The organism is Marinomonas rhizomae (assembly GCF_003315485.1).
In the GTDB taxonomy this organism is placed as follows: Bacteria; Pseudomonadota; Gammaproteobacteria; order Pseudomonadales; family Marinomonadaceae; genus Marinomonas; species Marinomonas rhizomae.
Genome location: NZ_QNSE01000018.1, coordinates 9388 through 65355 on the forward strand (window position 1 = coordinate 9388; position 55968 = coordinate 65355).

The following is a 55968-nucleotide window of genomic DNA, read 5'->3' on the forward strand; positions in this document are numbered from 1 at the left end:
GCCGTGTCGTCATTTTCGATGGTACCGGTGCTCTCTACGCCGCCCACACTCAAGGTGAACGTTTCATCGCTTTCAAGAACCGTATCTTCGGCGCCCGCTACCGTCACGGTGAAGCCCGCAACGCCCGCTGGTACGCTGATCTGGCCTGTCGCCGCATCGTAAGTGACACCATTGCTGAACGTCACATTGCCGTAGTCACTGCTATCGGTCGTGCCGTCCGTCAAGCTGAACGCGAACGTTTGTGCCGTATCCGCTGTATTGCTTAGCGTGACGTCGAACGCAAGGTCGTCGCCTTCCGCTTCGCTCACATCTTGGCTCACGCCAGAGATCGTCGGTGCCGTGTCGTCATTTTCGATGGTACCGGTGCTCTCTACGCCGCCCACACTCAAGGTGAACGTTTCATCGCTTTCAAGAACCGTATCTTCGGCGCCCGCTACCGTCACGGTGAAGCCCGCAACGCCCGCTGGTACGCTGATCTGGCCTGTCGCCGCATCGTAAGTGACACCATTGCTGAACGTCACATTGCCGTAGTCACTGCTATCGGTCGTGCCGTCCGTCAAGCTGAACGCGAACGTTTGTGCCGTATCCGCTGTATTGCTTAGCGTGACGTCGAACGCAAGGTCGTCGCCTTCCGCTTCGCTCACATCTTGGCTCACGCCAGAGATCGTCGGTGCCGTGTCGTTGTCTATAACAACCATTGTTTCAGTATCGTTAGCGGTAACGCCAGAAATACCAGTAACACTTAGGCTAAAGTTTTCAATGCCTTCGTAAACAGAATCGTCGATGGTAGATACATTTAATGTAATATCAGTAACACCAGCCGGAATGGTAAGAGTGCCATCATTATTAAAATTCAATACGACGGTATTTCCAGCGTCGGTGTAGCTTGCGCTTAAGCTTCCAATATCATCAATATTGGCTGTTCCATAACTTAGAGTTAAGCCTACAGTCACATCTATAGGCGACTCTTGATTTAAAGATAGAGTGAAAACCGAATCACTACCTTCGAATGTGAAACCGTTATCTGTAAGTGTAGCAATAACTTCACTATCACTTTCATAAGACTCGACACTCTGAGCAGTCCCTTCTTGTCCAATATTATTTGTAACAACAACACTCGCATCGATTTCCTTATTAGCGTCAGCGTCTAAATCAGAACCAGCTATGCTCGCTGACCAAACACCATTAGAGCCAAAAACAGCTGTATAAGACACATTATTAACAACTAGTGTCACCTCGCCGCTTTCAAAGTCATCTCCCGTCACTTTGCCTGTAATTGTTACCGTACCAGCCGCTTCAACAGCGCTTATAACACCATCGTTTGTTACTTGATCTATATCTAGGTTAATAAGTAGCGCAGATTGATCAACCGAATGTGTAGACGTTCCAGTTGAAGTAACTGTATTACCCGCGTCATCAGAAGACGTCACAACAACATCAAACGAGGTGTCCGCTGCAAGGTCAGAACCCGCGACATCTACAGACCATTCGCCGTTTTCACCCACTTCTGTTGTGTAAGTCGTACCGTTAACCACCAAGGTCACGGTATCGTCTTCTGCGATATCGCCACCTGTCGCCGCACCGGACACCGCAACTGTGCCTGCCGCTTCCGTCGCGTTGATCACGTCATCAGACGTAATTGCATCCACTACCACAGCACCTTCAGCAGCAGTCGTATCCAAAGTAACGACAATAGGATCAGAGGTCGAAGTATTGCCCGCAGCATCAGTAACTTTAATAGATAGGCTATTTTCACCTTCTGTTAAATCACCCACATCAGCAGTAAAAGTATTCAAACCGTCAATCGTTGTAGTACTGCCTATTAGCTCACCAGCATTATAGATTTCAACTAAAACCACATCACTATCAATGTTGTCTAAAGTGAAAGTCGCACTTGTATCATTCGTTAATAGGTCAGAAGAGGAAGAACCGGTATCGCTACTTGCCGATAGATTGATCGTTGGTTGAGAAACACTAATGTCGGATGTGGTCGTATCAGAAGAAGAACTTCTTGTTGTGTTTTGAGATGTGACCACTTCGCTGTCTTGGCTATCATCTTCATTCGTGTCATAACCAAAGCCTGGCAGAGCAGATGTATAATCAGTGTCACTGCCACCACCAATTACACCTTCGCTACCAACACGATCAATAGACACACCGTTATAAACAACGCTATCGCTAGCCTCACCCGCTGCCGGTGCTTCTTGTATTAAGGTAGGGTCATCACCCGCTAAGATGGCGTCTTGTAGCGCATCGACATCTGTGGAAGAGTCTGCAACAAGGTCTTCAGCGTCACCTGTGTTGTAGATTTCATCCGTCATTTCGACAATCGCATCTCCACCAATCACAACTTCGGTACCATCAACAAAAGCAATGGTAACGCTTGCATTGCTTCCAGTAGTGACGATTTCACCAAAGAAAATTGGGTCGCCAATTTTTACCACTCGCTCTTGCCCATCAATAGACTGAACAGTAACAGTACCGTTTATTTTAGAAACAAAACCAATGGCATTACCCAAGGTTGCAAAAGGTGTTTGATTATCGCTCATGGTGAATCTCCTGGACTCTAGATAAGGCGTAATAAATTTAGAATTACTACCAAGATAGAAGAATAAAAGCCAAGTATCTATTGTACCTTGGTACAATCGTGCCATTTATTTGCACTTTTCTCCTGCAGATAACAAAGGTAGCGGTCTTAGCGCAGCTGGTGATTGCTATAAATGCATCTAATCTTTATAATTTGCGAACTTTCGGACACAAACCTTAACTTCATAGGCTATATCAATCCGAGATCTATTTCTGAGTCTGTTCTTGATTCAACTAATGAGCCCTTATGGCGATGTCATACATTTGCCATAACATGGCGCAATAATCCCAAGCTTATTTTGATAGCAAACGACTGCTTATTTTTTAAACCCCAGAAGGTAATAAATGATCGATTCGATAAAACGAGACTGGTTCTCGAATATTAAAGGCGACTCTCTCGCCGGCACAGTGGTTGCACTTGCTTTGATTCCTGAAGCCATTGCATTTTCCATCATCGCAGGCGTTGACCCTAAAGTGGGCTTATATGCCTCTTTCTGTATCGCCGTTGTCATTTCATTTGTCGGCGGTCGCCCTGGGATGATCTCTGCTGCCACAGGCGCTATGGCGTTATTAATGGTGACCTTGGTAAAAGAACATGGTTTGGAATACTTACTTGCCGCAACTTTGCTTACCGGTGTTTTCCAAATCATTGCGGGGTATTTAAAGCTCGGGGCACTAATGCGATTTGTCTCGAGGTCTGTTGTAACAGGCTTTGTAAATGCCTTAGCCATTTTGATTTTCATGGCACAACTCCCCGAATTAACCAATGTCACTTGGCATGTCTACGCAATGACAGCCGCTGGTTTGGGCATTATTTATCTATTTCCATTGCTTCCTATCATAGGTAAAGCTCTACCCTCCCCACTAATATGCATCGTCGCATTGACGGCCTTTGCAATGATGTACGGTTTAGACATTCGTACCGTTGGCGATATGGGCGAGTTACCTGATACATTGCCCATTTTCTTATGGCCAGACGTTCCATTAAACTTGGAAACCCTGTTTATTATTTTGCCCTATTCACTTGGCCTTGCTGTAGTTGGTTTATTAGAATCCATGATGACAGCAACTATAGTTGACGAGTTCACCGATACAAGCAGCGATAAAAACCGCGAATGTAAAGGACAGGGTGTTGCCAACATCGCTTCTGGTCTATTGGGCGGCATGGCAGGTTGCGCCATGATTGGGCAATCCGTTATCAACGTAAAATCCGGTGGTCGTGGCCGACTTTCTACTTTTATCGCAGGTTTCTTACTGTTAATCATGGTGGTTTTTTTAGACGACCTAATTAGTCAAATTCCAATGGCGGCTTTGGTTGCGGTTATGATCATGGTATCGATTGGTACTTTCTCTTGGGAATCAATCATAAACCTGAAAAAACACCCGCTATCAACTAATATTGTTATGTTGGCGACGGTTTCTATTGTGGTTGCCACACACAACTTAGCAATCGGTGTTTTTGTCGGTGTACTGCTGGCCTCTTTGTTCTTTGCCAATAAGATCGGTCGCTTTATGGTTGTGAAAGCCGAGCAAGAACAACAAACAAGCCATCGTACTTATAAAGTCATCGGACAAGTATTTTTTGCGTCCTCAGATCAATTTAATGCATCTTTTGATTTTAAAGAAGCGGTTGAAAAAGTTACGATTGATTTAACCGATGCTCATTTTTGGGACATTACAGCAGTATCTGCTTTGGATAAGGTTGTTATTAAGTTTCGTCGTGAAGGTGCGGAAGTTGAGCTGGTAGGAATGAATGAAGCTAGTGCAACTGTTGTCGATAAGTTTGGGGTTCACAATAACCCTGAAGAAGTTGAAAAAGTAATGGGTGGGCATTAAGCGCACCTTTTTATAATAACAGAGATCTTTGTCATGCCGTTACAAGCCAAGGCAAGAAAAAATAGGCAAAAAAAAGCACATTTAACGAGTTATAAATGAGCATTTTCCAGTCTATTCTTAACAAAGTGTTGGCAAATAATCGTCGTACAAGGATCTTAACAAGGAGTGCAACATGACTAATATAATCGCTTGTATTGATGGGTCTTCTCTATCTGAGTGTGTCACCACAGCGTCCGTGTGGGCAGCCAAGCAAATGGGTTCGCCATTAACTTTAATGCACTCCTTAGAAAAAGAAACCGTGAGAACCGACGAAGATCTTTCTGGATCAATCGGTTTAGGCAGCCGAGAGCACTTACTAGAAGAGCTCATCGCCCTGGATGCGAAACGCGCAAAACTAGCCTTAGAACATAGCAAACTTGTACTCGAAAACGCCAAAGAATTTGCCCATAGTGCGGGCGCCAAGCAAATAGAGTTATTACAGCGTCATGGTGATCTGGTAGAGAGCCTCCTCGACCTTGAGGAAGAAACCCGCCTTATCGTTGTAGGTCGTTGTGGCACTGATCACACACAAAGTGCGCACACTATTGGCTCTCATATTGAGCGTGTTGCCCGTGCCTTACATCGCCCAATCTTAATCAGTGTTGGACAATTTAAAGCGCCAACCAACTTTATGATTGCTTACGATGGTAGAGAAGCCGCCGATAATGCCATCGCTCGAATTGCGCAGAGCCCTTTATTGCTTGGTCTGCCTTGCCATCTTGTGATGGCAGGAGACGCCACGCCAGAGCGCAAAGCAAAATTAGAAGAAGCTCATCGCATCTTAGAAGAGGAAGGCTTTGACGTCACAGCATCCATAATACCAGGTAAGATTTACCCTGTACTAACTCAATACCGTGAAGAAAATCAAATCGAGCTTATGACCATGGGCGCCTATGCTCATTCTAAAGTAAGGCAATTCTTCGTTGGCAGCAATACCAGTAAGATGATTATTGAAAGCGACATTCCACTTCTAATTTTACGCTAAAAAAAACTATGACTGTCAAGGGCGATTTCTGCGGAACTCGCCCTTTTTTTGCTGCAACCACTAAACTTGCTTTTTATTTTAAAGTGCTGGATGAATTTTTTGTTAAAAACAAAATAAAAATATATTCGATTTTGCATATATGTGTTTTTTCATATACTATTTCCATCAACATTAACTGAGTGTGCACTTTACAATGAAACTAGATCATTTTTATAAAGCGCTCGCCGATGACACTCGCTTGCGAAGTTTGTTACTAATTACCCAATACCAAGAACTATGTGTTTGTGAACTCACAGAAGCACTGGACGAAACTCAATCTAAAATATCTCGCCATCTTGCCCAATTACGTAAGAATGGCGTCCTGATTGATAGAAAGCAAGGGCAATGGGTGTTTTACCAATTGCACCCAGAACTACCTAATTGGGCGATAAATGTCTTGCAAACCACATTAGATAACCAAATTTTGTGGTTAAAAGGCAATGTAGACAGGCTCGAAACTATGGGCGGCAGGCCAAAACGCACTGGCTCCAGCTGCTGACCATCTAACTTCATCATGAATGTGAGACAATATAATGACTATTAAAGTAGGAATAAACGGTTTTGGCCGTATGGGACGACTTTCATTTCGCGCAGCCTTTGACTGGGACGATGTGGAGTTTGTGCAGATTAACGACCTAAAAGGCGATGCTGCTACACTCGCTCACCTAGTCAATTTCGACTCTGTTCACGGCCGTTGGCACAATGAAGCAAGCAGCACTGGTAATAGCATTATTATCAACGGCAAAGCCATTGCCTGTACGCAAAACAAAAGCATTGCCGATACCGATTGGTCACAATGCGACGTGGTAATTGAAGCCTCTGGCGTGATGAAAACCAAAGCCTTGCTGCAGGCTTATTTGGATCAAGGCGTAAAACGTGTTGTCGTTACCGCTCCAGTCAAAGAAGACGGCGTGCTCAACGTGGTGATGGGGGTTAACGATGGTGACTACAACCCAAGCTTGCACCCTATCGTTACCGCCGCTTCATGCACGACAAACTGCCTAGCACCTGTGGTGAAAGTACTACAAGAAACTGTTGGCATCAAACACGGTTCCATGACCACCATTCACGACATTACCAACACTCAAACCATTATCGATGCGCCACACAAAGACTTACGTCGCGCTCGCTCTTGTGGCACTAGCTTGATCCCAACCACTACAGGTTCAGCCACCGCCATTACTCACATATTTCCAGAGCTAAAAGGCAAGTTAAACGGTCACGCTGTACGTATTCCTTTGACCAATGCCTCGATCACCGATTGTGTGTTTGAAATGAACCGCGCCACGGACGAACAAGAAATCAATCAATTGTTAAAAGCTGCGAGTGAAAGCGGACCACTAAAAAACATTCTCGGTTATGAAGAGCGCCCTCTCGTGTCCATCGATTACAAAACAGATCCGAGATCAAGCATTATCGACGCTCCTAGCACCATGGTCATTAACGGCACTCAAGTAAAACTCTACGTGTGGTACGACAACGAATGGGGCTACGCCAATCGCACAGCAGAATTAATGCGTAAAGTCGGCACACTAGACCAAACAATCTAAACAAACAACAGAGCAAAGCGGAAACACACATGCTGTCACAACTTCCTAAAAGCGTTCGTCAGTATCTTATTGTTACTGGCAATTATTGGAGCTTCACTCTAACTGATGGAGCATTGCGCATGCTGGTCGTGCTGTATTTCTATCAGCTAGGCTATGGAGCATTAGACATCGCTTTGCTCTTCTTGTTTTACGAGTTTTTTGGTGTCATAACCAACCTATTTGGCGGCTGGCTTGGGGCAAGATGGGGGCTCAATCGTACCATGAATATAGGCCTCGCCATGCAGGTGATCGCTCTATCAATGCTCTTATTACCTACCAGCTTTTTAACCATCCCTTGGGTTATGGCGGCGCAAGCCTTATCCGGTATAGCCAAAGACCTCAACAAAATGAGTGCAAAAAGCGCCATCAAAACTCTCGTCCCAAAAAATGCTAGCGGCACCTTGTACAAATGGGTTGCCCTACTGACTGGCTCGAAAAATGCTCTCAAAGGCGTAGGCTTTTTTCTAGGAGGATTTTTACTCAGCACAATAGGTTTCCATTATGCTGTTTTAGCTATGGCCGTTGCTCTTACTCTTGTTTGGCTCACCAGTTTATATTTACTTAAAGAAGACTTAGGCAAAGCAAAAAACAGCCCCAAGTTTTCACAAATGTTCTCAAAAAGCACCGAGATCAACATCTTGTCTGCGGCCAGGCTCTTCCTATTCGGCGCTCGGGACGTATGGTTTGTCATTGCTGTTCCCGTATATTTGTCGAGTCAATTTAACTGGGATCATTGGCGCGTTGGTAGCTTCCTTGCTTTATGGGTCATCGGCTACGGCATCGTTCAAAGTCTTGCACCGCATATAACGGGCAAGAAAAAACAGCAAATACCCAGCGGCCAACAAGCCAAATTTTGGGCAATGTTGCTTAGTATGATCCCAGCTGCCATTGCCATTGGAATACACAGTTTTGATCAGAGCTTATGGATTTTACTAGCTGGGCTTATCGTCTTCGGCGTCGTATTTGCGATTAACTCCTCTTTGCACAGCTATTTAATTGTTCACTATGCCAGCGAAGATGGCGTGTCGTTGGATGTAGGTTTTTACTACATGGCCAATGCCATGGGACGGCTGATCGGCACAATTTTATCGGGTTGGATTTACCAAGACTTTGGCTTAATAGCTTGCCTTTGGGTGTCTTGCGGATTTCTTGTTCTCACCAGCGCTATTTCGTTCTGGCTGCCAAAGAAAGCCACCAGCTAACCTTCTGAACGGATAAAGAAAAAACGCCAAGCATGTTCAGCTTTCAACCGGTAAACTTGGCGCTTCTTTGGTCAGGATCTAAAGAGGTTTACTTAGTGCTAATCGCTTTGATATGCAGCTTACCTACTTCCGCTTCAGTGACTTCCACCTTAGTGCCTGCTTCAATGAGCTCGTCGCTTACCAAAGACCATCCCACACCAGAATAGTAGTATTTAGGCGACTGAGTTGGCGACACGGATTCTTTCAAAAAGAACTGATGATCCGTAAATTCGCTTTTGGCTTTTTTGGTACTCACCTTTGACTGCATACGCTTCAATGGCTTCCACAATACTAACGCAGCCAATATGGTCATTACACCAGTACTCAACAAAGCACTCAGCAAACTATTCGGCAGTATTCCAGCATAAACCAAAGCGCCTGTAGCCATAGCAGCCAAGCCAACGAAGAACAGTACAAAAGTAGCAAAACCCAGCACAGTCACTTCGACGACTAATAGAATCAAACCAACAATAAACAAGCTCTGAGCCAGATTATTGGCAATGATATCCATACCTAACTCCCTTTTGTCATTTGTTGAATAATGGTCATAGCTTGGGCAACCACAGCAGACGGCTCTGTCGCACCATCAGGCAACAAGACAACAGAAGACTCTTTGGCAATCGCGCGTTTCGCTTCTATCGCTTTCGATGCAAGGTCAAGCTGAATGGCTTTTTGGCCTTCTTCAGTCGCCGCGGCTTCACCAACCTGACGCAGTGCTTCCGCTTGCGCTGATGCCACTGCGACGATAGCTTTCGCCTCACCTTCTGCACGCAACACTTGCTCTTCTTTATCGGCTTCTGCCGCCAACACCACGGACGCTTTTTCGCCTTCAGCACGGTTAATCGCGGCTTGACGATCACCTTCAGATTCCAGAATTTGCGCACGCTTCACACGTTCCGCTTTCATTTGGGCTTCCATAGCTTCCATCACAGATTGTGGCGGCACAATGTCTTTTATCTCGTAACGCAGTACCTGAATACCCCAAGGACCTGCCGCATCGTTAATTGACGCGACAATATTGGTATTCAGCACATCACGCTCTTCGAACGTTTTATCCAATTCCATTTTACCCAACTCAGAACGCATGGTTGTTTGAGCTAACTGAGTCACAGCAAAAACGTAATCATCCACACCATACGTCGCTTTGTAAGGGTCTAATACGCGGAAATACAACACGCCATCCACATGCAAAGAAATATTATCTTTCGTAATCGCACTTTGCTCTGGTACATCCACCGCTTGTTCTTTTAAAGAACGATCCGCAGAAATACGATCAATAAAAGGCAGAATGAAGTTTAAACCCGCCTCTTTCGTCGATTGGTATTTACCAAATCGCTCAATAACGTATGCCTGATTCTGCGGCACAAATTTAATCGAGCCCTTTAATAAAAAGATGACCAGTACGAGAACCAGCGTTTGTACACTCAATATATAGCTAAGTAACTCTTCCATAACAATGAATCCTTAATTTTCAAAACACATCCGACTTATATTTTCACCAAGATGTTATGAATCACCACGCACAAAAATACAAGCAGAACGACTATTTTATCGCTACCATAGTAAGCACTGTTAAGGTGCAAAAGTCACCAATAAAACCAGATTAATTAAAGCAGCAATGAGATCTTTACACGATGTCGAGCAACGACTCTTTTCACTACCAACATATTAAAGAACTCCCCGGCGTGGTTATTAGTGAAGCAAGGCTCACGGCGTTTCATTTTCAGCCACACTACCATTTGGATTACCATATAGGGCTTGTTACCCAAGGTTCCCAACACCAGAAAGTTCAACATAAAACTCTGGACTTAGTTCCTAAGCAAATTTGCCTAATGCCACCAGGCGACGTTCACGATGGTTCAGGGCGAAACAATACAACCCGCCACTTAAAAACCTTTCGAGTTCCCATAGAATTAATGCAAGCCGCGCTGCTCGACAGCCAAGCTCGAGACACTAACCTTCAACTGGCTCCATCGATAATCGATCAACCCACACACAACCGTTCGTTTTTACAGCTGTTTCAAGTATTCGACTCAAACCAATACGCCAGCCAGCTTCACAAAGACAGTTTATGGACCAATGCACTATCAAATTTACTGTTTGCGGCAGAGAAAAAACCACCAACCCAAGAAACATTTTCTCTGACAAATCAGCAACTAAAACACGTTAGAGAGTATTGCGAAGCCAATCTATCTAGCAAAATCTCCTTAAATAACTTAGCGGAGTTATGTGGACTAACGCGCTTTCAATTCATTCGACGCTTCCAAAAGCAAACTGGACTCGCGCCACACGCTTGGCTAATGCGCCTAAGATTAGAACGGGCTTGCACGCAATTAGCCAAATCAAATGCGATGATTACCGACATCGCGGCCGATGTCGGTTTTTATGACCAAAGCCATTTCAATCGAGTCTTTAAACAAGCTTTTGGCGTTGCACCATCAAACTATCGCTGTTAATTAAAGTTCCTCGTAACAGAACTATTGCGCTGCAAACGCTTTCGCAGATGCGATAAACGCTTCCACGCCTTCTTTTGGTGTTCTAAAAGAAGTTACTAGACGAACAACACCTTCTTCCCATCGACCACCATAAAACGCGTAACCTTCTGCTAATAAGTAATCTTCCATGCCTTCTGGCAAGGTACAAAACAACATATTGGCCTGAGCTGGCGTATTAATTTTTACGCCCGGGACGGTTTTCAAACCGTCTTGCAACAGTGCCATCATGGCATTGGCATGAGTCGCATTCGTGCGCCACAAATCATCTGTTAAATAAGCAATCATCTGAGAAGACAACAAACGCATTTTGGAATGCAAATGACCGCCACGTTTGCGACGATAACCGAGCTCTTTCGCTACCTTTTCGCTAGAAATCCCTTTGTCTTCCAAAGCTTGTTTGAACACCACAATGGCTTCAGATGCCATCACGCCATTTTTCGTCGCACCAAAAGACACAATATCCACGCCCGCTTTCCATGTCATTTCGGCTGGCGAACAACCCAAAGCGAGCAACGCATTGGCAAAACGTGCACCATCCATATGAACTGGCAAGCCTGCCGTTTTAGCCACATCGGTAATAGCGTGAATTTCTTCTAACGAGTACACACTCCCTACTTCCGTAACCTGAGAAAGGCTAATAATCGACGGCTGACAAGAATGCACATCACCGATTTTTTGATTGACCAATTTTTGCAACTGAACAGGATCCATCTTGGCATCCACGCCACCAATACCGACAAAACGCGCGCCACTGGTATAAAACTCCGGCGCGGTACATTCATCATTTAATAAGTGGCTTTCTGTGTGACACAGCACACTGCCCCAAGGTGGCGTAAAGGCACTCACTCCTAACGAATTCGCAGCCGTCCCAGTAGACACCAAAAAGACATCTACATCGCACTCGAAAAGTTCCGACAACATACGCGTGACTTGCGCCGTGCCATCATCATTTCCATACGGCATCGCATCACCTTGTGCGGCTTCCATCATGGCTTTAAAAACAGACTCTGATGCACCGGCAATATTGTCACTGGTAAACGCAACCTTCATCGAACTACTCCTTAAATCAAATTATTCAGATCAATGAGTACTATCATGACAGCGTTTAAAAGCGAGCGCTTGGATTTTTGTGCAGCGTAAAAAAGTAAAACGGCACCTCCCACAAAACTAAATGAAGGAAGTGCTGTGAGTTACTTGAAGAATTAACAGAGAGGAAAGCTATTTACTGCGTGTTAAGCACGACCGTAGCTTGAAGTCGGCTCCGCCCAAAGCGCGACATTTTTTCAAACTCATCACGGGCTATCGGCACAAATTGGCAATCCAACGGGCTTGGCGGATCGTCAGGAAATTTTTTATCATCATCCAAATCCGGATCATGCACCAAAATACAATGTTCATCGTAGCCCGACATCACCACCCAATGAGGAGATTTTTTACCATCCATGCGAAAGGTGCTGATCAAAATAATCGCCAAGGCACCAGAATCGAAAGCTTCTATTAATTGCTCTAACGGCATGGCTGTATAATGTAAGGGAACATCGACTTCTTCGCATTGTTTAGCAAAACCTTGATGGACGCGAGTAATGACATTTTTTTTCAGTTCATTTCGCACACTGTCGACAAACAAGGGGCCTTCTTCGCTCAACCAAACATCCGCTGACAAGCCACGTTTCTTCGCCGCCAAAGCCAATCCCATCGGATGACAACCGCCATGACCAGAGGTCATGAAAATCGTCGTCGCTTCACGCCAAATTTCCAACTCGTCATTAGGCGTCGCTTGATAGCCTGGACACATTGAAGACAACACCATTTGCAAGGATGCTGGACCACAGGTAAACGGCGTACCTTGCGCTAACCAGGGAATGGCTCGCGTGGTTTGCTCGTCACCGGTATGACGCAAACGTTTCTGCATACGAATGGCATCAGTTTGGTCTTCGTAATAAGCATCATAATGACCAAATTCCTTGTAGCCCATTTTTTGATACAAGGCGATAGCATTATGATTCACATCACTGACCTCCAAACGCAGCAACATCTTGCCTTTTTTAAGGGCTTTTTCCTCACAGGCTTGGATCAGTAATTTGCCAATACCAAGACCACGCGCCTCAGGCGAAACCGCAAGCGAATACAAACGCGCCAAATGAGTACCTTGACGAAGGTGCAACAAGGCATAACCCAACAGCTCGCCGCCTTCCTTCATTGCCACAACCTGTTTCACCACAAATAATGCCGAGCCAGAACTGGTAATCGCATTACGAAAGCTACGACGGCTCAAACGGTCGCCAGTAAAGGCTTTGCTCTCCAACACGAGCAAGGCTTTTAAATCGTCTAAAGTGGCTAAACATATATCAACATCTGGGGAAAAATGGGTGACCGAGCTTGTGATCATTACATCGCCTCTAAAGGGCAAAAGGTCGCTAGGATCGTCGAATCATCACTTTTTTAATCACTACAACATAGAGTGAAAAAAAACACGATTTAACGATGGAAATTTTCGCGCATTCTAGAGCGAAACCTGTCTAAAAGATAGCAAAAAACAGTCTATTTTTTCATCAAAAAAACATTGTATTTTTCCATTTAAGACTATTGTTAAATTAGTAAAACGAGCGCATTATCCGCACAAATTGAGGGCTCTTTTTACCCCCCTTTTTAAAGCAACGTTTACACATTCATAGTGGTTTTTTTAAGTAAAAGGAAAAGCACACCCAATGTCACAGACATACATTGTTGTTGATCAGGCCAAAGATTGGTCCGCGTTTTTACCGAGTGATCGAGTGATCACTTTTACTCAATACCTAAACTTGGCCGCGACAAAAAACCAAGGACGAACACGAATCATCAACCTTTGTAAAAGCAGCAAATATCTGTCTGACGGATATTACTGTTCGCTGTTGGCTGAAAGCCGTGGTCATCACGTTATGCCTTCCGTACGTGTGCTTAACGACCTAAGTAAAAAAGACCTTTATGAGCTAGAAATCTCTCAGTGGCTGCCTTTGCTTGCGAAAAAACTCGCTAAGCCAGAAGCGCCGGTGGAAATGAAATTCCACTGCGTGTTCGGAAAAACCATTCATCCAGAGATGAAGGAATTTGCACGCAAACTATTCGAAAGCTTTCCAAGTCCTGTATTGGAAGTAACTTTGAAATTCCGCAAGGAATGGCAAGTCACCGCCCTTTTCTCTACATCACAAAGTAAGTTAAACGACGCGGAAGAAACCCTATTCGCCGAATCATTAGAAGCTTTCAGCAACAAGGTATGGAGCAAAGGTCGTATTCAACGCGCGGCGAAGTTCGACATGGCGATTCTGGTCAACCCAGAAGAAGCCATGCCGCCAAGTGATGACCAAGCGATTAAAAAGTTTATCCAAGCTGGTAAACAACTTGGTATACATGTGGATACGATAGGCCCAAAAGACATCATGCGTCTGCCAGAATATGACGGTTTGTTCATTCGTGAAACCACCAATATAGACCACCATACCTACCGCTTCGCCAAAAAAGCAGAAGGCTTAGGTTTAGTCGTTATGGATGATCCACAATCTATCATGCGCTGCACCAACAAAGTCTACTTGGCAGACTTGTTTAATACTCACAAAGTACCGTGTCCAAAAACACGCATCGTACACAAGGGTGAAGACAGCGTAGAAGAGGCATTGGAAGCCGTAATCAGCTACCCAATGGTGGTAAAAATACCGGATGGTGCGTTTTCTAAAGGCGTGATCAAAGCAGAAAACCGCGAAGCGCTGACCGAAAGTTTGAACACCTTGTTTAAAAAGTCCTCTTTGCTATTGGTTCAAGAATATCTATACACTGAGTTCGACTGGCGTATCGGCGTACTGAATAATAAACCGATCTTTGCTTGTCGTTACTACATGGTAAAAAACCACTGGCAAATTTACCAACATACAGGTAGCAAAAGCCAAAGCGGCGGATTTGATACTTTACCAACCTTCGAAGTGCCACGACGCGTGCTACAAGCTGCCATCGCCGCTACCAAACCGATTGGCGACGGTTTATACGGCGTAGACGTAAAAGAAATTAACGGCCGTGGCTACGTAATTGAAGTAAACGACAACCCAAGCATCGACCGTGGCGTTGAAGACAAATACCTCGGAGACGAACTCTATATGCACATAATGTCTGAATTCCTACGCCGCATGCAGGTGAAACGTGGAGATATTCACGCTTGATAAGTAAGCACACTCACACTAGACATACGAAAGGCGACTGATGAGTCGCCTTTTTTGTTTAGGCCTTCCTCTTTTGTCTTCAAGAGGAAGGCGGAGGATGGGGGTGTTCTTTGTTTCCTCTCAATCACTTTATATTCATGACCTTTACTCCGCCCTGCTGGGCGTGTAACTTTTGCCCGGATCCGCAAAAGTAACCAAAGAGTCTCTACTAGCAACAGAAGAAGTAAACCAAGGATTGATAAAACCTTATGTCAGAAGAACAAAACGAACTTAATGTTTACGAGCCAAAGCGGTTTAATAAGGCATTAAGTAAACCCTCTGAAGTACAGCTCAAGTTAGTTGAAGATGAAATAGATAAAATCGTCGCTCGTCCCGAAATTGGAGAACAAAAGAAAGGTGATCTTGCCCATCTGAGAGTTCACAAATTTAAACTGGAAAACAGCAAGTTCTAATAGGTTATTCATAGATTGAACAACGACTTGATATCTACTTGTTGCAATTTGGATCACACGAAAACTTCTATCAAAAAGCAAAAGTTCAACGTAAAACTGATCTCACAAAGATAAAAACCTAAACCGCTGACAAAAAAGTAAGGAGTGAATCACTACTCTTTTAGCGGGAAAGACTTTTATTTTTTGGCAACTTGATCAAGCTGTCCACTCTCGGTTTTGCAACACTACTCAATAGCCGTCTATGTCCTCAAATGTTTGCCGACATCATCCCAATAGTCGTTGTAGGCTGTCACATGCTCAAGGCCTGAAGACAACATCTGTTCGCAGCATACTAGCTTGTCTGTTGGTCTTGCGACACGCATTTTAGCTGTCTTGGGGATCATGAGAAACTCCAGATTCTTGGTTGGTTTATAGTTTAACGCCAAGAAACTTCGGAGAAATACAACTCACTGCGCGTGATCGATCACAGCAATAGGCTTTACTTATACAGTATTTCGACACGCATCGGCGCAAGCACTTTAAGCACTTGGTTCTGTTGCGTATAAGTTAAACCGGCTTTTTTCATGGCATTTACCAACAAATCGACGATTAAATTAAAGTCAGTTTCACTGATGTTTTGACCCTGATGCACTCTCAACATGGTGTCGCCAGTATAGATACAAGGACCGCCCGTATTTACACAAAGATGCTCGATGAATTTTTCACGAAATCGCCTAATATTGGTTTTTTTAAAATAGCGATAAATGGTTTCGTTGAAGCTAATTTCATTAATGAGGTTATCGGTAATGGCTTCAACCGTTGGCATACCACCAATTTCATCATACAAACTTTGTGGTACTTTGTTTGGCGCTGCGCAAGCAACCAGAAACAAGCTAAATGCAATGAATGAGGCTTTCACTAGCTTTACCATAAATACCCCGTCATGGATAAATAAATGCCTTCTTGATCTTTTTTAGTCGCAATCGTACCTAAGTCTGCATAGGCTACGGTGAAATTAACGTTTTTGTTCGGCATGTAGCTTACGAAGATATCTTTCCAATCAGTTTCTTCTACACTCGATAGATTGCTTGGCTTTTGGCGATATTCTATGCCCACCACCCAATTAGGCGATAACAATAAGCCAACACTGCCTTCCATCATCACTTGGTAATCGTTGTTGTCAGGACCACTAAAGCCCAACAAGCCCATTTCATTGGCTTTAGTCGCGCGAGCGGTGATATTCCATACGAGGTTGTAACCAGCAACAGCACCTAAATGCACCTTGGTTGCAGCAACATAAAAATCTGTACCGTAGTCGTCTTGCGCGCCAAGATATGAAGCAACCGTATCATTGTCTAACTGCTTATATTGCATTCCTACACTCACTTGAGGATAAGCTGAGTAAACCGCATCGCCATATAAACGTACTTTAACGCCAAGGATATCTTGTTTGATTTGTTCAGAGCTTAGGCTTAGCCCTGTAATTAGGGATGCAGGTAAAACAAATGTTTGTTGAGCGTAACTTAGTTCAACTCTGTCATAAAAGCTGGTCGCTATACCGATAGAACTCAAGCGATAATCACTGACGTTCACATCTGTCATAAAAAATGAAGCAGCCGTTTCATCACGACTATCATAGCCAGCCAAAATGGCCCAGGGAACCAGTCCTCCACCGCCGCTTCCTTCAACTTGTGTAAGCCCTGCTGTGGCCAGAATTTTGCCATCGGCCGCCATGCCTGACAAAGTCCACATGGCAAGACTATTGAGCAGCAATATTTTGATCATATTTTTGTTCATTAACATCCTGCCACACATTAAATTTGGATCAAGTTTACCATTTATGTTCACCAAATCCGTTATACATACTGCCGTGATCCGTCGCCTCAATGGCTGGCAGAAGCTCTAACTGAACGGTTTGAGCAGTATCACTGGTAACGTCAATCTGTTTCATTGTACTTACCCCTTCAACCAACCTTTCACTCCAAAGTGACACACTATCACCCATTTTTACTGGCAAACTCACTTTACCGTCTTTACCTGTTTTTACTGCATACGCATTATCAGCAACCATAATATAACCAATCATGTCATCATGGATGTTACAACCGAGTATCACTAGGCCAGCTTTATCAAATACGACTGGTGGAATATCTGAGCCTTTGTACAGCTTAATTTCAAACGCTTTTGGCTCAGAGAAACTATAAACATGATGGCGAATATCATCGCTATTAGGGAAACTAACAGATTGCCCCTTTTGAACAACTAAGACTCGCGGAACAAAAGACTCATCAATCTGATCCATAACAGCCACGGTGTCTGGAGTACGCATTGCAGCTTTAGACACGAGAATAACAGCATCAGCAACAGGTTCATTGTCCTGATCAATAAGCGTTAAGGTCATAGCTGCAAAAGCATTTTGCAGCATAAAAATACTAACCAGAGCGAATAGATAGCGCATCTTTTATCCTTTTTGTTTGATTCAATTAAGTTTTTGCCATAATGACAGTAAAGTGGCATTCAAATCATGTTACTTTCTGTAAAATTGGCAAAAATCATTAAATAGCGAATAAAGTATATAAGGAAGTAGGTATGCGCAACTCAATTGAAGTGATGTCTTATAAAGACACAGCCAGTGCACATCTTCATCAACACACTCAAATTGTGTTACCACTTTCTGGCCGCCTTATTTTAGACGTTGATAATACTCAACAAGCCGTAACATTTGGTCAAGCTTGTTTCATTTCTGCAGGCTTAGCTCATACACACTTAGCATTAGAAGATAACCACTGCCTAGTGTTAAACGCTCTACCCATTTGGGATAGCAAGATTGAAAGTGACGCCAGTTTTGTCGAACTATCGCCACAGGCTCAGGCCTACTTACCATTTTTATCTAGCTTAACCGACGATAAAGTGAATACGTTAAAAACCCATCAAGCACTAAATCTGCTAGCGCATTTATTACCCATTCCACAAGAAAAAATAATCAAAGCAGATACTCGTTTAGCGATAGCCAAACAACGACTAGACTATTACTACGAAAAATCATGGCACTTATCAGAACTGGCCGAAGAAGCCCATTTAAGTCCGAGCCAACTTAGTGTGTTGTTCAAACGTCACCTTGGCATGACGCCGAAGCAATATTTATTGCAACGTCGTCTCAGAGAAGCAAAAGTCTGGCTATCCTCAACCAACAAAAGCTTAGATGAGATCGCCCAAGAAATCGGCATGAGCAATGCCAGTGCGTTAGTTCGTTCATTCAGCAAGCAATATCATATGACGCCAGGCTACTATAGAGCTAATCTTCCGCACTAATTTCCAGAGCCATCTCCCAGTTACGAATAAAACGCTTTTGTTTCGCATAATCCCTTCCAACCAATAACTGCTGATCCAACTCTATAACACCAGTCGGTCCGGGGGCGTTTACTACGTACGGATCATTTGGGTTATTTATATCAGGTTGGATAGGAAACAATAAACCTTGCGTTTGCATCATTTTTTGCGCCTGATCTGACAACAAAAAATCCAAAAATATACCAGCGTCTTCTATGTTTGGCGCTCCTTTAGGAATCAAGGCCGCACGCATCAGCATAAGTGTATAATCTTTTGGTAGGATCATTTTCAGTCTGTCGTCCTCTTGTGCTCTCTGCGACGCATAAGAACCCAAAAGGTTATAACCCAACACCAATTTTCCAGAAGCAACGTCATCAATAATGTCATGAGTACAACAATAGGTTTGCACGTCATGACTACCAAATGCTTCCAATAAGCGCCCCCAAGTTACATCCGCCTGGCGCGCATCTTGGCTTGCCAATAAATAACCGACGCCACTTTTACGAATATCATAGGTGCCAATACGCCTAGTCATGGCTTTTTCATTTTGTCGAATGGTTTGCAACAATGACTGACGGTCTTCAGGTAAATCACCAGGGAATTTGTTTTTATTCACCAACATCACAATCGGTTCAAGCGAAAACGCAAACAGCTGATTACGCCATTTGAAGTTGCTAGGCAAGCGGTCGGTGAAGGCTGATTGATAGGTTTGGGCGTAACCATCGTTTACCAATTTAAGATGTAAGTCCATGGCGCTGCTGATAACTAAACTAGCCTCTGGCTTTTTGTGCTCCTTGATCGTGAAGTGATACAACTCAAGCGTATTCACATCACGATAGGCCAAACGGACGTCGGGATGCAGTTCTACAAATTTTTTCAAAATAGGTTCGAACGACGCTAAGTCCATTGCCGAATTAATAATTAAAGTACGTTGCGCTTGTTTACTACCGAACCAAACTGGCTCAACAGCCCAAAGCTTTGTCACATTCAAGCTGACAACCAACACTAGCGCGAGAAAAAGCTGCCTCATACTGTATCCTCATCAAACCTAAGCTTGGCAAAATCCACTTGAAAGGTTGTACCTTTGGGCTCAGTATCTAAAATTTGAATTCTTGCTGCATGATGAACCACAATGTCTTTCACCATAGACAAACCGACGCCACTACCAGCAATATCGTAGCGTCCTCGATAGAAACGCTCGAACACTCGCTCTTTTTCTAGATTCGGAATACCATCACCATAATCAATCACTTTGACTCGATAAAAACGTTCAAACTCACTTACTTGCACAACCACTTCTGTAGCATGAGCGACATCGGCTCGACTATAACGCACCGCGTTTTCAATAAGATTCTGCATCATTTGCTGAATAGAGAAGGCATCACCCAAAACCATGGTTTCTTTCAATTCACAATCTAGAGAAAGTCGAACCCCTTGATGAAGTGCGGCCACGGCCTGCTCCCGGCACGAGGCCGCAATTGGAGCCAATAAATCTATTGGCTCCAATCTATGAGTTTGCAAACGATGTGACACGACCGCCTGATTCAACAATAAAGTGACCGTTTGGCTTAAGGTATCACACTGCTGAACTATGTTTTCTAACGCCTGGTACTGCCTTTCTGGCGAAGTATTATCCCGAGCATTCTCAGCTAATGCTTTCAAACTTGCCAATGGCGTACGCAATTGATGAGCTGCATCCGCGGTATAATTTTCCAACTGCTCAAGGTTACTCTGTAGTCGTTCCATAAAATGGTTTATCGCTACTTTTAGATGATGAGTTTCCTTTGGCGTATTAATATCAATTGGTGTTAGGTCACCAATAGCGCGCTCCTCTAAGGCGCGCTCAATTCGATGCAAAGGCCGTAAAACAAGATGACTACCAATGATGATTAAAGTGATTGCAACCAAGGCAATAAACACCACTACCTCAACGGCTTTTTGAGTGACCGCAGACGCCATTTTCTCTCGTGACAATCGAGTCTGGCCTAAAATAATACGTACAGTTTGAGCCGTTTCAGGGTCGGTAATATGACGTTGAACCCAAGCGAACCGAACCATTTCACCCGAATATTCTTGGTCATAGAATTGTATTTTGTCTAAAACTGGTTCCTGAGGCGGCTGGCTATCTAAATCTTGGTAGCCCGTAATAAACCCCTGCTCCAAGCTCTCAACTTTATAAAAAACACGGTCTTCCTCTGCTTGCGCTAAAGTGGCAAATGCAGACCATGGAATGTCGATACTAACTTCATTACGCATCAAGCCGACGTTTTCGTCCATTTGCAGTAAAGCACTACGCAATAAACGGTCATAGGACAAATCAGCAAGCTTCTGACTATAATCAAAAATCAAATTAATCGCCAAGCCAGCGATAATCCCGATGACTAAAATACCTGCAAGAATAAATCGAAAGCGCAACGAAGGTGCGTTTTCTAAGGCCTTCTTTTCTTCATCTTCACTAAGGGTTTGATGGTTTGGCGATTTCTGCCACATAACCAATTCCTCTTAGGGTACTAATAACCAAATCGCCCTGCCCCATCTTCTTTCTTAAGCGCCCAACATAGAGCTCAATGGCATTAGGGCCCGGCGTTTCATTGAAATTAAATAGATGGTCGGTCAATTCGTCTTTGCTTAATACACGGCCTAAATGACCTAGAAATATTTCCAGCAAACGAAACTCACGGTTAGTAATGGCGGTTAGCTCACCGTCAATAAAAACCTGACGACTGTCTCGGTTAACAACGATGTTGCCGTGTTCTGTAACATTGGCGGCATAACCTTGCTTACGGCGCAACAAAGCCCTACAACGAGCTTCCAATTCGCCAAAATCAAATGGTTTCGTTAAATAATCATCCGCTCCGGCATCAAGTAAGCGTATACGATCTTCTATCTGATCCCGAGCCGTTAAAATTAATACTGGCGTGTCATCATCACGTTGACGCAGTTTTTGCAATAATTGCAGTCCAGACAAGCCGGGCAAATTAAGATCAAGAAGTATTAAATCGACAGGCTGATACTTCAATAACTCGTCCGCACGCTTACCATCTCCGATTAAATCAACGCCATGCCCTAAACTTGTTAATCTCTCACAGATCGCCTGTCCTAAAACCTGAGTATCTTCCACTACCAGAATTCGCATAACTTTAGCCATCATGTTTTATTATTTTTGGATATAAAAACAACAAAATTCGAGCAACCTAAGTTACTCGAATTTTTTGTCACAATATCTCTAGTATTACAGGGCTTAAACGTCTTTAACAGTGTCTTTTGATTTCTTCATTTTAGCGCGAATAATCGGGCCAACAATGACAGGTAGAACCAAACCAAGAATGGCAACTATCCAAAGACCAATACTCAAGCCACTATTGAAAAGTACGCCCCAATCACCATCAGAAAGCACTAATGCATGACGCAGACTTTTCTCCATTTCAGGCCCAAGCAACATACCCAAAATGATAGGCACTAATGGAATATCCACTTTACGGAAGATGTAACCCAACACACCAAAACCAACCATGAAGTACAGATCAAGAGCGCTATGGCTGACAGAGTATATCCCCACAGACGCAATCAAGGTCACAACTGGCATCAAGTATTTTGGTGGAATACTCAACAATTTAACAAAGATACCAACCATTGGAATGTTTAGCAGTAACAACACCAGGTTACCAACAAACATAGCCGCGATAACGCCCCATACTAGGTCTGCGTTCTGTTGAAACAACATAGGACCAGGAGAGATATTCAAAGAAATCAACATCGCTAACAGAACTGCTGTTGTGCCGCTACCTGGAACCCCTAACGTTAACATAGGTACAAGTGCGCCAGACGCTGCGCCATTGTTACCCGCTTCAGGAGCAGCAACACCACGCGGATCACCTTTACCAAACTCACCTTTATCCGATACACGCTTTTCCAATGTGTAGCTAATAAAGCTACCCAAAGAAGCACCCGCGCCTGGCAATACACCGGCCACGAAGCCCAATACAGCACCGCGGAAAGACGCAGGTAGCACTTTAACGATGTCTTTTGGTGACAATTTAAGTTTGTTGATTGCTACTTGCTTAAGACCATCACCTGCATGACGTTCCAAAAAGAACAACAACTCACTGATCGCAAACAGACCCACGATGGCAATAATGAAATCAACACCTTCGAACAGTTCAAGCGTGTTATAGGTAAAACGCTGTACGCCCGTTGAAATATCAATACCGACTGTCGCAATCATAAGACCAATTGCTGCCGCCATTAGCGTTTTAAACTGGTTTTTACCTGTAATACCACCAAGTGTGGCAAACGCCAAAGCAAACAAAGCGAAGTATTCAGAAGGTCCGAATTTCAGCGCAAATTTAGCCAAAATTGGCGCAAGAATCACCAAGCCGATCGTTGCAATAAAACTACCAATGAAAGACGCGATGGCAGAGATAGCTAAGGCTTCAGCAGCCTTGCCTTTCAGTGCCATAGGATAACCATCTAAACAGGTCATCATGGCAGGCTCATCACCTGGAATATTCAACAGGATAGAGGAAATACGACCGCCGTACATAGCGCCTGCATACACAGACGTTAATAGAATAAGAGAAGAAGTTGGCGACAAACCAAGGCTGAACGCCAAGGGAATCAAAATAGCCACGCCGTTTGCAGGGCCAAGACCCGGTAATGCACCGATCAAAGTACCTAATATGGCACCAATAACCGCAAACATAATACTTTCCGGCGTTAACGCAACCGCAAAGCCTTGCATTAATAAGCTCATAGTATCCATATTAAAACTCCAATAGACCTAGAGGCAGTGCTAGTTCAAGCACATTATTGAATAGGAAAAAGATCACAACCGAGCTTGTCACACCAGTGATAACACTCTTAGCAATACTTGCGCCCATACGCCAACTTAAAAAGCTCACAACAAGTGCTGCAGCAGGCATAAAACCAATCGGTTCAATAGCCCATGCAAAAGCAAGCATAGAAAGAACAACAACACTTAGTTCAATCAACATCGCAACTGGCGCCCATTTCTCGTCTGGATCGGGGCGAACAATCAAATAAATAGAACTAATGCCTAAAATGAGAGAAAGCATGATAGGAAAAGTTTCAGGTCCGACACTTTCGTGCCCGCCAAAAGGAATGGGGAATTTTGTTGCTTCCCAGCCGTATACTACGGCAAGAATAAGCATCAGCATGCCAAACACACGATCGTTAATACGCATGTCTCTGCTCCGTGTCAGTGAATCATAAGGGTGAAAATAGATAAAACAGGAGGGGCACTGTGTCAGTACAAATGCCCCTCCAAAAGCGGTCTGAGGTTATTTAATTAGACCGATATCTTGAGACAATATTTTGATATCAAGCGTTTGGTTCTTAACGAATTGAGTGAATTCAGCACCAGACTTGTGGAATGGCATTAAGCCATTTTTCGTCATGATGTCTTTCCATTCTTGAGTGGTATATAACTCATTCATGGTATTTACCCACCAATCGTAAGAATCGGCACTTGCATTACCTGGTACGTAGAACCCACGCCAGTTCGGTGCAACAGAATCAATACCCTGCTCCATCGCTGTTGGGATAGTGTCAAATGGTGCTGGTAAACGTTCTTCAGAAAGAACCGCTAGCACACGCAAATCACCAGAATCCATGAAGCCTTTAACTTCTGAAATATCGCCAGTAAATGCGTCTACGTGACCACCCACCACTTGAACTAGGGCTTCAGAACCACCACTGAACGCTAGATAACGAATTTTTGGTAATTTTTCAACGTGTGCTTTTTGCGCCGTCATCAAAACTTTTAGGTGATCCCAGCCGCCAGAAGCACTACCGCCTGCGAACTTAACCGCACCTGGGTCTTTCTTAAGGGCTTCGATTACTTGAGTTAATGAAGTGTATTTTGAATCCTTGCCTACCGCGATGATGCCGTAGTCAGCGCCCAATGTACCAACCCATTTAACTTGGTCTGAATTCATACCTGGGAATTGGCCTTGAGCAAGGCGAGTCGTTGTTGCAGTACTAGCAGCAACAATTAGATTGTCGTCTTTGTCACGTTTACTGACTGTGTGTGCGAACGCAACACCACCACCAGCACCAGACATATTGACTGTCTGTACGTTACCTTTAAAATATTCTTGATCGACTAATACTTTGCCTACGCTACGGCAAGTAAAGTCCCATCCACCACCTGGGTTAGCTGGCGCAATACATTCTGCACTTCGAGCTGGTTCATAGGCGTAAGCCTGTCCAGCGATTGTTAGTGCTGCAGCACCAGTAATAAGAACAGACTTCAAAGAAATGGTATTAAGCATGGTTATCTCCTGCTTGTTATTTTTTTTGTTGTTAGCCAATCAAGCTCTTAAAATAGATATTTCAATTAACTTGAGTAGACAAACCTTACCCTGCAAACCTGTCACCACCCTGTCATTAGTCAATATTTCTTACTTAATTGCGCTAAAAAACTATTTTTGACAAGGCAAGTCACGCATTTTTGACAATGTTATTCACTCTCAACCAAGTTAACATCTTATCTAATCAGACTAGATTAGGATTTAGGAAACAACAAGATGACAGTACATTCTCCGCGAGCCACAATCATTGGAAGTATCGCAATTTTACTCTGGAGCAGCCTTGCACTTTTCACCACCCAAGCTAACCTGGTGCCACCTTTGCTGCTGCTTACTCTCACCTTTGGTGTCGCAAGTTTATTATTCTTTATCGTCTATTTAGTCAAAGGTGAGTTAAGGTCATCCTGGTCAAAGACACCAACTAACGCCATTTTAATGGGCGGGCTTGGGTTTTATTTTTATCACTTTTGCTACTTTTACGCCTTTCAACATGCACCACCTGTAGAAGCAGGTCTCATCGCTTACCTCTGGCCCTTATTAATTGTATTGATGGCTGGCATGACAAAAGGAAACTCGCTGTCATGGACGCATTTAGCGGGGGCTGTTATCGCATTTATTGGCACAGGCATTATGCTGCAATCAAAACAGTCAGTACTAGAGGTGGACGTAAACACGGCTTATGATTGGACAGGCTACGCGGCGGCTTTTGCCTGCGCTTTTATTTGGTCAAGTTATTCAGTGGCGAATCGGCGCTTTCAAACCGTTCCTTCTAGCGCTGTGCTTTGGTATTGCCTAGTCACAACACTATTAGCTGGGGCGTCGCATTTGATGATCGAAGCTCAAAGCAAGGCACTATCACTAGATTTTCCTGTAAGTACTTGGATCGCTATTTTAGGGTTGGGCTTCGGACCAGTTGGTATCGCTTTTTTCTGCTGGGATACTGGAGTCAAGAAAGGCAATCTATCATTGCTTGGCGTGCTGTCTTATACCGCACCCGCCCTATCGACTGCGTGGCTTGGGCTTTTTACCGATGCGCAACTCACCACAGGGCAAATCATCGCTTGCCTATTAATTACCGCTGGAGCCCTGTTCGCAAGCTTAATGCCAAATAAAAAAATGTCTTCTACCTATAAAGTAGAAGACATTTAATTCACCTTAAAAACAGCTGATTTAAAACAACCTTTAGGAATAAGGCGCTTCAACACAAAAGCGTCTTAACCTGTTGCCTTTAAGCAACTTGGTAAAGCGTACGCGGCACACTTTGTAGGTAAGATTCCATTTCCGCCATACCGTTTGGCTGATCTACTTTCACCCCCAAATCACGCATGGTACTGCCAAAGGCGTGCAATGTACGAAACAAGTTGTGCTCACGGCACTGCTCACCCATTTGGCCGATACGCACAATTGGTTGGCCAAATGAGCCCGCAATTTCAACTCGATACATTTCTGAAATATGTTGGCAAATCTGCCCTGCGGTCAAACCATCAGGGATATTAATACCTACCACTGAATTTAAACGTGACACCGATGGAATAAATAACTCTAACCCCATCCCTTCAATCCCAGCTTGCAGCGCTTTAGAACAACGTAAATGACGAGCAAAGCGATTCTCTAACGTTTCATCACACACCAACTTTAAAGCTTCATGTAGCGCCATAATGCCAGAAACAGGCGCAGTATAATGATAGCCATCATTATGCCAAAAATTCTCCGCTAACTGCGCATCAAAACACCACTGAGCGATTGGCTTGGTGCGATTCTTAACCGCTGCCCACGCTTCATTAGAAAATACCAGCAACGAGACACCAGGAATGGACGACAAACCTTTTTGACCACCTGTGATAACAACATCCACCTGCCATTCATCCATTTTCAGTGGCATAGTACTCAATGTACAAACGGCATCCACCACCACTAAACAACCGTAAGACTTAGCGATCTTAGTAATTTCTTCCAATGAATGATTAAACACCGTATTCGACGTTTCACCTTGAACCAGCGTTAGCACTTTAGGGCGAGTTTCTTCAATTGCTTTACGAACTCGCTCTGGGTCTGCCGCCTCATGAACACCAACGTGTAATTCATGAACATCGGCACCAACTCGCGTCGCCATTTCCGCCATGCGGTGACTAAAAAAACCATTATTAATACAAAGAATACGTTCGCCCGGTTGTAACAAATTGGCGACTGCCATTTCCATCGCGGCTGACGCTGGCCCTGCTACGCCAAGCACCCATTTAGACTCTGTTTGAAATACATAACGCGCCATTGCTTTCACTTGCCCAATAACTTGCGCCATCACACTACCAAGGTGATTAATCACCACAGAATTGGCTTTGGCGACACGTTCAGGAATAGGAACAGGGCCTGCGCCCATCATTAACAGAGGTTCGTGGGGAAGGATTTCGTCTAAAGATTTCACCTGGGGGCGGGAAATGCCCATTGGCGATGAAGCAGTCATTTTATGCAGCCTTATGTTAGTTAAAATTAAAAAAAGTGACCAATGTTGAAGAAAAATATCTCTAGAGTAAAAAGTAAATATTCACACTTTTACAGTAGAAAATATCGTGAATTGAATTTTAACAAAATAATATTTTGCAATAGTACAATATCCTTGCAAATAATAAGAGGCAGCAAACTGAAAAGAGTGTAATAAACTGGCAGCTGTGATTTTCGCCTTAGATCTGACTGGTTTCCATTTCAACAAGCAGTATTTTTTACTCTGTGAAATGCTGCTTAACTCTGCGAGATAAGAAATAAATATGCGATAATGCGCGAAATTCCCTATTCAGGATCTCGTTATGATTACTTGTGGTATCGAAATTAAAGGCAGCGAAGTGATTTTGTGCCTTCTGTCTAAACAGGACGGATTATTTCAAATCGCCGATTGTCGCCAAGTACGCCACACATTGAGCAACCCAAACGACAGCGAAAGTGTGCGTAAATTTCAGTTCATGTTGAAAAAGTTATTTGAAGATTACAAAGTGAAACGAGCGGTTATTCGTGAACGCCCAACCAAAGGTAAATTCGCTGGCGGTGCGGTAGGTTTTAAGATTGAAGCGGCGATCCAATTGATTGATACCGTGGAAGTCGATTTGTTCAGCGGAGCAAAAACTAAAGACATCATCCAGCACAACCCAATGCCGATTCCATTCAAAGCAACCGGCTTACGCGCATTCCAAGAAGGCGCTTTCACCGTAGCGTATGCTGCGCTTTCAGAATACATTCCTGACGCGTAAGTAGTTAGACCTCACAATAAAAAACGGACGACATTCAATGCTGTCCGTTCTTTATACTCCAATCGACTATTAATGTCTGAACTGCAACAATGCAGCTGACATGGACTAGTTTTCGCCTGTATTTGCAAAAATGTCTGTTTGCAAATAATCATCGGTTACTTCAAGTTCATATATTGTCTTAGATGACTCGACGCACCCTCTCATTCTATCCCTTGCTAAAATGAAGTCTGGATTTATAAAATCCTTCTCTTTCTTCCAAGTTTCTTGATCTGGCCATTGAGCATACCCTATAAATATTAAGGGATTTTTTGTTGAGTGCAGCCGAGAACCGATACTACCAAATTCTTCATAAATGCCTTTCGTCGTCAGCAACCATGAGTCCCTGAATTCTCTAGCCATATCTGTCTTGATAGTGAATTCATATACAGCAATAAACATTATTACCCCCTTAATTTGGTAAGAGCAGCTAAGCGGTAAGTAAACACCTGCTATGATTGAGTGAGTCAAGTTCAACGCGCCTTTAGGAATTGACGCCATAGTCACTTATTCACTTTCTCACAGTCACTTATTCACTTTATTTTGATGCTTCAATAATGGTTTCCGCAGGCTTAAATATGCAAACAGCACCGCCATTAGTTAAACTCACATTGAAGCGTAAATCACAATTTAATGCTATGAACATAATTGGAAGCTGCTCATTCCCAAATGAGGTTGGGAGAAAGGCTATTTTATTTTTTTCCTTACACTTAGCGGAATTATCAGCCGCCTTCCAACTTGTCGTCGTACACAACGTAGCTTGGTTAATGTCGATAGCAAGTACTTGTAGTGGACTAAGTAAAGTAACAGATACTAAAAGCAGCTTGTTGATGATTTTCATATAGAAAACTCCCTGTATTTATGAAATATAGTTCATTTGAATGGTTGAATGACCGCTTTATCTATAGGAAGTTTGCTTTTTAAAGACCCTGACGCCCTTGTTAATATCGCGGTAATTTTTCATCCTTATTAATGGGTTTTCCCAAGTTTTAGATGAAGTTATCGTTTGTTTTAGTAGAGCATTACATGTTCTACTTTTCTGTTTGGCGTACTTCGTCTACCTCACACAACTGCGATTCAAGAATTTTAAAAGGATAGTGCTCAAAAAGCTCATCAATCATCTTTCCCAGTGGCACCCTCTCATCACTTGTTCTAATGTACATTCGCAAACCGGTAATCTGAATTTGTAGAAAACGCGCCAATTCACTTGCGTGTTTCTCTTGATCAATTTCACCTATTCCTTGAGCCTCAATAATCAACCCCGTAAATTGGTTCTCGACGGATTTTAGTGCTTGCTTCGCCACATCAAGTAGATCGCGTTGCTCTTCCGTCAATTCAGACACAGTTTTTGCCAACATGCACATACAGCTCGGCGTCCCTTTTTGCGTATCAATAACCGCTTGTTTAACAAAGGTTTTTAGTGCAACCAATGGCGACTCTGAGGCTTCTCTTATGCTATTTATCTGAGCAATACTAAGCTGAGTATAATGTTCTAAAGAAGCTTTAAAAACCCCATCTTTACTACCAAACTCAGCATAAATACTACCGGGCCTCATATCTATAGCATCCTGAAGGTTTCTCATGGACGTTGCATGGTAGCCCTTCTCCCAATAAAGCTTAGTTGCATTAGCAACTACCTTATCGCGATCAAACTTAGGTTTTTTACTCATAGTATAACCTTATGAAAAAATGTAACTGAGCAATCGTTCAAATATATATTGAACGATCGTTCATTTAAAGTTAAATTACTCTTCTCGATCCATAAAAATGCTTTAAACAAGACCCAAACAGATAGGAATAAAACAATGAGCGAATTTAAATTACATACTTTAGAAACGACGCCTGAAGGCAGTAAAGACATCCTTGAAGGTTCAGTAAAACAAATGGGGAGTATTCCAAGCCTTTATGCTGTTATGGCTGAATCACCGGAAATTCTAAAAGCCTATACTCAGTTGCATCAGGCTTTTACAGCCACATCTTTTGATTCAGAAGAATTAACCGTTGTCTGGCAAACAATCAACGTTGAGCACGAATGTCATTTCTGTGTTCCAGCCCACACCGCCATAGCTCACTCAATGAATGTTGATCCAGCCTTAACAGATGCTCTGCGTAACAGTGAGCCAATGCCAAACGAAAAACTGCAAGCGTTACATGACTTCACTCTAGTCTTGGTACGTCAACGTGGTAACGCAAGCGACGAGCAGCTTAACACCTTCTATGCCGCAGGCTATGCTCCTAAACAAGTTCTAGAGATCATTCTAGGCTTATCTCAAAAAGTAATTAGTAACTATGTAAACCACGTTGCTAAAACACCCGTTGACGATATGTTCAAACCTTTTGCTTGGACAAAGTCTTAAATCTTACAATTAAAGATCAGACGAAAAAAATGGACATCACAACGCGATGCGGTGTCCATTTTAAGTCACCAACCTGTCTATTTTGATGCAAGATATCAAAAACGCACCAAAAACGATCATTCAGCTACACTTTTTGCCTTCCTAATATAACCAATGACACACCACCTAATACACCACAAGTAGCAATAATCAAATGTAAAGTAACGGCTTCATTAGCAAAAAATACGCCTCCTATTGTGGCAATAATAGGAACGAGAAGCTGTAATACGGCAGCCATGGAAGCACTAAGATAAGGCAAGACAGCATACCAAATGGCGTAGCCTAGTCCAGACATAATGGCTCCAGAGGTGACGGCGAAAATAATCCCTTCAGTCTGGGCGATTTGCGACGGCTCAGCATTCAGATCAATAATGATCAATGTAATCAATAACATAGGAATAGTTCGAACGAAATTAGAAGTGGTCGCAAACAAAGGCTTCACCGAAATCTTACCTCGCCATGTGTATAAACCCCATGCCACGCCCGCCAGCGTCATCAAGATAAAGCCCAATAATGAAGGCGACGATAAGGTTGGAAGCACTAAATAAACAAAGCCACAGAAAGCCATAAGCAGCCCAATCCACTCAAGCCAGGCCAACCTTTGTCCCGCCCAAACAGCAAATAAAATAAGCGTTAGCTGAACCGCCCCAAACAATATCAAAGCCCCTACCCCAGTTTCTAAAGTGACGTAGGCATAAGAAAAGCCCAAGGCGTAAATAAAAAGTGCCAAGGCCGATAGCCAACTACCTTCAGACCATATTCGCTTAGGGGCAGTATTGTTAGATTTTACACTTTGAAGAAAGCACAAAAGAGCAAGTGTTGCAGCACCGCTGAGTAATCGCCACATTGTGAAACTAGCAGGATCGATAAGCTCACCAGCCAAAGCAAGCCGACACAATACCGAATTGGCAGCAAAGGCTAATAAGGCAAGAAAGATAAAGAAATATAACCGTAGCAAACTTGTCATCAATATGTTCTACAGCCTAGTTAACCTTAGGCACGTACCTTATAGGAAAAAACGCTACTTTACGCACTGGCACCAGATTTGCAAGTCTCATACTAACGTCCACCAACGGTACTTTGATGGACTCAAAAAGGAATCGACATGACAACGCTTTTAATTTTCACCGATTTGGATGGTACCTTACTCGATCATCACACATACAGTTTCAAGCCAGCAAAAGCTGCATTGCAGTCACTAAAGACGTTTTCTATCCCTTGCGTCATTAACACCAGTAAGACATTTGTTGAGCTTATATCTCTTAGACAAGAGCTCAACCATCAAGACGCTTTTATTGTGGAAAACGGCTCTGCTGCTTATATTCCTAAGAATTTAGTCCTCTCTATAGATGAAACCTTAGAGGACTGCGGTGAATATTGGCGCAAATCATTCGGTCCAAAACGTGACGAACTAATCGAACTCACCAATGATAAGCAAGACCAATACACCTTTAAACGCTTCAGCGAGATGACATGGCAAGAGCTGGTTTCCATCACTGGACTCAGTGAAGAAAACGCTAAGCAAGCCATGCAACGAGAATTTACCGAGCCTATGGTTTGGACCGACTCCAACCTTGCTCTAAATGCATTGCGTGATGAGCTGGCTCCCTTTGGTGTGCAAATTCAAAAAGGCGGTCGCTTCGCTCATCTCATGGGCGAACACTGCGACAAGGCAAACGCCATGCTATGGCTCAAAGCCTTGTATGAACAACAAAGCGATGAAGACGTTACCATCATGGCTTTAGGCGATGGAGAAAACGACGTAGGCATGTTGAGCAAAGCTGACATTCCGGTCGTAATTCGCTCTCCTGTTCATGCTCCCCCTGAAATCCCGAATCGCTACGATGCTTGGCTGAGCGACGCATATGGGCCAGAAGGCTGGGCACAAGCGATTAATAAAGTTTTGACTCGACAAGGCATTTTGTAACGGCACTTTTTAACGACAGAAAGAAAAGACAACAATTACGATAAGAGGCCTTTTTACAACATCACGAGCCAAGCCAAGACGAGGCAAAAATAGACGAGAAAGCGGAGTTTATAGATTATAAATGAGCATTTTGAGTCTATTTTTAACAAAGTAATGGCAAGCTCAGTAGCTGTACAAAGGTCACTATAACAATACTAGGAGAACAACTATGGGTGACTTTCATCAAAACGGCATCATCACAACCCTTCACAACTTGGCACATCGTCCATTAGAAGAAATGGAGAAAGAGCTGTGTGAGTTTGCGAAAACACGCCCAATGTCTCTTATCTTACCTTGTTTGTATTCCGAACTTGAAACAGACGCCATGCCGAATATTCTTAAGCATTTACAGCAAGTTCCTTACTTAGCCGAAATCGTCATTGGCTTAGACAGAGCCACAGAAGACCAGTACCGACACGCGTTAGAGTTTTTCAGCGTGTTACCGCAAAACGTTAAAGTGCTTTGGAATGATGGCCCTCGCCTAAGAGAAATTGACAGCGTATTAAAAGGCGAACACCTTTCACCATCCGATCCGGGTAAAGGCCGTAATGTCTGGTTCTGTATGGGCTACAACTTAGCCGCGGGCAAAGCAGAATCCATCGCCATGCATGATTGTGACATTGTCACTTATGATAGAGAACTGCTAGCTAGGCTTATTTACCCTGTTGCCAATCCAAATTTTAACTACGAATTCTGCAAAGGCTTTTATGCTCGTGCCGCCAATGGAAAAATGAATGGCCGTGTCAGCCGCTTATTAGTTACACCGCTATTATGCTCGCTTAAAAAAGTATTTGGGCATTTGGATTATTTAGATTACTTAGACAGCTATCGCTACCCATTAGCGGGTGAATTTTCCTTCCGTCGTGATGTAATGACAGATTTGCGTATCCCAAGTGACTGGGGGCTGGAGATTGGCGTGTTAAGTGAAATGTACCGAAATTACTCGACTAACCGTTTATGTCAGGTTGATATTGCTGACATTTACGATCACAAACACCAAGATTTATCGGCTGATAATGACGATGGCGGGTTGTCTAAAATGTCCATCGATATAACTAAAGCTATTTTTAGAAAACTGGCAACGAACGGCACCATTTTCAACCAAGAGACCTTCCGTACAATTAAAGCCACATACTACCGTGTCGCCCTAGACTTCATTGAAACTTACCGCAACGATGCGGAAATTAATGGTCTAAAATTAGACGTTCATACCGAAGAGCGAGCTGTCGAGTTGTTCGCCAGTAATATAATGAAAGCGGGTAACCAGTATTTAGAAAATCCAATGGAAACTCCTTTTATCCCAAGCTGGAACCGCGTTGTCAGTGCTTTTCCTGGGGTGATGAATCAATTGGCTCAAGCCGTCGAATTGGATATGGCTCAATACGGTCCTAAACAATAAAGACTGTAACGAAAAGATCGACCGAAATAGAATTGACCTTAAGATAATTTTTTTCACTAAATTGAACGTCACTACGTTGCTTTTCAATCACTAAAAAGACGGGTAGGTAAACATGGAAAATGCTCCTTTGTCGCATCTAGAACAGCGTTTAATCGCTCACTTGAAAGTCATTTACCCAAGCTTGGACAATAAGGATTTGGCGACAAAGTGTTTAGCCACATTTAATCTAGATCCGTCAACGGAGTCGCCTCGTCCTCATAAAAACTTATGGGATCAATCAGACATTATGTTAATTACTTATGCCGACACCTTGCGCAGAAAACAAGAAGCGCCCTTAGAAACCCTACATAAGTTTGTTAAAAATAAATTGTCTGATTGCATTTCTGCCGTTCACCTACTGCCGTTTTTCCCTTACAGTTCAGATGACGGCTTTAGCGTAATGGACTATACAACAGTCAATCCATCCAGTGGTCGTTGGGCTGATGTAGTGAACCTTTCGCAAGATTTTAAAGTCATGGGCGATCTGGTCATCAACCACTGCTCAAGCAGAAGCATGTGGTTCGAAAATTACAAGGCAGGCATTGAACCTGGCGCAAGCTTCTTTTATGAAGCAGACCCAAACGCAGATTTAACCGCGGTGGTTCGCCCTAGAACATCGCCCTTATTACGAGAAGTGCAAACAAAAAACGGCGAAAAACACGTTTGGTGTACCTTTAGTCACGATCAAGTAGATTTAAATTTCGAGAACCCCGTCGTTCTATTGGAATTCCTACGCATTATTCGTTTGTATCTTGAAAAAGGTATTCGTTGGTTTCGATTAGACGCCGTAGCATTTCTTTGGAAGATACCAGGCACGTCTTGCATCAACTTGCCTCAAACCCATGAAATGATTCGTTTGTTACGCTTGATGATTGAACATTACGCACCAGAATCTGTGATCATCACCGAAACGAATATACCCAACCAGGAAAACCTAACCTACTTCGGTAACGCTAACGAAGCCCATTTAATTTACAATTTTTCCTTACCGCCTTTACTCATCAACAGCTTGGTAACTGGAAACAGTAGCCATTTAAAGCAGTGGTTAATGAGCATGACTCCTGCTCAACAAGGTACCACTTATTTAAACTTTATCGCGTCCCATGATGGCATCGGATTGCGTCCAACTGAAGGTTTGCTTTCGGAATGGGAGCTGGAAACACTGATCAATACGATGAAACGCTTTGGCGGAAAAATCAGCTCCCGCACTACACCACAAGGTGAAGCCAAACCTTATGAGATCAACATCAGTTTATGGAACGCCTTATCAGGGTCAGCGTTACACGGCCCTGACAAATGGCAATTTGCTCGCTTCTTATGTGCCGCTGGTGTAATGATGGCACTAGAAGGGGTTCCTGCGTTTTATATCCATAGCTTATTTGGTACAGAAAACGATTTGGAGCGCGTAGATAATACAGGTCAATTTCGTTCGATAAACCGCCACATTTGGGATATGGAAGACCTAGATCATGTGTTAAATACCCCAACCCATCATCAGAAAGTCTTTCAAAGCGTCACTAAATTAACGCAAATTCGTCGTGCTCAACCGGCATTCCACCCGAATGCCACACAATATGTACTGCATATGGGAGAGAATCTCTTCGCTTTCTGGCGTCAGAGTTTAGATCGAAGACAAAGCTTATTTGCGGTATACAACATGACAGATCAACCACAACATTTTAACTTGTCGGAGCTAAACCTAATAGCCACAGACGACTGGACAGATTTAGTCTCAGAACAAGTATACGAGGACCATTTAGGTAAGGTCACTTTAATGCCCTATCAGTTCGTTTGGCTGGCAAACAAAAGAGGGAAAATCAAAAATAGCGAATAACTGCCAATAAAAACGCGACATTTCTTGTCGCGTTTTTTCTACCAACAACCTAGACAGCAAACTCTCTAATGACTTACTGTTTTAGAAAACACGTTAATTACCACCACACCTGCAACAATCAACGACATACCGATGCAAGCGGCTAAATCCAATTTTTCATTGGCGAATAAATAGCCAAATAAAGAAATTAATACCACTCCTAAACCAGACCAAATCGCGTAAGTCACACCCGTTGGCATAGAGCGCATCACTATGGTTAACAAGAAAAAAGACACGCCATATCCAACCACCAGCACAACACTTGGGCCTAATTTAGTAAAAGAATCAGACGCTTTTAAGGCCGTCGTTGCAATCACTTCAGCTAATATTGCCAGAAACAAAATAAAATACGTCATAAGCCCTTCTCTAAATTGTTGACCTCAAAAGGAACAGTATTATTACTTAACCCCTTCCAACTCAACCTCTTCGATATCGATGTTCTCTAGATCAACATCTTCCGCTAAGAAACCACCTGTTTGATGCGCCCAAAGAGATGCATAAATACCAGCGTGCTGAATCAATTCTTCATGGCTGCCTTGCTCAACAATATTGCCTTGATCTAATACAATTAGACGATCCATTGCCGCAATAGTTGACAATCGGTGAGCAATCGCGATAACGGTTTTGCCTTGCATCAGTTTGTACAAACTTTCTTGAATCGCCGCTTCGACTTCAGAATCCAATGCCGATGTTGCTTCGTCTAAAATCAACAAAGGCGCATCTTTCAACAAGACTCGCGCAATAGCGATACGCTGACGTTGTCCACCTGAAAGCTTAATGCCACGCTCGCCGACCATGGCATCGTAACCTGAATTGCCAAATGGATCGGTTAGATCTTGAATGAAATCATGAGCCTCAGCTTGTTTCGCAGCGGCAATCATTTCCGCCTCTGTTGCATCAGGGCGACCATAAAGCAAATTTTCACGAACCGTTCTATGCAGCAAAGACGTATCCTGAGTCACCATGCCGATTTGTCCACGTAGTGAATCTTGTTGGACTTGGCTAATATCTTGACCATCAATGCGAATCTGACCTGATTCAATATCATGGAAACGCATCAATAAATTAACAATCGTTGACTTACCGGCACCAGAACGCCCCACTAGACCGACTTTTTCACCGGCTTTTATCGACAGCACAAGGTTTTCAATCACCTTACTGTCTTGCTTGCCATAATGGAAATTGACCGCATCGTATTCAATAAGGCCATGAGGTACTGAAAGTACAGGCGCGTTTGGCTTGTCTTCTATCTCTATAGGGCGCGACAACGTTTTCATGCCATCGTTCACCATACCGATGTTTTCGAATAAGGCGCTGACTTCCCACATAATCCATTGCGACATACCGTTTAGTCTAAGAGCCAAACTTACCGCTATCGCTATCGCGCCAACACTAATGATGCTGCCTGTCCATAACCAGATAGACAACGCCGCCACAGAAAATGCCAACACATAGTTACAAGTCTGAACGCCTACGCTAAGCATAGTCACCAAGCGCATTTGCTTATAAACCGTTTGCAAGAAACCGTCCATGCCGTCTTTTGCATAGTCCGCTTCCCTCTGATGATGAGAAAAAAGCTTAACCGTTGAAATATTACTGTAACTGTCAACAACGCGCCCCGTCATGGTAGAACGTGCGTCGGCTTGCTCTGCAGAGATTTTTTTCAACTTAGGGACAAAGTACATTTGCAATAATACATAGCAAACCAACCAAGCTAACATTGGAATCATCAGGCGATAATCTGCTTTGGCGATCAGTACAACCATAGAGATAAAGTAAACACCGATGTACACCAAAACATCGAGTAATTTCATTACGGTTTCACGAACGGCAAGAGAAGTTTGCATAACCTTAGTTGAAATACGTCCTGCAAATTCATCCTGAAAAAACGACATGCTTTGACGTAAGATATAATGATGAGATAACCAACGAATACGCATTGGGTAATTACCCAAAAGCGTTTGGTGGATAATCGCCGAATGAACAAAAGTCACTAATGGCATAAGTACAAGAATCATCAAAGACATTAATAATAAATGTGTACCTTCTTCGGCAAAAAAGGTATCTGGATTCTTATTGATCAACCAATCAACCAATTGCCCCATGAAACTAAATAACGTCACCTCTAAAATAGCAATGGCGGCAGTCAAAAGAGACATTAGAAACAATGGCAGCTCTACTCCTCTTGAGTAGTAACGGCAAAACGCAAACAGTGTTTTTGGTGCTTGCACAGCCTCTATATCAGGATAAGCTGGTACCCATTTTTCAAAAAAACGTAACATAGTATTCCTTATTAATCTTTTACTCTGGCACCATCAGAAAACAAAACGAAATATACATGGGCGTTTGACGGGGCAATAAAATAGCTTCAATACCGCCATTGGAAATGTAAGCGAAATTGAACCACGTTCCATAAATGAAAACCAGAAAAGATAGCCCTTCCAAATTGCAGTCTATTGGGTTTTACTTAGTGCTTGCACAATCCAACTAAACGACAGAGTTAAAACCTATTATAATTTAGCTAACGTTCAATCTATGATTTTTTCTGCTAAATAAAACCGACTAACCTATCATTAAGTTACTATATGAAACTCACACTTCCCATTGTTTTGGTTCTCGGCCTATTGTCTGGACTCACACCTTTAGCAATTGATGCTTACTTACCCAGTATTCCAACTATTTCTAAAAGTCTAAATACCGATATTGGCTTAATTCAGATGACATTGAGCATTTATTTGCTGGTCTTCGCCTTTTTACAGATTCTTTTTGGCCCTATTTCTGATGCAATTGGCAGGCGTAAGGTTATTGTCGGTGGCTTGATTGTTTTTGCCATTGGTAGCTTTATTTGCGCATTAACTCAAAGCTACGAGATGTTACTCGTTGGTCGCGCAATTCAAGCGTTTGGCGGTGCGGCTGTTGCGGTCTGTGTGCCTGCTTTGGTAAAGGATAGCATGTCGATTAATCAATTTGCCAAAGCCATGTCGATGATCATGCTGGTGATGGCATTAGCCCCTTTGGCTGCACCTATTATCGGTGGCGCTATCCTCATTATTTTAAATTGGCACTATATTTTCGTCCTGTTAGGCATTTTAGCAATTCTCGCCATTGTGCTATTTTTGCGCACCATACCTGAAACTCTTCCTATAGAAAAACGCGCCCCCTTCTCATTTGGCAACGCGATTCGAAACTATATGATCTTGCTTAAAAATCGCTCGGTCATGGGGTACATCGCGGCCTCTGCTTTTTATTTTGCCGGCATGATGAGCTTTATCACTGGCTGCTCCTTTGTATACATTGAAATTTATGGTGTTGACCCTGCTAACTTTGGTTTCTTAGTTGGCCTAAATGTCATTTCTATGATGCTAGCTTCAACCATTAATGGTCGTTATGTTGAAAAATTAGGTACAGAAGTTCTCTCTAAATACGCTATTTATATTCCGTTAACCGCCTCAATTTTAATGATTATTCTGAGTTTTTTTAATCACCCACCATTATGGTTGATTATGGCTTCCAGCATACTATTCATGGGCCCAATGGGGATTCTGGGAAGTGGCTTTATGGCCGGAGCTTTAAAACACGCCGGTAGTCATAATGGCAGTGTAACTGCATTAGCAGGAACATCACGATTTGCCTTTGGCGCCTTGGGAGGGGCAGTAATTAGTCTTCTCCATAACGGTACTTTTGTGCCCATGCTTGGCACCATAGCCGCTTGTGGCATAATTGCTTTTATTTGCTTCAAAGTTACGGTTCGATATGCCGAACCCTCTACTAAATATTAATGTTACCAATTCATCATTTTCGAAAATAAACCTTATATATTAAACGGGGCCCCAATGTTAAGCACTCAAACACTCATAGAGAAAATCAAAAACACACCAGAACAAGTACAATTTAAAGAAGTGATTGATGTCATTGAACGTGAATACGAGTTCACTCCTACTGCGTTTTCTAATGGCAAACAAATCAATGGTATAAATGAAAACAATGGCTCTTGTAAGATATTTTCTTTCGGATCTATTCACCAGCTAACCGAAACAGAAACACTCAATTTATTTGGCGATTTTTACCGTGTCGATGTGTTAGAAAACCCTGAAGCTAACGACCATCAAAACATTCGCCAATTTATCGAAAATGGTTGGGGTGGCATCCAGTTTACAGCGACAGCTCTCGTTCAAAAAAATTAATTAACAAACGCCGCTTCCATATCATTATGAGTTGCGGCGCCTCCCCTCCATAGAAACTGCCTAATATTCGTCTTAGTTGTTGAACTCTCCTCTTAGAAAATGCGATAGTGCTAATCATTGAATATGAGGTGATTATGGAATTAGTGGCATTTGATCTAGACGGTACCCTATTGAATAAACATCAGCGTTTGTCTGATTACACACTCGACACTCTTGAGCGCTTAAGAGCTGCTGGTGTTTTCTACACAGTTGCTACTGGCCGTACCCACTTTGCTGCTATGCCTTGCATTGAAGGTCATGAGTTTCCTAACTGGCAGATCTTCAAAAATGGGGTTGAATGGTGGGACCCTCAACAAAACCTTTACCGCCATCGCAACCTGCTGTCCCAAAGCCATATATCTGAGCTCCTTGCCTCTTTTGAAGAAAACCAAGTTACACCTTTTATATTTTGCCTAGAAGACGATGGCTCACACAGAGTGTACCATTCGCCACTAACGGGGCATTTGAGTGACCACATAGCCAATGAATTGGGCAATCATAAAAATATGAGCCTTCACCCTATCGCTGAGCTATCCCACAGTGCAAAAATTACTAATATTAGTGCCATGGGACGACCAGAGTTTATTGAAAAAATTGTCTTAGACAGTCAACAACACAACCACCTAACCGCCTATTCCGGTGGTGGAATTTATAATCCAGATGCATTCTGGTTAGACATTCATCACAGCAATGTATGTAAAGGTTCGGCATTAATGGAACTAAAAGCTGAAATTGGTGCCGAAAGGCTAGTAGTATTTGGAGATGGAGACAATGATCTGTCGATGTTCTCCGCCTCAGATGAAGCCTTTGCAACGGATAACGCATTGCTTCATGTGAAAGATGCCGCCACTGACGTCATTGGTCATCATGATGAAGATGGCGTAGCAAGGTATCTAAGAAAAAGGTATAACTTATGATCTTAAAGGTTGGGGTTGATTTACAAAAATTCTCCTCCATTAACTTAAAGACAACATATTAAGCCTTTACCCAACGATCATTTTGAACCATGATTGTTAAAAGAATAATTAGTTTGGAGAAATGCCATGTTTGAATTTTTGTTATTCGTCGCTGCCTGTGCAGCAATTGCTTTCTTGGTAGCCAATATCCAGAAAAACACGGCTCAACAAAAAACGAAGCTACAACCAATTAAAATTGAGCGCGAAGAAGTTCGTCGTCCAGTACCTCGTCATAGACGACCATACTAACCCCCCTTTCTCCATTCTATCTAAATGCCAGATTGAAACCTTTTCAACCTGGCATTTATGCATTTATCCCATACTCTTTTAGCTTATTTGCTATTGCACTGTGACTCATATTTACCGCTTTCGCCAATTTTCTTGTACTAGGAAAGCGCGGATACAGTCGTTTCAAAAGTGCCGCTTCCCATTGTTTTACTGTCACTTCCAACGAATCATCAATTAATGTCATGTCAGCCATGTTACCGTTCTCTGGTAACAGAACATCGTCAGCTTGCCACTCTTTTCCTTTTGTTGTCAGCAAGGTTTGAAGGCAAGTGTTTTGCAGCTCTTTCAAATTACCTGGCCAAGAATATAAAGCCAGTTTGGTTAGAATTCCTTTTGAAATAGTAGGAACAGACAGACGATAACGCTCAGCTTGAGCCGATACAATTTGAAATATTAGTCCTTCTATGTCTTCTTTACGCTCCCTAAGCGATGGCATAGTCAGCACTAAAGTCGCCAAGGAAAAATACAAATCTTTGTTTAATACATCGCCTTTACCAAGCTGTATTTGACTTAAAGAAGACAGACTAACCAAGCGAACATTACTATCAAGACTGGTGCTTTCGCCTGGCTGGCGAGACAACCAATCAGCTAAGGCGATTTGAGCCTGCTCATCAAGACACTCAATATCTTCAATGACAAACCAGCCAGATAGTTTTTCTAATGCGATGATATCGTCTTTCACTATTTCTCTGGCATGACGAAATATAAGCTGCGCCTCTAGCTCTCCCTGCCGTTCTTGCCAATATTGAAATAAAGCGTTGACCAAATCTCGCTTACCCGTCCCCACTTCGCCTTGAATCAATACAGGCATGGGGACTTCTGCAAATGCTTTGGCTTGCAACAAGGTACGCTTCATTGCTTCACTTTTCATCACCGCTGACTGAAAGTATGTTTCTAAAGAGTTTTCCGCATCTGGCGCTTGTTTTAAACTCGCAGCTTGTCGATCCAAACGTGTTTTAGATTTCAAATAAATCACGGTGCCAGCTGGGTTTTCAACGCCTTCGTCATCACTGACAAAAATTGGCTTCATTTCCAGTAATAACGTTTTATTACGAATGCGAATGCGCTTAGTCATGCCATCACAAGGGTTCGCCCACATATCTTTGGAGACATTAATACCTTTGATAAAATGCTGAACCGGTTTATGCAATAAGTTCAGCACCGGCACGTTTAGATCTTCCGCCGCAAGCTCTGTCACCATGGTAATGCAGCCTTTCAGATCGACAGAAATCACACCATCAGGAAGAGCTTCTAACAAAGTATAAAGCGCATTGTGCTCTCTTTCAGATGGCGTGAACATCACGGTTTTGACATCTTCCACGCTGTCTAAGCGACGAATATCCGCTAATAATTGTTGCAACTTTGAGAAGGGGATATCAGAAAAACCACAATAAATACAACGGCGTTTGGAATCGACTTCCACTAAGCGCATATCGATTCCATGAGGAATAAATAAGTCGAGAGCTTCTCGCACCATACCTATTCTGTCTTCACATTGTATTTCTAATCTCATTACTTCTCTCTTTAGATTTTCTCTGACTCTTTTTAAGAGACGGAAACAGTGGATTTAGAACTGAGTAATAATAGGTTTTGCTGTGGCGCAAAGCTTCCATAAAGTGGCAACACTGCCGCTCCCAAAACACCTGCAGTTTGACCAGTTTGAGCTATCTGAATAGCTGGCAGAGGCAACATACTGTGTGAAGCTAAGACTTTTTCTATACAAGTAATTAACGCTGATAATACCGGCGGAGGCAAACGCCCTCCTATGAGAATAGCCTCGGGATCATATAAAGCAATAACCGAGACTAAAGCCGGAACCACCTCAAACGCCACTTCACTTGCCCATTGAGCAATAAGCTTAGTGCATTCAGAGCCAAACCAAAGGTCATCGGTTGAAGGCCATGTCACTTGTTGATCAGCAAAGAATCGGCGTAACGAAGACAATGACAAAGCTTCAAGAATCCATTTGCCATGTTTGGCCGTTGCGGTAGGAATTAAACCAAAACTACCTGCTTTTCCATGAGCACCAAAATAACACTCACCATTGGCGACAAAACTCCCACCACAAGCCGTACTAACAAAGAGATAAAAGAAGTCACGCTGCGGCTCAGTCGATGGCAGCAACAATTCACTAATCGCCGCAGCCACTGCATCGTTTTCGCAAAAACATGGCACGCCAGTCAAATCCATCAACCAAACCTCAAACGCATCAGATTGCCAATAAGCCAAAGCGGCTTTTAGACTATCTAAATCCGCTCTTTGGGCAGAATCAGTAACCAAGGTTTCTAACCAAGAATCCATATAATCAGGTCTTGCTAAGCCAATCCCTTGAACTTTACTCCAATCCGCTCCTAGTGTTGCTTTTACTTCTTCAATTAAGTCTTGCGCAATTTTCTTAGCTAAACTTTCCGTGGGGAACGACACCACTCGCTCTAACAGCAAAACACATTCACCACTGAAATCTAACAGAGCGGCACTGATATGATCGCGGTCGACATTAATGCCTAAGCCATAAGCGCCTTTTTTGTTGATACTAAGTTTTATTGAAGGCTGGCCTCGACGCCCTTTAACCTTGCCATCAACTTGTAGCAATTGTCTTTCAAGCAAAGATGAGGTGATTACAGAAATCGTCTGAGCACTTAACCCTGTCTGCTCAGCAATCTTCACACGGGAAATTTCAGGATGTTGCCTAGCCAAATGAAGGATGATGCGCTCATTGTAAATGCGACCTTGCTCAGAAGTACTACCTGACGATTTCATACAACCCTTCTCTCATATTAAGCCTGTAAACTGGAAATGATTTCTCAACCATTAGGTCCCGAACAACATACCATGCAAAGATTTTAACCAATCGCCAGCATTTAATAAATCTAATTGATTTAATTGCACAACTCATTAAGATGAGAAAACTGCACGACAAAAATAACAAGCTCGCATTATACAGCAGAGCCACAGCAAAGGACGAAACCATGCCTTCTTTTCCAGAATTTACCTCTAGCGCTTTTTTAAAAGATCATATTCAAACAACCATGAATTTTTATCACCCAAATTGCATTGATCCAGCAGGTGGTTTTTTTCAATTCTTCAAAGATAATGGTGACATTTATGACACAGATACTCGCCACTTGGTCAGCAGTACGCGTTTTGTTTTTAATTACGCAAAAGCCTATCAAGCAGAAAGTAAAGCCGAGTATTTAGAGACAACACGTCACGGCTTACATTACTTGAGAAATCGTCATCGACGCGAAAATGGTGGTTATGTTTGGCTACTCAACCAAGATAAAAACCTTGATGAAACCAACCATTGTTATGGCTTTGCTTTTGTTATGCTCGCTTATGCAACCGCTTATAAAGCCGGCGTAGAAGAAGCAAAACCATGGATTCAAGAAACCTTCGACACCATGGAAAAATATTTTTGGGATGCCGAGTTTGGTTTGTACAAAGACGAAATATCCAGTGACTGGCAAGATGTATCACCTTATCGCGGCCAAAACGCCAATATGCACAGCTGCGAAGCACTGCTTGCTGCTTACGACGCCACACGCGAGCCTCATTATCTTGAGCGCGCTATATTACTCGCTAATAATATTTGCCTACGCCAAGCAGCCCTTGCTGGTGGTGAGATTTGGGAACATTACACAACTGACTGGCAAGTTGACTGGGATTACAACAAAGCAGACCCAAAACACTTATTCCGTCCTTGGGGATTTCAACCTGGGCACCAGACAGAATGGGCCAAACTGCTACTTTTGATCAACCAACGCTCACCTCTAGACTGGTTGGTTCCAACCGCGCAAAAACTGTTTAATTCAGCTTGGGAGAAATCCTGGGACGAAACAAACGGCGGCCTTTGTTATGGCTACGATCCAGAAGGTAATGTTTGCGACGGTGACAAATATTTTTGGGTGCAAGCTGAATCCTTTGCTGCTGCAGCTATGTTAGCCATCACCACCAAAGAAGAACATTATTGGGATAAGTACCAACAACTTTGGCAATACAGTTGGTCTCATATGATCGACCATCAATATGGCGCTTGGTTTAGAATTCTAACTCAGGATAATAAAGCCTTCGATGACTGTAAAAGCCCAGCGGGTAAAACCGACTATCACACTATGGGCGCCTGTTATGAAGTCATAGAGCAACTCGCCCAAGCGTCTTAAGTGGCTACTGCCTAGCATTTCGACTGAATTGGGGCTGTAATTCTATTTATTGGCAAAATAGAGTATGATGCAGCCCCTACGATTAGTGGACATAGGCCCCTTCCCTTATGCAGTTAGACAAAATAGATCTTAACTTACTTCGTTATCTGGACTCCTTACTAAGAGAACAAAATGTAACCCACGCCGCCAACCAGCTAGGCATTACACAACCAGCAATGAGCAACGGGTTAAGACGTTTAAGAGATCTATTTCATGACCCGCTATTAGTCAGAACCAGCGATGGCATGATGCCAACCGCTTTGGCAATTCAATTGCAGCCACGTGTGCAAAGTATCTTACAGTCAGTTGATGAAGTTCTGCACTTAGGACAAAGCTTTGAAGCGGAATCCAGCTCTCGCGTGTTTCGCATTATGGCGAGTGATTATGCTGAAGCCACACTGATTCCACCCTTAATGAAAAAACTTCAAGCCGAAGCACCAAACGTTATACTTGATGTAATGAATCCAAGCGATGTGAGCTTCCACGATGTTGAAAAAGGCAAAGTTGATTTGGTTATCAACCGCTTCGATGTCTTACCACAGTCCTTTCACCAAAAATCCGTTTGGGTTGATCATTTCTCTTGTTTAGTTCCAGCTGATTCAGAGATCGCAAAAAACTTTTCCCTAGAAACCTACCTCGCTTCTCCACACGTTTGGGTAAGCAAAACAGGGTTTGGCGTCGGTGTTGGCATTCAACCAGAAGAAGTGCAAAAACTGGGCTGGGTAGATGGCTCACTAGCGGACCTAGGCTTCAAACGTAATATTCGTTTATTTACTCGTAACTACAATGTCGCCATGCGCGCTACAGAACAACTTGGCCTAATTGCGACCTTGCCGTCGTTGGCAACTCGCTTAATGAAAGAAAACACCAGTGTCGTTGTTTTACCGCCACCGTTTGACATTCCACCAGTGGAATTGAAAATGCTATGGAGCCCATTACTACAGCACGATCCAGGACATATTTGGCTACGCTCTACCATCGCGGGATGCGCTCGTACTATTGCCGAAAACAATAACCTGTAAGGCTACCACTTTCATCAGGCAATACAGAACGACTTATAAAAAAACGAGCACATGGCTCGTTTTTTATTGCGTTAAGAAAACTCTCGATGACTCTACGTCATCCACTTAGCTTCTTACATCTTGTTCATTTGCTCAAGAGACTCTTGCGCATTCGACACAGTGCGTTTCAGATCGGTGATATGACCATCTTCAATGCTGTAACACCAACCATGAACATGCAGCTCTTGGCCCATTTTCCAAGCATTTTGAACGATACTACTCTGACAAACGTTCGCAACCTGTTCAACCACATTCAACTCACACATACGATCAAAACGAGTGTGTTCATCTTCTATCGCATCTATTTCATCTTTATGTAAACGATAAACATCTTTAATATGCCGTAGCCAGTTGTCTATCATGCCATGCTCTTCTGTCCCCATTGCCGCCTTAATACCGCCACAACCATAATGACCAACCACCATAATATGCTTCACTTTCAACACATCTACAGCGAATTGAATGACAGATAAACAGTTTAAATCTGTATGCACAACAACATTGGCGATATTACGGTGAACAAATACTTCACCCGGCAATAAATCAACAATTTGGTTAGCAGGAACCCGGCTATCGGCACAACCGATCCAAAGATATTCAGGTTGCTGCTGCTTGGATAGAGTCGAAAAAAACTCAGGATCTTCAGCGGTAACCTTGGCAGCCCACTCTCTGTTCTTATTAAAAAGGTCATCTAAATGGCTAGACATGATTCACTTCCTTAGTTTTTTTTCGGTACCAGCGAAGCTTAATGTCCGCAGTGAGGATGATGGAATCGAGCTGCTTTACCGCTTCCCGACCTTCGTATGACGCCTTATGAATATGAGGCGTCATACTCAATAACTCTTGAATTTTTTCTTGCGTATTTAGGGTGAAAGTAAAGGTTTCCGCTTGTTCCAAAACCAATTCAAAATCCGCTATCCCCTCAGAAAAAGTCTGCTTGTAATCGTGAATCGATGGATAAAGTATTTCACGTAACTCAATAAGATGATTTGGACCGGACTCTACCAACAACATCAAACCATCTTCGCTAAGCACTCGAGCGAACTCCTTAAAAATAGGAAATCCAAATAGGCACAAAACCGCATCATAGCGTTCATTTGGCGCAGGCAAGCTAGCATTACTCCCCACCAACCAACTGACCGTTTTATCTCGTTTACTGGCCGCGACAATCGCCCATTTTGAGATATCTAGCCCCGTTCGTTCAGCATCGATGCCCTGTTGACTCATAGCATGGCCAATTTCGCTGAGATAATAACCTTCGCCACAACCAGCATCGAGAATCCGAACACCACTGACTAAATGGTCTTTTGGCCAAGAAGATAAAATCGCGCTAACAATAGGAAAATAGTGATGTTGATTTAAGAATGCTTGCCGTGCGACAACCATCTCTTTACTGTCACCAGGGTCTTTAGAACGTTTATTTTGTACAGGAAGAAGATTAACGTAGCCCGTTTTGGCTAAGTCATAGGTGTGTCCATGTTCACACGTTAAGACTCGTTCATGACGAATGAGTAGTGCAGAATCTATTGGACAAGAAAGGTTTTCGAGCGTCGACACAGTGTACCCTAGTTTATTAATTGGCGCTTGAGCAAGGAGAATATCCTATTAGCCGCAAGCAGAACATCAAAACATCCAAAGCCACAAAGCTTTCTTATTTCAGTACTTCATTTGAAAGCCTAACCGCTAGATTGTTAGGTTATGATTTTTTAAATAACTAACGAAATCGTCACTGGATAAAGGTTTGGAAAATAAATAACCTTGTACTTCTTGGCACTCATACCCATTTAGAGTGTCAACTTGTGACCGCTCCTCCACGCCTTCCGCAATCACTTTTAAATTCAGCCCATTCGCCATAGCAATAGTCGCTTTCACGATGGCATCATTATCACACCCTTGCCCCAAATCTTGGATAAAAGAGCGATCTATTTTTAGCGTTTGAATCGGGAATTTTTTCAAATATGCGAGCGATGAATAACCCGTACCAAAATCATCAATAGACAAAGTCAGCCCCAATTTACGAAAGCTATGTAGCTTTTCAATCGATTGCTGAGCATCCGCCATCAACATACTTTCTGTTAGCTCAAGCTCAAGATACTGAGGATCAACACCCGTTTCTTCCAGTGCTATTTGCACCATATCAACCAAATCAGCCTGCATAAATTGACGACTAGATAAATTAACGGACAGTTTGATAGGAGCCAAACCAGCTTCACGCCATTCTTGTAACTGACGACAAGCCCTTCGAATCACCCATTTACCCAAAGGAAGAATCAAACCGCTCTCTTCTGCCAGAGGAATAAATTGATCTGGACTGATCATACCCAATTCAGGATGAATCCAGCGAATCAGGGCTTCTGCGCCGACAATAGTTTCATCTGGAAGTCGAATTTTTGGTTGGTAGTGAAGAATGAATTGTTCTTCTTCTATCGCTTTTCGTAAACCACCGCCCAGCGTAAGGTGCGCATTGATATTATCAGCCATGTGATATTCATAAACACAATACATATTGTGGCCAGTTGATTTGGCTCGATACATAGCAGCATCTGCATTTTTAAGTAAATTGTCGATGTCGTCAGCATGCTGAGGATAGCTTGCAATACCAATACTCGCAGTAATCATCATTTCCATTTTGGCGACAGGGTAAGTATTACTCGCATTCTGCATAATACTTTCGGCAATACTTTCTAGTTCTTCCACTGCCTTAGTATTTTCTAACACCACCACAAATTCATCGCCACCTAAACGATACAGGCAAGCACCAGATGGAATGCTGTCTTTTATGCGTTCTGCAACTCGCTGAATAAGCTCATCACCAACCCGGTGACCAAAATTATCATTGATCACTTTGAAGCCGTCTAAGTCTAAATACAAAAGTCCAAATTGACGATTTCGCTTACGCGCGTTCACCAAAGCACTTTCTAATTGTTGATAGAGCAAATTTCTATTCGGTAAATGAGTTAGACCATCGTAATTATTAAGCCGATACAACGCGACTTCGTGGTCTCTTTCTTCTTGAATATCATGGGTTAACAAATAAACAACATTGGTCGTCGGCTGATAGGACACTTCAATTTTATGCCAACGAACGCCATTTTTTGTTGAGAGCATTATCTCTTGAGACAAACATTCCCGTTCAGCTAAACGCCGAATAAAACTATTGGCGGCACCAGATACTGCAAATAAATCACGCACATGCTTAATATCACCAAAATGTTCAACAAAACACTTACTGGCTTCTACATACACGCCGCTCTGTTCAAAAACAGCGAAAGACAAAGTGGTGAACTGTGACAGAAGACCTGAACTAAGGTTTTCTAACGAAATGCGAGAGGGGGGAACAGGGTGCGCCTCGACCGACAACCCCTTGCGCGCACCGCCTAAAGAAATAACTGATCCATGGACATTAAACTGAGCGCCATTTTTCGCGACGAATGGCCATTTAAACGGCAAAGCATCACCGATTTCCAGAGCCTCTAAGTACAAAGACAAGCGATCTTTTAGCTCAGACCCGATCACTCGTTGGCCAGATTTAATGTCACTCAAAGAGTCCTCTAATAAAGCCTCTGCCGCTTCATTACACCACGGCACACTTGATTGCTCTATATCTATAATCCAAGCAGCTAATGGCATTTTACGATGCAGTAATTTTGATAAATCGGTCATTTCTTTTAGGGACTACTAAAATACAGTTTATACATTTTGGTGATAAGCTCTATCGAACCTATCACCATGAATCTGGCACAACAAACACAAATCTATGCATTTGATCTATTTCATAAAGAATCGACTTAAGAAGCATATGTCGAGGACGATCATCAAGTAGGAAATCGCCTACAAGATTGTAGGCAGATTGCAGAGAATTGAAAGAAAAATTATCACTTATATTCGGTACAGACAGCCAATGAGGCTTTTGTAAGATTAAAAAACCTTCGAACCAAGGCGTAAGTAAATGCATGTTAGATATACGAATCCAAGCGCCACACTCAGTACCCCTAAGCCAATCACGAATGTCCTCTGCATTATTCAAAGCAGAATATAAACGGCCAAACACCAATAAATTAGAAATCGGCTGGCGTCCTTTAGCAACGTCATTAATCGCAGACAATCCTTCTTCTGTTTGTAATATCTGCAACTGATGCTCTCTGGCTCTCGTGACCTTTTTCAATAAGCTGTCACTCTTATTTGGCCCAATCCAATCATGCGGAAAAAGATCCGGCCTTTCTAGATAAAACTTAATCGCAATTTCAAATTGATGAAGCTTTCCATCAGGCGTTTCCACCAACATGTCGACTTCACCCAAGGTTTTCTCTTCACTTTCAATTTGAAAATGTTCCAAGTGTATTTTTAAATGCGACAAATGCTCTATTGCGAATGAAAACAGCGTCTCAAAGTAACTGCCAAGAAAATGCGATTTACAAGCATTCACTGCCGTAACGAGAGACCCTGGTTCACGATCTAACAACAACAAACGTTCATTTACATCTGCCACCCAATAAGGCTGAAGATCAAAATCACACTCGATGTAATGCCCTTCCACCAGCCAAGCAAGGTCTTTGACTAATGAATGATGAAGCAAGCTGGATATCACAAACTACCACTTAAATGCTGATCAATCCTATTTAAACAGGTGACAATCTGATGAACGTTGGCCTGCGGTTTATCAGCAAACGCTTCTTCCGCCATTGGCGAAATATGGCAGCGCACAGGCAAATCACTCCCCGCTGCCAACATAGCCTTAAAACGCTCAATCATCACAAAGCGCAACCATTGCTCGAATCTCATCGTATCAACACAAAAAGGCTCAGAGCTTTGCAACGCTTCTTGAGAAGGTATTTCACATTCCCAAACATCGCAATCTTGCATGGCCATTTGCAAATCCATCAACAAATCGGCCAACACATGATGGGCAGAAAAGGCTTTTTTCAACCTGATTTCTCCTTTGAAAAACGGTAAGATAACGTATCTTTATTCAAACAGAAAGTCGCACACCAACGTGTTCTTTCGGCAACATGAGCCAATACATTATCATGAACAAAATAGAATCTCTGTCTGACCTATTTGATATGGTCGGTTGTGATGTGAGTTACTACGATTTAGGTCGCAACATCACCAAAATAACACCACAACAAGCAGTCCAATTCGACCGCAAGCAACAAGCCTACCCTTTCCCATTTCGCCAACACGCCTGGTTAGCATGTTTATTAAATAAAGAAAACGAAGGCAAAAAAACCAAAAAAGAAGACATCATTGATCAAGGCGTAATTTGGTTTCTTAAATTACCACTAGACGAAGCTGGCTGCCTAAACCTTGGCACGCGCGATCATTTTATCAAAAGCATTGTTGATAAAATACTGCATAAAGGCGAAGAAGCAGGGTTATCAGAAGCGCTTGAAGACAACCCTTATGCCTTCAAACCAGATCAAGAACGTATGGCAAGCTTGCATGCCGTGCTAGGCAAAGACTTGCGAAAAACACCATCACATTACTTTGATGATGTTGTTAAGTATCTATCGTCGGGTCTAACCGAACAAGACGACAGCTGGCAAACACTAGGACTGCAAGGCATTGCTGAACTGGCCGCCAGAGTTGACGAAGACAAGTACCAAGCACTCATACAAGAAGCCATTCAACACGCTGCTAAGCCAGTGGTTAGCGCCTTGTGTCACGCCCTTGAACACGAAACCCTGTCACGCGAATTACAAAATACACTTATCGAACAACTACAAACCGAGCAAGACGCACTGATGCAGGCAAGTTACCTACGCGCCCTATCCAGAGCTGATTTAAACGACACACTATTATTGCCACTGTTTGGCTTACTTGGCAGCCTAACCGAATGCAAGGACGACGACCTTCATCCTATCGCCGCCCTCGCCGCAAAATGCCCACACTGGCTAGGTCAAAACCCGCAGCTACTGCGTATCATCATGGAAAAATTGGCGCACCGAGAAGACGGTTATATCGCCTTCAAACAAATCGCCGCCGAACTTAGCCAACACCCAGAAACCAAACAACCGCTTTGGACATTACTACGCGGTGGACACATCAGCCCAAAACTGGCACAAGCCGTGAGTTACCTATTCACGCAAACACCAAAGTCAGTGCAGTGATTAGGAAAGGTTAGAAATAGAAGGATTGGACTCTGGAGCGTTTGAACTTAAAAGCGCTACAGACTCCGTTTTTTTGGAATGAAGATGGTTTATTGCCACTCCACCTTCAAGTCACGGTGTGACTGCGCACAATCCCTTAAATACAAATTGATTAAGCTTTGATAAGGAATGCCCTTGTCATCCGCCAACGCCTTAAAATACTCAACAGTATCTTCATCAAGCCTTATCGTGACCTGCTTCTTAAGCTTTTTAGCGTAAGGGTTTTTGACTGAGTTTGAAAAATCATAATGATCACGCATAGCGATAATCCTCATATACCTTACGTTCTTGTTTGCTTGCTTTACGTGCAGAAATGATACGAATGCTTTCTGCTTCTCTTATGCAATGACAAACGACGAGTAAGTTAGATTCTATACTTGTGCCAAGTAGCAAAAAGCGATCTTCATCTTGCGAGTGATCAGGATCGCCAATTAATCGCGCATATTCATCTGTAAACACAGTCTTTGCTTCATCAAAAGAGACACCGTGCTTCTGTATGTTTGATACGCTTTTGTCGAAATTCCATTCGAATTTTAAGTCATCCATGACTTACATTGTAGTTACGTTGTAATTATATGCAATAGATAGGGTTTATCAGAAATTGAAGCCCTAGGTGTACGACTAACTTTAATTTTGGAGGTAAATGAATTGGAGGCAGATAAAGAGTAAGGGAGGTTCACCTGACCGCATATCTCAAAGTTCTGATATTAGCTCTTTATAAGCACAACTAGGTCACTGAAAAAACAACTCGCTCATTATCTGCAACGTCTACCAAATCAAGAATAACCCCATTGTAATCAGGGTTTAACACGGCAGAAAGTAACACCTCTAGCTGATCGCCATTTTCATCGAACTTAGACATGAATTTTTTAGGTAGCAACGTCAGTATAGATTTTACCAACGCAGTAGGAACGGACATTGAATCTATTAGCTCCCCACTGTCGTGAGAAAATGTCTCAATTTTGAACATACGCATTCAACACTCCTTGTCAAAAAAGCACAATAAATTTAGATACTCAAAGGCGAATAGCTTTTCAGCCAGCCATACTCAACTTCTTACAAAACTAAAATCAGCAGGATAAGAATGAAGGCCATCAAAATCCCCTTTACTCATTTTCTCTTTGGCTTGCGACATATCCATTGTTCGACCTTCACGGATGGCCTGCTCGCCTTTCGCGGTACCTTCCAAAATCTTCATCCGTTACACCATCAACTCGTAATCAGCAACATCAAGCAAATAGGCTGATGGCTGAACATGCTCAGTTATGAGAATAGGCTCTTTTGACTCACGCAAATCAGCAAGCAGCTTTGTTGCCTGCCTCTTTAACGTAGTAACGACTTCGGTTCTCATAGCGACACCTCAGATTAAAATGTATCACTACAGTATCACTCCAATTTGGAAAGAACTAATGCTGCCATCACCAGCTAATTATTCCTCTAGTCTCAATAATTGGCGAACATTCGCCCAACCAACCATGTAGATCTGATGAGACGAGGAACGAGGCGTGATCTGACGGAACTAGCCTCGGTAAGCATTTGCGATGTGATATTTAAAAGCGAGCGCCTTGATAAGACAGACTTCTAAAAAGTAATGTTTATGACCGTAAGGCTAGCGCCCAATTAAGGTGTGAGGCACGCAATACCGATGCCTCCGCACACCACCTTAACCACTAAAACTAACGCATAGTAAAAATGCCACGCGTGCCGAATCACCCTTAAATTGTTTGTTATACGAGCTCTTTCTGGATGCTTGAAAGATATGCAAAGTGTTTATACTCAACGGGTATGTTACGTCCAACGCCCAATTCGCGATAGCTAAATTTCAGTGCACATGCCCCTAGAGCTGCCACATTAAGCCCTTGCATGTATGGTTGATAATTTTCTGGCAAATAACCACTACCTAACATCATTGCATTACTTACACCAAACCATGGGTCAGTAGCTATTGCCGTTAAGGAACGCTTAACTCTTTTAAAGCCAGTTTCTTTCATAACGCGATTGAAATCATTTAAATCGCGATGAAGTTTATTAATTGCTTTGTTCTTTCGTTTAGGTATGTCTTGGCTTGCAACTACAGTATCTACAATTGAATCCATAGCATCACGTAACGCTAAAAGCTCTGGTAACCTTTTATTCTTAAAATCAATAACTTCTGGAAGAGGGACATCACCTGTTGGAATTTGGATAGCATTATACAATTCAAATTCTAAACACCCCTGTGTTTTTGCATATTGCTGAGGAACAATTAATTGATCCGTTGGCTGGGCAATACTCCACTCTTCCTTTTCAACTTTGTTGTTTTCTTCGTAAGCAGCCATTTGAGTTGCTAGTGGTAAAAATCCATTTTGATCACCTCGTAACTCACGAAATCGTACCGTTGTAGATTTAGCAATCCCTTCTTGAATGAGGAAGTCAACATCCTGGCCACCATCAATATGAATCATATTGTTTGTTGGATAATCTATCTTGTCCCAAAAAAGAAGGTAGTTTCTGAGATTTATCGGCTCGACGGAGCCATTCATTTGTAATCCATGCCCATTATTCAAAATTGAATAATTTGGAGTAATTATTATACCGCGTTCCATTTCGCCTCCTGCTCGTATAACGCTTCAAACAGCGGCGCGCGTTAGCGCGTCCGGCCAAGAAGTGGCGTTTCTGCTTTGATTTGTTAAAAGTTTAATTATGCTAGCAATCATATTTGTCTTTGATATAAGCATGATAATACCGGCCAACTGAACTTGCATTTATGAATTCTTGAAATACATACTCAGGCACACGACAGTAAGTGTAATACGGGTCACTATCTTCGAAATCGATGTACATTCGACTTGTGGATGCGTCATAGCCAATCTTTCTTATGGCTGATGACCTTACATTTACCCAATTGATCATGTTCACTCCTTTTGACTTTTAACGAGGCTGTAGAATTTCTACTTCTCAGCCTACTTAATTAATATAAATTCACAATATTTCACATACACCCAAGATTCAACAGGTGATTCTATTTTTAATCATAGACTGATGATATAGAGCCATAAATGAAGCGTGATCACGGCG

The 55968-nt window shown here is 42.9% G+C and carries 56 protein-coding genes and 1 pseudogene; 22 read left to right on the top strand and 35 right to left on the bottom strand.

Annotation, left to right across the window (positions count from 1 at the left end; translation table 11 throughout):
* A partial coding sequence (locus DFP80_RS20735; RefSeq protein ID WP_181799893.1) for a retention module-containing protein occupies positions 1 to 2549 on the bottom strand: 2549 nt, incomplete at its 3' end.
* 382 nt (positions 2550 to 2931) lie between these two features.
* Between DFP80_RS20735 and DFP80_RS18760 the strand changes: the two genes are divergently transcribed.
* The 5 genes from DFP80_RS18760 to arsJ all read left to right on the top strand — a co-directional run bounded on the left by DFP80_RS18760 (position 2932) and on the right by arsJ (position 8276).
* Positions 2932 to 4422, top strand: coding sequence for a SulP family inorganic anion transporter (locus DFP80_RS18760; RefSeq protein ID WP_113918321.1), 1491 nt, complete (start codon positions 2932 to 2934; stop codon positions 4420 to 4422).
* Positions 4423 to 4594: 172 nt separating this feature from the next.
* Positions 4595 to 5446 carry a universal stress protein gene (locus tag DFP80_RS18765; RefSeq protein WP_113918322.1) on the top strand — a complete coding sequence of 284 codons (852 nt, stop codon included), beginning with the start codon at positions 4595 to 4597 and terminating at the stop codon, positions 5444 to 5446.
* 193 nt (positions 5447 to 5639) lie between these two features.
* Positions 5640 to 5984, top strand: coding sequence for a metalloregulator ArsR/SmtB family transcription factor (locus tag DFP80_RS18770; RefSeq protein ID WP_113918323.1), 345 nt, complete (start codon positions 5640 to 5642; stop codon positions 5982 to 5984).
* 34 nt (positions 5985 to 6018) lie between these two features.
* Positions 6019 to 7035 carry an ArsJ-associated glyceraldehyde-3-phosphate dehydrogenase gene (locus DFP80_RS18775; RefSeq protein WP_113918324.1) on the top strand — a complete coding sequence of 339 codons (1017 nt, stop codon included), beginning with the start codon at positions 6019 to 6021 and terminating at the stop codon, positions 7033 to 7035.
* Between the two features lie 29 nt (positions 7036 to 7064).
* Entirely contained in the window at positions 7065 to 8276 is a 1212-nt protein-coding gene (arsJ, locus tag DFP80_RS18780; RefSeq protein WP_113918325.1) for an organoarsenical effux MFS transporter ArsJ, read from the top strand.
* 88 nt (positions 8277 to 8364) lie between these two features.
* Here the strand turns inward: arsJ and DFP80_RS18785 are convergent, their stop codons facing one another.
* Positions 8365 to 8826 carry an NfeD family protein gene (locus tag DFP80_RS18785; RefSeq protein WP_113918326.1) on the bottom strand — a complete coding sequence of 154 codons (462 nt, stop codon included), beginning with the start codon at positions 8824 to 8826 and terminating at the stop codon, positions 8365 to 8367.
* A 2-nt stretch (positions 8827 to 8828) separates the two neighbouring features.
* Positions 8829 to 9767, bottom strand: a complete 939-nt coding sequence (locus tag DFP80_RS18790) for an SPFH domain-containing protein (protein ID WP_113918327.1) — start codon at positions 9765 to 9767, stop codon at positions 8829 to 8831.
* Positions 9768 to 9949: 182 nt separating this feature from the next.
* Here DFP80_RS18790 and DFP80_RS18795 point away from each other — a divergent pair, with 182 nt between their 5' ends.
* Positions 9950 to 10771, top strand: coding sequence for an AraC family transcriptional regulator (locus DFP80_RS18795; protein ID WP_113918328.1), 822 nt, complete (start codon positions 9950 to 9952; stop codon positions 10769 to 10771).
* A gap of 21 nt (positions 10772 to 10792) precedes the next feature.
* On the opposite strand, the gene DFP80_RS18800 is transcribed toward DFP80_RS18795, so the two are convergent.
* Positions 10793 to 11860 (bottom strand): threonine aldolase family protein, encoded by a 1068-nt coding sequence (locus tag DFP80_RS18800; RefSeq protein WP_113918329.1) that lies wholly within the window; start codon positions 11858 to 11860, stop codon positions 10793 to 10795.
* Positions 11861 to 12032: 172 nt separating this feature from the next.
* On the bottom strand, positions 12033 to 13199 hold the full coding sequence (locus DFP80_RS18805) for a GNAT family N-acetyltransferase/peptidase C39 family protein (protein ID WP_113918330.1): 1167 nt from the start codon (positions 13197 to 13199) through the stop codon (positions 12033 to 12035).
* Between the two features lie 319 nt (positions 13200 to 13518).
* Between DFP80_RS18805 and DFP80_RS18810 the strand changes: the two genes are divergently transcribed.
* On the top strand, positions 13519 to 14997 hold the full coding sequence (locus DFP80_RS18810; RefSeq protein ID WP_113918331.1) for a RimK family ATP-grasp domain-containing protein: 1479 nt from the start codon (positions 13519 to 13521) through the stop codon (positions 14995 to 14997).
* A gap of 248 nt (positions 14998 to 15245) precedes the next feature.
* Entirely contained in the window at positions 15246 to 15449 is a 204-nt protein-coding gene (locus tag DFP80_RS18815) for a type II toxin-antitoxin system RelE/ParE family toxin (protein ID WP_241560315.1), read from the top strand.
* 239 nt (positions 15450 to 15688) lie between these two features.
* Here the strand turns inward: DFP80_RS18815 and DFP80_RS20740 are convergent, their stop codons facing one another.
* From DFP80_RS20740 to DFP80_RS18830, 4 genes are all read right to left on the bottom strand, one after another.
* On the bottom strand, positions 15689 to 15832 hold the full coding sequence (locus DFP80_RS20740; protein WP_175020642.1) for a hypothetical protein: 144 nt from the start codon (positions 15830 to 15832) through the stop codon (positions 15689 to 15691).
* A 95-nt stretch (positions 15833 to 15927) separates the two neighbouring features.
* On the bottom strand, positions 15928 to 16359 hold the full coding sequence (locus DFP80_RS18820; RefSeq protein ID WP_113918332.1) for a group I truncated hemoglobin: 432 nt from the start codon (positions 16357 to 16359) through the stop codon (positions 15928 to 15930).
* A complete protein-coding gene (locus tag DFP80_RS18825; protein WP_113918333.1) occupies positions 16353 to 17225 on the bottom strand; it encodes a DUF3034 family protein in 873 nt (290 codons plus the stop codon). The genes DFP80_RS18820 and DFP80_RS18825 overlap by 7 nt, the downstream gene beginning before the upstream one ends.
* Before the next feature lie 34 nt (positions 17226 to 17259).
* Positions 17260 to 17886 (bottom strand): methylamine utilization protein, encoded by a 627-nt coding sequence (locus DFP80_RS18830; protein ID WP_113918334.1) that lies wholly within the window; start codon positions 17884 to 17886, stop codon positions 17260 to 17262.
* 131 nt (positions 17887 to 18017) lie between these two features.
* Here DFP80_RS18830 and DFP80_RS18835 point away from each other — a divergent pair, with 131 nt between their 5' ends.
* Positions 18018 to 18740: a helix-turn-helix transcriptional regulator gene (locus DFP80_RS18835; protein ID WP_113918335.1), complete on the top strand. Its 723-nt coding sequence runs from the start codon at positions 18018 to 18020 to the stop codon at positions 18738 to 18740.
* Here DFP80_RS18835 and DFP80_RS18840 read toward each other — a convergent pair.
* The 6 genes from DFP80_RS18840 to DFP80_RS18865 form a co-directional block, all read right to left on the bottom strand.
* Positions 18724 to 19788 (bottom strand): ABC transporter substrate-binding protein, encoded by a 1065-nt coding sequence (locus tag DFP80_RS18840; protein ID WP_113918336.1) that lies wholly within the window; start codon positions 19786 to 19788, stop codon positions 18724 to 18726. The two genes, DFP80_RS18835 and DFP80_RS18840, sit on opposite strands and share 17 nt — an antisense overlap.
* Entirely contained in the window at positions 19785 to 21248 is a 1464-nt protein-coding gene (locus tag DFP80_RS18845) for a sensor histidine kinase (RefSeq protein ID WP_113918337.1), read from the bottom strand. Before DFP80_RS18845 ends, DFP80_RS18840 begins: the two co-directional genes overlap by 4 nt.
* Complete coding sequence (locus DFP80_RS18850; protein ID WP_113918338.1) at positions 21214 to 21894, bottom strand: response regulator transcription factor; 681 nt, start codon at positions 21892 to 21894, stop codon at positions 21214 to 21216. The genes DFP80_RS18845 and DFP80_RS18850 overlap by 35 nt, the downstream gene beginning before the upstream one ends.
* A gap of 105 nt (positions 21895 to 21999) precedes the next feature.
* Entirely contained in the window at positions 22000 to 23520 is a 1521-nt protein-coding gene (locus DFP80_RS18855; RefSeq protein ID WP_113918339.1) for a tripartite tricarboxylate transporter permease, read from the bottom strand.
* Position 23521: 1 nt separating this feature from the next.
* A complete protein-coding gene (locus tag DFP80_RS18860) occupies positions 23522 to 23962 on the bottom strand; it encodes a tripartite tricarboxylate transporter TctB family protein (RefSeq protein WP_113918340.1) in 441 nt (146 codons plus the stop codon).
* 96 nt (positions 23963 to 24058) lie between these two features.
* Positions 24059 to 25051, bottom strand: coding sequence for a Bug family tripartite tricarboxylate transporter substrate binding protein (locus tag DFP80_RS18865; protein ID WP_175020643.1), 993 nt, complete (start codon positions 25049 to 25051; stop codon positions 24059 to 24061).
* A gap of 255 nt (positions 25052 to 25306) precedes the next feature.
* Between DFP80_RS18865 and yddG the strand changes: the two genes are divergently transcribed.
* Complete coding sequence (yddG, locus tag DFP80_RS18870) at positions 25307 to 26236, top strand: aromatic amino acid exporter YddG (RefSeq protein ID WP_113918341.1); 930 nt, start codon at positions 25307 to 25309, stop codon at positions 26234 to 26236.
* A gap of 79 nt (positions 26237 to 26315) precedes the next feature.
* Here yddG and DFP80_RS18875 read toward each other — a convergent pair whose 3' ends face one another.
* Positions 26316 to 27548 carry a pyridoxal-phosphate-dependent aminotransferase family protein gene (locus DFP80_RS18875; RefSeq protein ID WP_113918342.1) on the bottom strand — a complete coding sequence of 411 codons (1233 nt, stop codon included), beginning with the start codon at positions 27546 to 27548 and terminating at the stop codon, positions 26316 to 26318.
* 340 nt (positions 27549 to 27888) lie between these two features.
* On the opposite strand from DFP80_RS18875, the gene DFP80_RS18880 reads away from it, so the two are divergent.
* The gene (locus tag DFP80_RS18880) at positions 27889 to 28326 is read left to right on the top strand and encodes a DUF3010 family protein (RefSeq protein WP_113918343.1); all 438 of its coding nucleotides are present in this window, start codon (positions 27889 to 27891) and stop codon (positions 28324 to 28326) included.
* A 105-nt stretch (positions 28327 to 28431) separates the two neighbouring features.
* Here the strand turns inward: DFP80_RS18880 and DFP80_RS18885 are convergent, their stop codons facing one another.
* The 3 genes from DFP80_RS18885 to DFP80_RS18895 all read right to left on the bottom strand — a co-directional run bounded on the left by DFP80_RS18885 (position 28432) and on the right by DFP80_RS18895 (position 30032).
* On the bottom strand, positions 28432 to 28764 hold the full coding sequence (locus DFP80_RS18885) for an antibiotic biosynthesis monooxygenase (RefSeq protein WP_113918344.1): 333 nt from the start codon (positions 28762 to 28764) through the stop codon (positions 28432 to 28434).
* A gap of 136 nt (positions 28765 to 28900) precedes the next feature.
* A complete protein-coding gene (locus DFP80_RS18890) occupies positions 28901 to 29203 on the bottom strand; it encodes a hypothetical protein (protein WP_113918345.1) in 303 nt (100 codons plus the stop codon).
* Between the two features lie 190 nt (positions 29204 to 29393).
* Positions 29394 to 30032, bottom strand: coding sequence for a TetR/AcrR family transcriptional regulator (locus DFP80_RS18895; protein WP_113918346.1), 639 nt, complete (start codon positions 30030 to 30032; stop codon positions 29394 to 29396).
* Positions 30033 to 30167: 135 nt separating this feature from the next.
* Between DFP80_RS18895 and DFP80_RS18900 the strand changes: the two genes are divergently transcribed.
* A complete protein-coding gene (locus DFP80_RS18900) occupies positions 30168 to 30719 on the top strand; it encodes a carboxymuconolactone decarboxylase family protein (protein WP_113918347.1) in 552 nt (183 codons plus the stop codon).
* Between the two features lie 124 nt (positions 30720 to 30843).
* On the opposite strand, the gene DFP80_RS18905 is transcribed toward DFP80_RS18900, so the two are convergent.
* On the bottom strand, positions 30844 to 31725 hold the full coding sequence (locus DFP80_RS18905) for a DMT family transporter (protein WP_113918348.1): 882 nt from the start codon (positions 31723 to 31725) through the stop codon (positions 30844 to 30846).
* A 138-nt stretch (positions 31726 to 31863) separates the two neighbouring features.
* On the opposite strand from DFP80_RS18905, the gene DFP80_RS18910 reads away from it, so the two are divergent.
* From DFP80_RS18910 to DFP80_RS18920, 3 genes are all read left to right on the top strand, one after another.
* Positions 31864 to 32685, top strand: a complete 822-nt coding sequence (locus tag DFP80_RS18910) for an HAD-IIB family hydrolase (protein ID WP_113918349.1) — start codon at positions 31864 to 31866, stop codon at positions 32683 to 32685.
* Between the two features lie 208 nt (positions 32686 to 32893).
* The gene (locus tag DFP80_RS18915; RefSeq protein WP_113918350.1) at positions 32894 to 34123 is read left to right on the top strand and encodes a glycosyltransferase family protein; all 1230 of its coding nucleotides are present in this window, start codon (positions 32894 to 32896) and stop codon (positions 34121 to 34123) included.
* Between the two features lie 112 nt (positions 34124 to 34235).
* Entirely contained in the window at positions 34236 to 35996 is a 1761-nt protein-coding gene (locus DFP80_RS18920; RefSeq protein ID WP_113918351.1) for an alpha-amylase family glycosyl hydrolase, read from the top strand.
* Positions 35997 to 36061: 65 nt separating this feature from the next.
* On the opposite strand, the gene DFP80_RS18925 is transcribed toward DFP80_RS18920, so the two are convergent.
* Both DFP80_RS18925 and DFP80_RS18930 read right to left on the bottom strand, forming a co-directional pair.
* Positions 36062 to 36391, bottom strand: a complete 330-nt coding sequence (locus tag DFP80_RS18925; RefSeq protein ID WP_113918352.1) for a DMT family transporter — start codon at positions 36389 to 36391, stop codon at positions 36062 to 36064.
* A gap of 42 nt (positions 36392 to 36433) precedes the next feature.
* Positions 36434 to 38317, bottom strand: coding sequence for an ABC transporter ATP-binding protein (locus DFP80_RS18930; protein ID WP_113918353.1), 1884 nt, complete (start codon positions 38315 to 38317; stop codon positions 36434 to 36436).
* A 303-nt stretch (positions 38318 to 38620) separates the two neighbouring features.
* Here DFP80_RS18930 and DFP80_RS18935 point away from each other — a divergent pair, with 303 nt between their 5' ends.
* From DFP80_RS18935 to DFP80_RS20745, 4 genes are all read left to right on the top strand, one after another.
* Positions 38621 to 39814 carry a Bcr/CflA family multidrug efflux MFS transporter gene (locus DFP80_RS18935; RefSeq protein ID WP_113918354.1) on the top strand — a complete coding sequence of 398 codons (1194 nt, stop codon included), beginning with the start codon at positions 38621 to 38623 and terminating at the stop codon, positions 39812 to 39814.
* A 54-nt stretch (positions 39815 to 39868) separates the two neighbouring features.
* A complete protein-coding gene (locus tag DFP80_RS18940) occupies positions 39869 to 40219 on the top strand; it encodes a HopJ type III effector protein (protein WP_113918355.1) in 351 nt (116 codons plus the stop codon).
* 134 nt (positions 40220 to 40353) lie between these two features.
* Complete coding sequence (locus DFP80_RS18945; protein WP_113918356.1) at positions 40354 to 41175, top strand: HAD-IIB family hydrolase; 822 nt, start codon at positions 40354 to 40356, stop codon at positions 41173 to 41175.
* A gap of 126 nt (positions 41176 to 41301) precedes the next feature.
* On the top strand, positions 41302 to 41463 hold the full coding sequence (locus tag DFP80_RS20745) for a hypothetical protein (RefSeq protein WP_158601381.1): 162 nt from the start codon (positions 41302 to 41304) through the stop codon (positions 41461 to 41463).
* A 55-nt stretch (positions 41464 to 41518) separates the two neighbouring features.
* Here DFP80_RS20745 and DFP80_RS18950 read toward each other — a convergent pair whose 3' ends face one another.
* Positions 41519 to 43015 (bottom strand): TyrR/PhhR family helix-turn-helix DNA-binding protein, encoded by a 1497-nt coding sequence (locus tag DFP80_RS18950; RefSeq protein ID WP_113918357.1) that lies wholly within the window; start codon positions 43013 to 43015, stop codon positions 41519 to 41521.
* A gap of 32 nt (positions 43016 to 43047) precedes the next feature.
* Entirely contained in the window at positions 43048 to 44262 is a 1215-nt protein-coding gene (locus DFP80_RS18955; protein WP_113918358.1) for an ROK family transcriptional regulator, read from the bottom strand.
* A gap of 209 nt (positions 44263 to 44471) precedes the next feature.
* Between DFP80_RS18955 and DFP80_RS18960 the strand changes: the two genes are divergently transcribed.
* Both DFP80_RS18960 and DFP80_RS18965 read left to right on the top strand, forming a co-directional pair.
* On the top strand, positions 44472 to 45662 hold the full coding sequence (locus DFP80_RS18960) for an AGE family epimerase/isomerase (RefSeq protein WP_113918359.1): 1191 nt from the start codon (positions 44472 to 44474) through the stop codon (positions 45660 to 45662).
* Between the two features lie 107 nt (positions 45663 to 45769).
* Positions 45770 to 46723, top strand: a complete 954-nt coding sequence (locus DFP80_RS18965; RefSeq protein ID WP_113918360.1) for a LysR family transcriptional regulator — start codon at positions 45770 to 45772, stop codon at positions 46721 to 46723.
* Positions 46724 to 46836: 113 nt separating this feature from the next.
* Here the strand turns inward: DFP80_RS18965 and can are convergent, their stop codons facing one another.
* From can to DFP80_RS18990, 5 genes are all read right to left on the bottom strand, one after another.
* Positions 46837 to 47469: a carbonate dehydratase gene (gene can, locus DFP80_RS18970; RefSeq protein ID WP_113918361.1), complete on the bottom strand. Its 633-nt coding sequence runs from the start codon at positions 47467 to 47469 to the stop codon at positions 46837 to 46839.
* Complete coding sequence (locus DFP80_RS18975) at positions 47462 to 48319, bottom strand: putative RNA methyltransferase (protein WP_113918362.1); 858 nt, start codon at positions 48317 to 48319, stop codon at positions 47462 to 47464. The genes can and DFP80_RS18975 overlap by 8 nt, the downstream gene beginning before the upstream one ends.
* Before the next feature lie 126 nt (positions 48320 to 48445).
* Positions 48446 to 50425: a putative bifunctional diguanylate cyclase/phosphodiesterase gene (locus DFP80_RS18980; protein ID WP_113918363.1), complete on the bottom strand. Its 1980-nt coding sequence runs from the start codon at positions 50423 to 50425 to the stop codon at positions 48446 to 48448.
* Between the two features lie 61 nt (positions 50426 to 50486).
* Positions 50487 to 51350 (bottom strand): DUF1853 family protein, encoded by an 864-nt coding sequence (locus DFP80_RS18985; RefSeq protein ID WP_113918364.1) that lies wholly within the window; start codon positions 51348 to 51350, stop codon positions 50487 to 50489.
* Positions 51347 to 51688 carry a YqcC family protein gene (locus tag DFP80_RS18990; RefSeq protein WP_113918365.1) on the bottom strand — a complete coding sequence of 114 codons (342 nt, stop codon included), beginning with the start codon at positions 51686 to 51688 and terminating at the stop codon, positions 51347 to 51349. Before DFP80_RS18990 ends, DFP80_RS18985 begins: the two co-directional genes overlap by 4 nt.
* 101 nt (positions 51689 to 51789) lie before the next feature.
* Between DFP80_RS18990 and DFP80_RS18995 the strand changes: the two genes are divergently transcribed.
* Positions 51790 to 52872 carry a DUF3549 family protein gene (locus tag DFP80_RS18995; RefSeq protein ID WP_113918373.1) on the top strand — a complete coding sequence of 361 codons (1083 nt, stop codon included), beginning with the start codon at positions 51790 to 51792 and terminating at the stop codon, positions 52870 to 52872.
* Between the two features lie 89 nt (positions 52873 to 52961).
* Here DFP80_RS18995 and DFP80_RS19000 read toward each other — a convergent pair whose 3' ends face one another.
* From DFP80_RS19000 to DFP80_RS19030, 6 genes and pseudogenes are all read right to left on the bottom strand, one after another.
* Positions 52962 to 53171: a BrnA antitoxin family protein gene (locus DFP80_RS19000; RefSeq protein ID WP_113918366.1), complete on the bottom strand. Its 210-nt coding sequence runs from the start codon at positions 53169 to 53171 to the stop codon at positions 52962 to 52964.
* Positions 53164 to 53457, bottom strand: a complete 294-nt coding sequence (locus DFP80_RS19005; protein ID WP_113918367.1) for a BrnT family toxin — start codon at positions 53455 to 53457, stop codon at positions 53164 to 53166. Before DFP80_RS19005 ends, DFP80_RS19000 begins: the two co-directional genes overlap by 8 nt.
* Positions 53458 to 53638: 181 nt before the next feature.
* Entirely contained in the window at positions 53639 to 53887 is a 249-nt protein-coding gene (locus tag DFP80_RS19010; protein ID WP_113918368.1) for a hypothetical protein, read from the bottom strand.
* A gap of 72 nt (positions 53888 to 53959) precedes the next feature.
* A pseudogene (locus DFP80_RS19015) lies at positions 53960 to 54262 on the bottom strand (type II toxin-antitoxin system Phd/YefM family antitoxin).
* A gap of 376 nt (positions 54263 to 54638) precedes the next feature.
* Positions 54639 to 55496, bottom strand: a complete 858-nt coding sequence (locus tag DFP80_RS19025; RefSeq protein ID WP_113918370.1) for a DUF6236 family protein — start codon at positions 55494 to 55496, stop codon at positions 54639 to 54641.
* A gap of 100 nt (positions 55497 to 55596) precedes the next feature.
* Entirely contained in the window at positions 55597 to 55803 is a 207-nt protein-coding gene (locus tag DFP80_RS19030) for a KTSC domain-containing protein (RefSeq protein ID WP_113918371.1), read from the bottom strand.
* Positions 55804 to 55968 lie beyond the last annotated feature (165 nt).

What these genes read in the sequence shown, in the direction of transcription:
- DFP80_RS18760 (WP_113918321.1), top strand. Translation starts at nt 2,932, where the DNA reads ATGATCGATTCGATAAAACGAGACTGGTTCTCGAATATTAAAGGCGAC.
- DFP80_RS18765 (WP_113918322.1), top strand. Translation starts at nt 4,595, where the DNA reads ATGACTAATATAATCGCTTGTATTGATGGGTCTTCTCTATCTGAGTGT.
- DFP80_RS18770 (WP_113918323.1), top strand. Translation starts at nt 5,640, where the DNA reads ATGAAACTAGATCATTTTTATAAAGCGCTCGCCGATGACACTCGCTTG.
- DFP80_RS18775 (WP_113918324.1), top strand. Translation starts at nt 6,019, where the DNA reads ATGACTATTAAAGTAGGAATAAACGGTTTTGGCCGTATGGGACGACTT.
- arsJ (WP_113918325.1), top strand. Translation starts at nt 7,065, where the DNA reads ATGCTGTCACAACTTCCTAAAAGCGTTCGTCAGTATCTTATTGTTACT.
- DFP80_RS18785 (WP_113918326.1), bottom strand. Translation starts at nt 8,826, where the DNA reads ATGGATATCATTGCCAATAATCTGGCTCAGAGCTTGTTTATTGTTGGT.
- DFP80_RS18790 (WP_113918327.1), bottom strand. Translation starts at nt 9,767, where the DNA reads ATGGAAGAGTTACTTAGCTATATATTGAGTGTACAAACGCTGGTTCTC.
- DFP80_RS18795 (WP_113918328.1), top strand. Translation starts at nt 9,950, where the DNA reads ATGTCGAGCAACGACTCTTTTCACTACCAACATATTAAAGAACTCCCC.
- DFP80_RS18800 (WP_113918329.1), bottom strand. Translation starts at nt 11,860, where the DNA reads ATGAAGGTTGCGTTTACCAGTGACAATATTGCCGGTGCATCAGAGTCT.
- DFP80_RS18805 (WP_113918330.1), bottom strand. Translation starts at nt 13,199, where the DNA reads ATGATCACAAGCTCGGTCACCCATTTTTCCCCAGATGTTGATATATGT.
- DFP80_RS18810 (WP_113918331.1), top strand. Translation starts at nt 13,519, where the DNA reads ATGTCACAGACATACATTGTTGTTGATCAGGCCAAAGATTGGTCCGCG.
- DFP80_RS18815 (WP_241560315.1), top strand. Translation starts at nt 15,246, where the DNA reads ATGTCAGAAGAACAAAACGAACTTAATGTTTACGAGCCAAAGCGGTTT.
- DFP80_RS20740 (WP_175020642.1), bottom strand. Translation starts at nt 15,832, where the DNA reads ATGATCCCCAAGACAGCTAAAATGCGTGTCGCAAGACCAACAGACAAG.
- DFP80_RS18820 (WP_113918332.1), bottom strand. Translation starts at nt 16,359, where the DNA reads ATGGTAAAGCTAGTGAAAGCCTCATTCATTGCATTTAGCTTGTTTCTG.
- DFP80_RS18825 (WP_113918333.1), bottom strand. Translation starts at nt 17,225, where the DNA reads ATGAACAAAAATATGATCAAAATATTGCTGCTCAATAGTCTTGCCATG.
- DFP80_RS18830 (WP_113918334.1), bottom strand. Translation starts at nt 17,886, where the DNA reads ATGCGCTATCTATTCGCTCTGGTTAGTATTTTTATGCTGCAAAATGCT.
- DFP80_RS18835 (WP_113918335.1), top strand. Translation starts at nt 18,018, where the DNA reads ATGCGCAACTCAATTGAAGTGATGTCTTATAAAGACACAGCCAGTGCA.
- DFP80_RS18840 (WP_113918336.1), bottom strand. Translation starts at nt 19,788, where the DNA reads ATGAGGCAGCTTTTTCTCGCGCTAGTGTTGGTTGTCAGCTTGAATGTG.
- DFP80_RS18845 (WP_113918337.1), bottom strand. Translation starts at nt 21,248, where the DNA reads ATGTGGCAGAAATCGCCAAACCATCAAACCCTTAGTGAAGATGAAGAA.
- DFP80_RS18850 (WP_113918338.1), bottom strand. Translation starts at nt 21,894, where the DNA reads ATGCGAATTCTGGTAGTGGAAGATACTCAGGTTTTAGGACAGGCGATC.
- DFP80_RS18855 (WP_113918339.1), bottom strand. Translation starts at nt 23,520, where the DNA reads ATGGATACTATGAGCTTATTAATGCAAGGCTTTGCGGTTGCGTTAACG.
- DFP80_RS18860 (WP_113918340.1), bottom strand. Translation starts at nt 23,962, where the DNA reads ATGCGTATTAACGATCGTGTGTTTGGCATGCTGATGCTTATTCTTGCC.
- DFP80_RS18865 (WP_175020643.1), bottom strand. Translation starts at nt 25,051, where the DNA reads ATGCTTAATACCATTTCTTTGAAGTCTGTTCTTATTACTGGTGCTGCA.
- yddG (WP_113918341.1), top strand. Translation starts at nt 25,307, where the DNA reads ATGACAGTACATTCTCCGCGAGCCACAATCATTGGAAGTATCGCAATT.
- DFP80_RS18875 (WP_113918342.1), bottom strand. Translation starts at nt 27,548, where the DNA reads ATGACTGCTTCATCGCCAATGGGCATTTCCCGCCCCCAGGTGAAATCT.
- DFP80_RS18880 (WP_113918343.1), top strand. Translation starts at nt 27,889, where the DNA reads ATGATTACTTGTGGTATCGAAATTAAAGGCAGCGAAGTGATTTTGTGC.
- DFP80_RS18885 (WP_113918344.1), bottom strand. Translation starts at nt 28,764, where the DNA reads ATGTTTATTGCTGTATATGAATTCACTATCAAGACAGATATGGCTAGA.
- DFP80_RS18890 (WP_113918345.1), bottom strand. Translation starts at nt 29,203, where the DNA reads ATGAAAATCATCAACAAGCTGCTTTTAGTATCTGTTACTTTACTTAGT.
- DFP80_RS18895 (WP_113918346.1), bottom strand. Translation starts at nt 30,032, where the DNA reads ATGAGTAAAAAACCTAAGTTTGATCGCGATAAGGTAGTTGCTAATGCA.
- DFP80_RS18900 (WP_113918347.1), top strand. Translation starts at nt 30,168, where the DNA reads ATGAGCGAATTTAAATTACATACTTTAGAAACGACGCCTGAAGGCAGT.
- DFP80_RS18905 (WP_113918348.1), bottom strand. Translation starts at nt 31,725, where the DNA reads ATGACAAGTTTGCTACGGTTATATTTCTTTATCTTTCTTGCCTTATTA.
- DFP80_RS18910 (WP_113918349.1), top strand. Translation starts at nt 31,864, where the DNA reads ATGACAACGCTTTTAATTTTCACCGATTTGGATGGTACCTTACTCGAT.
- DFP80_RS18915 (WP_113918350.1), top strand. Translation starts at nt 32,894, where the DNA reads ATGGGTGACTTTCATCAAAACGGCATCATCACAACCCTTCACAACTTG.
- DFP80_RS18920 (WP_113918351.1), top strand. Translation starts at nt 34,236, where the DNA reads ATGGAAAATGCTCCTTTGTCGCATCTAGAACAGCGTTTAATCGCTCAC.
- DFP80_RS18925 (WP_113918352.1), bottom strand. Translation starts at nt 36,391, where the DNA reads ATGACGTATTTTATTTTGTTTCTGGCAATATTAGCTGAAGTGATTGCA.
- DFP80_RS18930 (WP_113918353.1), bottom strand. Translation starts at nt 38,317, where the DNA reads ATGTTACGTTTTTTTGAAAAATGGGTACCAGCTTATCCTGATATAGAG.
- DFP80_RS18935 (WP_113918354.1), top strand. Translation starts at nt 38,621, where the DNA reads ATGAAACTCACACTTCCCATTGTTTTGGTTCTCGGCCTATTGTCTGGA.
- DFP80_RS18940 (WP_113918355.1), top strand. Translation starts at nt 39,869, where the DNA reads ATGTTAAGCACTCAAACACTCATAGAGAAAATCAAAAACACACCAGAA.
- DFP80_RS18945 (WP_113918356.1), top strand. Translation starts at nt 40,354, where the DNA reads ATGGAATTAGTGGCATTTGATCTAGACGGTACCCTATTGAATAAACAT.
- DFP80_RS20745 (WP_158601381.1), top strand. Translation starts at nt 41,302, where the DNA reads ATGTTTGAATTTTTGTTATTCGTCGCTGCCTGTGCAGCAATTGCTTTC.
- DFP80_RS18950 (WP_113918357.1), bottom strand. Translation starts at nt 43,015, where the DNA reads ATGAGATTAGAAATACAATGTGAAGACAGAATAGGTATGGTGCGAGAA.
- DFP80_RS18955 (WP_113918358.1), bottom strand. Translation starts at nt 44,262, where the DNA reads ATGAAATCGTCAGGTAGTACTTCTGAGCAAGGTCGCATTTACAATGAG.
- DFP80_RS18960 (WP_113918359.1), top strand. Translation starts at nt 44,472, where the DNA reads ATGCCTTCTTTTCCAGAATTTACCTCTAGCGCTTTTTTAAAAGATCAT.
- DFP80_RS18965 (WP_113918360.1), top strand. Translation starts at nt 45,770, where the DNA reads ATGCAGTTAGACAAAATAGATCTTAACTTACTTCGTTATCTGGACTCC.
- can (WP_113918361.1), bottom strand. Translation starts at nt 47,469, where the DNA reads ATGTCTAGCCATTTAGATGACCTTTTTAATAAGAACAGAGAGTGGGCT.
- DFP80_RS18980 (WP_113918363.1), bottom strand. Translation starts at nt 50,425, where the DNA reads ATGACCGATTTATCAAAATTACTGCATCGTAAAATGCCATTAGCTGCT.
- DFP80_RS18995 (WP_113918373.1), top strand. Translation starts at nt 51,790, where the DNA reads ATGAACAAAATAGAATCTCTGTCTGACCTATTTGATATGGTCGGTTGT.
- DFP80_RS19000 (WP_113918366.1), bottom strand. Translation starts at nt 53,171, where the DNA reads ATGCGTGATCATTATGATTTTTCAAACTCAGTCAAAAACCCTTACGCT.
- DFP80_RS19005 (WP_113918367.1), bottom strand. Translation starts at nt 53,457, where the DNA reads ATGGATGACTTAAAATTCGAATGGAATTTCGACAAAAGCGTATCAAAC.
- DFP80_RS19010 (WP_113918368.1), bottom strand. Translation starts at nt 53,887, where the DNA reads ATGCGTATGTTCAAAATTGAGACATTTTCTCACGACAGTGGGGAGCTA.
- DFP80_RS19025 (WP_113918370.1), bottom strand. Translation starts at nt 55,496, where the DNA reads ATGGAACGCGGTATAATAATTACTCCAAATTATTCAATTTTGAATAAT.
- DFP80_RS19030 (WP_113918371.1), bottom strand. Translation starts at nt 55,803, where the DNA reads ATGATCAATTGGGTAAATGTAAGGTCATCAGCCATAAGAAAGATTGGC.